At 59.1% G+C, this 57,671-nt stretch carries 42 protein-coding genes, 1 tRNA gene and 1 pseudogene (1 of these 44 running past the window's edge); 28 read left to right on the forward strand and 16 right to left on the reverse strand.

All coding sequences use genetic code 11. The features are described 5' to 3' along the window. Positions 1-79 precede the first annotated feature (79 nt). The 5 genes from IAI51_RS01545 to pvdM all read right to left on the reverse strand — a co-directional run bounded on the left by IAI51_RS01545 (position 80) and on the right by pvdM (position 8,048). Entirely contained in the window at positions 80-2,539 is a 2,460-nt protein-coding gene (locus IAI51_RS01545) for a TonB-dependent siderophore receptor (RefSeq protein WP_187676883.1), read from the reverse strand. 117 nt (positions 2,540-2,656) lie between these two features. Further along, positions 2,657-4,306: a cyclic peptide export ABC transporter gene (locus IAI51_RS01550; protein ID WP_187676884.1), complete on the reverse strand. Its 1,650-nt coding sequence runs from the start codon at positions 4,304-4,306 to the stop codon at positions 2,657-2,659. 146 nt (positions 4,307-4,452) lie between these two features. Continuing rightward, complete coding sequence (locus IAI51_RS01555; protein WP_187676885.1) at positions 4,453-5,361, reverse strand: formylglycine-generating enzyme family protein; 909 nt, start codon at positions 5,359-5,361, stop codon at positions 4,453-4,455. 39 nt (positions 5,362-5,400) lie between these two features. Next, complete coding sequence (locus IAI51_RS01560; protein WP_187676886.1) at positions 5,401-6,681, reverse strand: aminotransferase class V-fold PLP-dependent enzyme; 1,281 nt, start codon at positions 6,679-6,681, stop codon at positions 5,401-5,403. Further along, positions 6,678-8,048 (reverse strand): pyoverdine-tailoring dipeptidase-like protein PvdM, encoded by a 1,371-nt coding sequence (gene pvdM, locus IAI51_RS01565; protein WP_187676887.1) that lies wholly within the window; start codon positions 8,046-8,048, stop codon positions 6,678-6,680. Before pvdM ends, IAI51_RS01560 begins: the two co-directional genes overlap by 4 nt. 186 nt (positions 8,049-8,234) lie before the next feature. On the opposite strand from pvdM, the gene IAI51_RS01570 reads away from it, so the two are divergent. Beyond that, positions 8,235-9,845 (forward strand): PvdJ/PvdD/PvdP-like protein, encoded by a 1,611-nt coding sequence (locus IAI51_RS01570; protein ID WP_187676888.1) that lies wholly within the window; start codon positions 8,235-8,237, stop codon positions 9,843-9,845. Between the two features lie 83 nt (positions 9,846-9,928). Here IAI51_RS01570 and IAI51_RS01575 read toward each other — a convergent pair whose 3' ends face one another. From IAI51_RS01575 to IAI51_RS01585, 3 genes are read right to left on the reverse strand one after another with little or no spacing between them, the layout of a single operon-like run. Continuing rightward, positions 9,929-11,320: an efflux transporter outer membrane subunit gene (locus tag IAI51_RS01575; protein ID WP_187676889.1), complete on the reverse strand. Its 1,392-nt coding sequence runs from the start codon at positions 11,318-11,320 to the stop codon at positions 9,929-9,931. Positions 11,321-11,327: 7 nt separating this feature from the next. Further along, entirely contained in the window at positions 11,328-13,301 is a 1,974-nt protein-coding gene (locus IAI51_RS01580; RefSeq protein ID WP_187676890.1) for a MacB family efflux pump subunit, read from the reverse strand. Continuing rightward, positions 13,302-14,474 (reverse strand): efflux RND transporter periplasmic adaptor subunit, encoded by a 1,173-nt coding sequence (locus IAI51_RS01585; RefSeq protein WP_187676891.1) that lies wholly within the window; start codon positions 14,472-14,474, stop codon positions 13,302-13,304. It lies immediately after the preceding gene. Positions 14,475-14,798: 324 nt separating this feature from the next. Between IAI51_RS01585 and IAI51_RS01590 the strand changes: the two genes are divergently transcribed. The 19 genes from IAI51_RS01590 to IAI51_RS01680 all read left to right on the forward strand — a co-directional run bounded on the left by IAI51_RS01590 (position 14,799) and on the right by IAI51_RS01680 (position 42,041). Next, positions 14,799-15,281, forward strand: coding sequence for a sigma-70 family RNA polymerase sigma factor (locus IAI51_RS01590; RefSeq protein WP_187676892.1), 483 nt, complete (start codon positions 14,799-14,801; stop codon positions 15,279-15,281). A 133-nt stretch (positions 15,282-15,414) separates the two neighbouring features. Continuing rightward, positions 15,415-16,752, forward strand: a complete 1,338-nt coding sequence (locus IAI51_RS01595; RefSeq protein ID WP_187676893.1) for a lysine N(6)-hydroxylase/L-ornithine N(5)-oxygenase family protein — start codon at positions 15,415-15,417, stop codon at positions 16,750-16,752. Positions 16,753-17,329: 577 nt separating this feature from the next. Continuing rightward, positions 17,330-20,029 (forward strand): magnesium-translocating P-type ATPase, encoded by a 2,700-nt coding sequence (gene mgtA, locus IAI51_RS01600; RefSeq protein ID WP_187676894.1) that lies wholly within the window; start codon positions 17,330-17,332, stop codon positions 20,027-20,029. Between the two features lie 128 nt (positions 20,030-20,157). Further along, positions 20,158-20,874 carry an MgtC/SapB family protein gene (locus IAI51_RS01605; protein WP_187676895.1) on the forward strand — a complete coding sequence of 239 codons (717 nt, stop codon included), beginning with the start codon at positions 20,158-20,160 and terminating at the stop codon, positions 20,872-20,874. A 301-nt stretch (positions 20,875-21,175) separates the two neighbouring features. Continuing rightward, complete coding sequence (locus tag IAI51_RS01610) at positions 21,176-21,706, forward strand: fimbrial protein (protein WP_187676896.1); 531 nt, start codon at positions 21,176-21,178, stop codon at positions 21,704-21,706. Between the two features lie 106 nt (positions 21,707-21,812). Further along, positions 21,813-24,233 carry a fimbria/pilus outer membrane usher protein gene (locus IAI51_RS01615; RefSeq protein WP_316249748.1) on the forward strand — a complete coding sequence of 807 codons (2,421 nt, stop codon included), beginning with the start codon at positions 21,813-21,815 and terminating at the stop codon, positions 24,231-24,233. Between the two features lie 46 nt (positions 24,234-24,279). Continuing rightward, positions 24,280-25,026, forward strand: a complete 747-nt coding sequence (locus IAI51_RS01620; RefSeq protein ID WP_187676897.1) for a molecular chaperone — start codon at positions 24,280-24,282, stop codon at positions 25,024-25,026. Next, on the forward strand, positions 25,023-26,039 hold the full coding sequence (locus IAI51_RS01625) for a fimbrial protein (protein ID WP_262410278.1): 1,017 nt from the start codon (positions 25,023-25,025) through the stop codon (positions 26,037-26,039). The genes IAI51_RS01620 and IAI51_RS01625 overlap by 4 nt, the downstream gene beginning before the upstream one ends. 148 nt (positions 26,040-26,187) lie before the next feature. After that, entirely contained in the window at positions 26,188-27,375 is a 1,188-nt protein-coding gene (locus tag IAI51_RS01630) for an EAL domain-containing protein (RefSeq protein WP_187676898.1), read from the forward strand. A 153-nt stretch (positions 27,376-27,528) separates the two neighbouring features. Further along, complete coding sequence (locus IAI51_RS01635) at positions 27,529-28,155, forward strand: response regulator transcription factor (protein WP_187676899.1); 627 nt, start codon at positions 27,529-27,531, stop codon at positions 28,153-28,155. Beyond that, positions 28,156-31,803 (forward strand): transporter substrate-binding domain-containing protein, encoded by a 3,648-nt coding sequence (locus IAI51_RS01640; RefSeq protein WP_187676900.1) that lies wholly within the window; start codon positions 28,156-28,158, stop codon positions 31,801-31,803. Positions 31,804-32,064: 261 nt separating this feature from the next. Then, positions 32,065-32,478: a DUF4398 domain-containing protein gene (locus tag IAI51_RS01645; protein ID WP_187676901.1), complete on the forward strand. Its 414-nt coding sequence runs from the start codon at positions 32,065-32,067 to the stop codon at positions 32,476-32,478. A gap of 10 nt (positions 32,479-32,488) precedes the next feature. Beyond that, on the forward strand, positions 32,489-33,262 hold the full coding sequence (locus IAI51_RS01650) for an OmpA family protein (RefSeq protein ID WP_187676902.1): 774 nt from the start codon (positions 32,489-32,491) through the stop codon (positions 33,260-33,262). 268 nt (positions 33,263-33,530) lie between these two features. After that, positions 33,531-35,684: an autotransporter outer membrane beta-barrel domain-containing protein gene (locus IAI51_RS01655; RefSeq protein ID WP_187676903.1), complete on the forward strand. Its 2,154-nt coding sequence runs from the start codon at positions 33,531-33,533 to the stop codon at positions 35,682-35,684. A 163-nt stretch (positions 35,685-35,847) separates the two neighbouring features. After that, positions 35,848-36,237, forward strand: a complete 390-nt coding sequence (locus IAI51_RS01660; RefSeq protein ID WP_187676904.1) for a hypothetical protein — start codon at positions 35,848-35,850, stop codon at positions 36,235-36,237. 93 nt (positions 36,238-36,330) lie between these two features. Next, complete coding sequence (locus IAI51_RS01665) at positions 36,331-37,539, forward strand: EAL domain-containing protein (protein WP_187676905.1); 1,209 nt, start codon at positions 36,331-36,333, stop codon at positions 37,537-37,539. 90 nt (positions 37,540-37,629) lie between these two features. Further along, on the forward strand, positions 37,630-38,052 hold the full coding sequence (locus IAI51_RS01670; RefSeq protein WP_187676906.1) for a chemotaxis protein CheY: 423 nt from the start codon (positions 37,630-37,632) through the stop codon (positions 38,050-38,052). Positions 38,053-38,185: 133 nt separating this feature from the next. Continuing rightward, positions 38,186-38,812, forward strand: a complete 627-nt coding sequence (locus IAI51_RS01675; protein WP_187676907.1) for a response regulator transcription factor — start codon at positions 38,186-38,188, stop codon at positions 38,810-38,812. Between the two features lie 10 nt (positions 38,813-38,822). Beyond that, the gene (locus IAI51_RS01680) at positions 38,823-42,041 is read left to right on the forward strand and encodes a transporter substrate-binding domain-containing protein (protein ID WP_187676908.1); all 3,219 of its coding nucleotides are present in this window, start codon (positions 38,823-38,825) and stop codon (positions 42,039-42,041) included. Between the two features lie 4 nt (positions 42,042-42,045). Here IAI51_RS01680 and dkgB read toward each other — a convergent pair whose 3' ends face one another. Further along, a complete protein-coding gene (gene dkgB / locus IAI51_RS01685; RefSeq protein ID WP_187676909.1) occupies positions 42,046-42,849 on the reverse strand; it encodes a 2,5-didehydrogluconate reductase DkgB in 804 nt (267 codons plus the stop codon). 371 nt (positions 42,850-43,220) lie between these two features. Here dkgB and IAI51_RS01690 point away from each other — a divergent pair, with 371 nt between their 5' ends. Beyond that, the gene (locus IAI51_RS01690; RefSeq protein WP_187676910.1) at positions 43,221-44,087 is read left to right on the forward strand and encodes a pirin family protein; all 867 of its coding nucleotides are present in this window, start codon (positions 43,221-43,223) and stop codon (positions 44,085-44,087) included. 220 nt (positions 44,088-44,307) lie between these two features. Then, entirely contained in the window at positions 44,308-45,750 is a 1,443-nt protein-coding gene (locus IAI51_RS01695) for a mechanosensitive ion channel family protein (RefSeq protein WP_187676911.1), read from the forward strand. An 11-nt stretch (positions 45,751-45,761) separates the two neighbouring features. Here IAI51_RS01695 and IAI51_RS01700 read toward each other — a convergent pair whose 3' ends face one another. Beyond that, positions 45,762-46,343, reverse strand: a complete 582-nt coding sequence (locus IAI51_RS01700) for a GNAT family N-acetyltransferase (RefSeq protein ID WP_187676912.1) — start codon at positions 46,341-46,343, stop codon at positions 45,762-45,764. 127 nt (positions 46,344-46,470) lie between these two features. On the opposite strand from IAI51_RS01700, the gene xth reads away from it, so the two are divergent. Together xth and IAI51_RS01710 are read left to right on the forward strand one after the other, a co-directional pair. Beyond that, positions 46,471-47,265 carry an exodeoxyribonuclease III gene (gene xth, locus IAI51_RS01705; protein WP_187676913.1) on the forward strand — a complete coding sequence of 265 codons (795 nt, stop codon included), beginning with the start codon at positions 46,471-46,473 and terminating at the stop codon, positions 47,263-47,265. 100 nt (positions 47,266-47,365) lie between these two features. Further along, positions 47,366-48,208, forward strand: coding sequence for an arylamine N-acetyltransferase family protein (locus IAI51_RS01710; protein ID WP_187676914.1), 843 nt, complete (start codon positions 47,366-47,368; stop codon positions 48,206-48,208). Here the strand turns inward: IAI51_RS01710 and IAI51_RS01715 are convergent. The 3 genes and pseudogenes from IAI51_RS01715 to IAI51_RS01725 form a co-directional block, all read right to left on the reverse strand. Next, the gene (locus tag IAI51_RS01715; protein WP_187676915.1) at positions 48,190-48,615 is read right to left on the reverse strand and encodes a DUF4952 domain-containing protein; all 426 of its coding nucleotides are present in this window, start codon (positions 48,613-48,615) and stop codon (positions 48,190-48,192) included. The genes IAI51_RS01710 and IAI51_RS01715 overlap by 19 nt on opposite strands. After that, a complete protein-coding gene (locus tag IAI51_RS01720) occupies positions 48,616-49,365 on the reverse strand; it encodes a hypothetical protein (RefSeq protein ID WP_187676916.1) in 750 nt (249 codons plus the stop codon). It abuts the gene before it with no gap. Positions 49,366-49,411: 46 nt separating this feature from the next. Then, positions 49,412-49,905: pseudogene (locus tag IAI51_RS01725) on the reverse strand (PAAR domain-containing protein). A gap of 217 nt (positions 49,906-50,122) precedes the next feature. Here IAI51_RS01725 and IAI51_RS01730 point away from each other — a divergent pair. Next, positions 50,123-51,649: a nucleobase:cation symporter-2 family protein gene (locus IAI51_RS01730; RefSeq protein WP_187676917.1), complete on the forward strand. Its 1,527-nt coding sequence runs from the start codon at positions 50,123-50,125 to the stop codon at positions 51,647-51,649. 123 nt (positions 51,650-51,772) lie between these two features. On the opposite strand, the gene IAI51_RS01735 is transcribed toward IAI51_RS01730, so the two are convergent. Beyond that, a tRNA-Asn gene (locus IAI51_RS01735) sits at positions 51,773-51,848 on the reverse strand. Between the two features lie 228 nt (positions 51,849-52,076). On the opposite strand from IAI51_RS01735, the gene IAI51_RS01740 reads away from it, so the two are divergent. Beyond that, positions 52,077-52,307, forward strand: a complete 231-nt coding sequence (locus tag IAI51_RS01740) for a hypothetical protein (RefSeq protein ID WP_187676918.1) — start codon at positions 52,077-52,079, stop codon at positions 52,305-52,307. Here the strand turns inward: IAI51_RS01740 and IAI51_RS01745 are convergent. Beyond that, positions 52,304-52,504 carry a hypothetical protein gene (locus IAI51_RS01745; RefSeq protein WP_053118898.1) on the reverse strand — a complete coding sequence of 67 codons (201 nt, stop codon included), beginning with the start codon at positions 52,502-52,504 and terminating at the stop codon, positions 52,304-52,306. The two genes, IAI51_RS01740 and IAI51_RS01745, sit on opposite strands and share 4 nt — an antisense overlap. A gap of 134 nt (positions 52,505-52,638) precedes the next feature. Continuing rightward, positions 52,639-53,835: an amino acid aminotransferase gene (locus tag IAI51_RS01750; protein ID WP_187676919.1), complete on the reverse strand. Its 1,197-nt coding sequence runs from the start codon at positions 53,833-53,835 to the stop codon at positions 52,639-52,641. A 337-nt stretch (positions 53,836-54,172) separates the two neighbouring features. Between IAI51_RS01750 and uvrB the strand changes: the two genes are divergently transcribed. Next, positions 54,173-56,188 (forward strand): excinuclease ABC subunit UvrB, encoded by a 2,016-nt coding sequence (uvrB, locus tag IAI51_RS01755; RefSeq protein WP_187676920.1) that lies wholly within the window; start codon positions 54,173-54,175, stop codon positions 56,186-56,188. A gap of 151 nt (positions 56,189-56,339) precedes the next feature. Beyond that, positions 56,340-57,671, forward strand: partial view of a glutamate--tRNA ligase gene (gene gltX, locus IAI51_RS01760; protein ID WP_187676921.1) — the 5' portion only. 150 nt of this gene lie beyond the right edge of the window; 1,332 of the gene's 1,482 nt are visible here — the first part of the coding sequence; it begins with the start codon at positions 56,340-56,342; its stop codon lies off the right edge, out of view.

The following is a 57,671-nucleotide window of genomic DNA, read 5'->3' on the forward strand; positions in this document are numbered from 1 at the left end:
ATATACACCCAACCCCAACCCCAACCCCAACCAAAAAAAACGCCGGCAGATGCCGGCGTTTCAGTGAGCGCAGAGCGTATTACCAGTTGTAGGTCACGTCAGCAGTCATGGTGCGGCCTTCACCGTAGTAGCAGTCGAGGGTGCTGTTGCACGCGGCAACGTATTTCTCGTCGGTGAGGTTCTGCAGGTTGGCTTGCAGCTTCACGCCTTTGATGTGCAGCGGCGATTTTTCCAGGTCGTAGGAGACCATCGCGTCATACACGGTGTAGGACGGGATCTGGAAGGAGTCCGACTCGTAGTCCGAACCGTAGCTGCTGCGCACGTAGCGTGCACCCAGACCCATACCGAAACCGGCCAGGGCAGTGGAGACGTCGAAGTCGTAGTTGACCCAGGCGGACGCGGTCAGTGGTGGACGCATCGCCAGGGTGCGACCTTCGCGACCGTCGTTGTCTTTTTCCCACTTGGTCTGGTTACGCGACACCGAAGCCAGTACGCGCAGGTTCTGGGTGACATTGACCTTGCCTTCCAGCTCGACACCACGGGAGCGCACGGTGCCGCTCTGGGTGCTGAAACCCGGATTGTCGAGGTCGGAGGTGAGCATGTTGTCCTGATCGATCTGGTAGGCCGACAACTGGATAAAGCCATCAATGAACGTCGGCTCGTACTTGATACCGACTTCGTACTGTTTGCCGGTGGTCGGTTCGAATGCGCCGCCGCTCATGTCGGTACCGGTTTGCGGCAGGAACGATTCGGCGTAGCTCACGTAAGGCGTGATGCCATTTTCGAACTCGTAGCCAAGGCCGGCACGACCGGTGAACTTCTCGTCCTTCTGGTTGCTGTGACCGCCGGTCAGTGGTTGCTTGTTGTCGGTCTCGGCGAAGTCATAACGACCGCCGAGGGTCAGGAACCACTGGTTCCAGCGCAGTTGATCCTGAGCGTACAGGCCGGTCTGGGTAATGGTGTTATCCCACTTGTACGGCTGGCGGAAGTTGATCTGGCTGCCATACACCGGGTTGTACAGGTCGATACCCGGCGCGGTGCGGTCATAGAGACCGAGGAACTTTGAGTTGGAGTGGTAGTAGTCCACGCCCAGCAGCACCGTGTGCTCGATATCGGCAGTCTTGAACTTGGCCTGGGCAATGTTATCGATGCCGTAAACCTTGTTGTGCTGCGACCAGTCCACCGCGTAACGGCTCTGGAAACTGTTGTCGTTGAGACCGGTGACCGGGTTGGTCGGGAACGAATAACCGTGCAGCGGCGCCACGTACTGGTCGTTGACGTCGGCGTAACGAGCGTTCTGTTTCAGGGTCCAGACGTCGTTGAGTTCGTGGGCGATTTCGTAACCGACGACGAACTGTTCACGGTGGTACTTGTTCACGTCCGGTTCGCCGATGAAGCGGCTGCGGCTGATGCGCCCGTTAGAGGTGTTTTTGACCGTGCCAAAGGCTGGCAGACCTTGAGCTTCCGGTACGTCGTGATCTTTCTGGTACTGACCGAATACGGTGATGGTGGTGCGGTCGTTCGGCAGCCAGGTCAGGCTTGGCGCCAGCAACATGCGGTTCTGGTTGGCGTAGTCGATGGCCGAACTGCTGTCGTTGAACACGCCGGTCAGGCGATAGAGGAATTCGCCCTGATCGTCGATCGGGCCACCGAAGTCGAAGGCGCCGTATTTACGGTCATAGCTGCCGCCACCGATTTTCACTTCATGCAGCGGGGTAGCCGTCGGACGCTTGCTGACCATGTTGACGATGCCGCCTGGCTGGTTCTGCCCGTAAAGTACCGATGCCGGGCCCTTGAGCACTTCGACGCGCTCCAGGGTGTACGGGTCGATTTGCAGCGAACCGCCGGTGCTGCCGCCGCCGTATGGCATGTGCAGACCATCGAGGTACAGCGGAGTAGGGGAGAAACCACGGGAGGTCGGTTCGTCGAAAATCTTCACCCGGTCCGAGAAACCGCCGCCGGTCATGCCTGGTGTGTAAAGCAGGGCTTCGGTGACCGACTTCGAACCGCGCATCTTGATTTCGTCTTGTGTCACGACGTTGATGGTCTGCGGGATTTCCTTGAGCGACGAATCGGTCTTGGACCCGGAGGCGCTGCGCTTGGCGACGATTCCGTCAACCGGGCCCCAGGCCGATTCCGCGGTGGCGGAAATACTGGTCGGTGCCAGATCCAGGCTTGCACCGCTGCTGCGGCCGCGCAACGCGACGTTGTTGCCCTGAACGCTGTAGGCGATGTCGGTGCCTTTGAGCAATTGTGCGATGGCGGCAGTTGGTTCCAGGTTACCGCTGACGGCGGTGCTGCGCAGACCACTCACTTCATCCGGGCTGTAAAGCACCTGAAGGTTGGTCTGGCGACCGAATTCCTGCAAGGCGCTCCCCAGCGACTGTGCAGGAATATTGATCGCCACGGCGGCGGCCTGAGCCTGACCTGCGATTGGCAAGGTCAGGGCCATGGCGCAAAGCGCTGGCAACGTGGAACGCAAGGAGCGGCGGATCAGCAGAGCCTTGGCGAGCGGGTGGAGTCCGTGCGGTGCGGGCATTGTTCTTCTACTCTTCAAAGTGTTGACTGAGAACTATTTCTATTAACTGTAAGTAAGACGTTGAGCCTTCCGAAAACCGGAAAGGCTCAACGCATTTTTTTTACAAATTTTTCACAATCAGGCGGGTTGAAGCTCAGTGACCACTTTGCCGGCGTTCATGCGCACCAGTTGGTCGGCGACATCGAAGTAACGATCGTCGTGGGAAATGACGATGATGGTCTTGCCCAGACGCTTGAGGTCAGGCAGCAGCTCGGTATAGAAAATGCGGCGGAAGGTCGGGTCCTGGTCGGCGGCCCACTCGTCGAACACAAGCACCGGCCGTTCTTCCAGCCAGGCATTGATCAGCGCCAGGCGTTTGCGTTGGCCGGTCGAAAGGTCGGTGGTGGTGAATGAGCCGTCGCGCACGCTGACCTTGTGGGCGATCTCCAGACGCTGCAGATATTGGTTGGCATCTTCCGGAATATGCGTGTCGCCCTGAACCACGTCGTCGAACAGGTAGTAGTCGGCGAAGATCGTGGTGAACAACTGGCGATAGTCGTCGCGGGTCAGGGCGGTGACCACTTGATCGTTGAGGCGGATTTCACCTTGCTGCGGCGCGTACAGGCCCAGCAGCAATTTGATCAGGGTGGTCTTGCCACAACCGTTTTCGCCGACGATGAAGACGATGTCGCCTTGTTCGATTTTCAGGTTCACCGGCCCGAGACGGAACGGCGTCGCGCCTTGTACGGTCGGGAAACTGTACGAGACGTCGGTCAGTTCCAGGCTGTGCACCGGTGTCTTTTCATTGCCTTGGTCGTTGAGCAGCAGGTGCGGTTCGGGCGAGGAAAACTGCTCGGACAACTCGGCGATACGACGGAACGCGATCTGCGCGCGACTGACAATCGGCAGCGCGGCAATGATGTGTTCCAGCGGACCTTTCATATACAGCAGCACCAGCACAAAACCGCTCATCACCGCTTTATCGGCGTTCGGCCACAGCGATTGCAGGCCCAGCGCCAGGCCGATCACGACGAAGAACAGCATCGAACCGAGCGTCTTGGCGATCACGAAAATATTCACCGAGCGCACCTGGGTATCGCAGATCTTGTCCGCCGTGCCTTCAATGCCCGAGACAAACATTCGGTGCCGGCGCGGCCGATGGATGCGCAGCTCCTTGGCGCCCTCAGCGACGGCGTGGTAGCTCTTTTGCAGTTCGTCTTCGTAGTCGCGAGCCTTCATGAAGCCCTGCATGCCACGCCCGCGAGCAATGTATTGAACGACCGTACCGATCAGGATAGCGATGACTGTCAGCAGAAACATCGGCCATGACAACATCGCCAGATAGCCCATGCAGCCGAGGGCAACGGTCATCGAAATCGCTAGCGGGGCGAAGGCGAACGCAAAGTCGCTGATGGTATCGACGTCGTGGGTCAGCACCGGAATCAGACGATGACTGCGATAGCGTTCGATCTGTTCGATGGGTGCCGAGAGGACTTTCTCGCCCAGCTCTTTACGCAGTTTGGCAATGATGTGTTGGCCGACATAATTGGTGCCAATGTCGGAAAAAATCGAAGTGGTCAGGGCCAGCAGGCACAGGCCGGCGAAGATCGCGACCATGGTGCCGGTCAGATCGCCTTCGCTGTGCAGCACACTGTTGATGGTCGCCAGCAATGCGGTGACGCTCAGACCACCGACCATGCCGAGCAGGACGGAGACGGTGACGATCAGCCGAAAGGGTTTGAGCAGGGCGAACAATTCATTGATCACCCCGCGTGTTGGTTTGCTCATGGAGGTTCCCTGCTTGAAAGAGCGGCGAAGGCCGGCATCGGCTGCGGACTTCGCCTGGGTGACGTAGAAGGCGGTGGCGCGCCTTGACGGTTCGCGCCCACCTGTAAAACGACTGGCAGGACGGCTAATTTAGCCGGGCGAGGGGCTTACAGATCGCGGGCTACGCGAAACCCGATCCAGTCGCCGCGGGTATCGGTGAACGTCGCGTTACGATTGCCCGAGCGAGAGAACACCGGTGCTTCACCCCAGTCGTTGCCACGGATGCGGCGAACTTCGCATTTGCCGCTCGACCAGGCACTGCCATCACTCGGTGCGCCGACGTAGTTTTCGTTGTAGCAGTCGGCCGTCCACTCATAGATGTTGCCGTGCATGTCGTAGACGCCAAAGGCGTTGGCCGGGAAGCTGCCGGCCGGTGCGGTGAAGTTGTAGCCGTCGCCGGCACCGTAGGTGTTGGCGTGTTTGGCGATGCTGTATTCCTTGCCTTCGTCGAACGGGAAGGGGAACGGGCCGGTGCTGCCACCACGGGCGGCGTATTCACGCAGGGATTCGCTGACCAGCCGATATTGCTGGCCGGTTTTTTTCGACAGCCACGCCACGTAGGCCTCGACTTCGGGAAAGTCCATGCACACCGCTGGATGTTTGTCGGTGTACTGCTTGTGCGGGTCACTGCCCTGATAATCAGGGATGCCCGCCTTGCAGGCGCGGCCGGGGCGAGTGTCGCCGTCGGGCATCTTGTAGCCGGTGTCCTTGAGGTACGCATCCCACTCGCCACGCAGCACCTGAAAGCGGCTGATCGCCAACGGTTTGGCAAACGTCACCGGGTGCATCGGGCCTTCGTCAGGCTCGCGGCCGACTTCGTCATCCGGGGTGCCCATGGTGAAAGTGCCGGTGGGCAGTACGACCATTTCCGGGCAGTCCTTGCAATCTTTGAACACCTTGCCCGGCGCAGGCGGGGTGGCGGCGAAGGCGGCGCCTGGCAGCAGGCCTGAGGCTAGCGCCGTCAGCACCAACGCTGGCAGGGCCTTCATGGAAAATCGACGCAGTTCACGGTTCATTGCGAGTCTCACTAAAAAGGAAAAAGGGATCGCGCGGGCTCAAAGGGCTGGGTCGAGCACGGCCAGCAATCGATCGATCTGTTCTTCGTCGTTAAGCAACCCCGGTGCGGTGCGGATGACCGGACCCACGTCGCGGTTGACCGCATCGGCCACCACGCGGTTGGCCATCAGGTACGCAGCGATCTTGTCGCTGTCCTTGCCCTTGACCCGGAAGAAGGTAAATCCGGCGGACAGTTCAGGGCTCAGTGGCGTGACGAGTTCGATCTGTGGGCGCTGTTGCAGGTGTGTTTTCAGGTAGCTGTTGAGGGCGTGAATGCGCGCTTCAACTTCGGCCTTGCCCAGTTGCAGGTGCAATTTGAAGGCTTCGTCGAGCGCCCAACGGTGCTCGAACGAGTGGTAGCCGCCGGGCGTCATGGTGGTGGAAAACGCCGTTGCTTCAGAGAACGTCGGAATGATCGGGGTGACGTATCTGACCTCTTCGAAGCGACTGCAAACGATGCCGGTGCCGCGCGGGCCGAACATCCATTTATGGGTACCGGCGATGAAGAAGTCGCAGTTCATCTGCGCAAAACTGAGGTCGTCGACGCCGAAACCGTGCACGCCATCGACGACGTAGATGATTCGGTCGGCATCGCTGCGGCCACGGTTGTGCTTGTCGACGATGGCGCCGATTTCGCCGATGGGCAATTTCAGGCCGCTGCCCGAATGCACCCAGCACATCCCCAGCACACGGGTTTCGGGGCGAATGGCGCTGTCGATGGCGGCCAGGATTTCAGCTTTGCTGGCGCTGTACACATTCTTGAACAAAGGGATTTTGCGCACCCGCGTGCCGTCGCGTTCGGTGCGCAAGGCGAGGATGGTGTGGGTGGCGTAATGCTCGTGGACGGTGGTGAGGATTTCCTGATCGGCGCGCACATGCACACCGCCATAAATCGTCGCCAGCCCCTCAGTGGTGCTGCCGGTCAGGGCGATCTGCTTGGCATTGGCCTGCAAGTAGCGACCGGCCCAGACCCGCACGTTTTCTTCGCGCTGTTCGATCACGCCCAGATCCCAGTCCATCGCCAGGCCGGGGTTCTTGTCGAGGGCGGCGCGGTGTATTTCGATGGCGTCGCGCACGGGTTTGGGGTGCGAGGTGACCAAAAAATTGGAGAAGTGCAGGTAGTCCGGATCCTGATCGAACAGTTGCTGCAACTGTGCCCACTTGTTGCGCGGCTGCGGCGCTACGGCTGAGGCGCTGGCGAGATTCGGCAGACCCGCACCCAGCGGCAGCGCCGCCGCCAGAAGCCCGGCCTGCTTCAAGAAGTCACGACGATTGCTCATGGCTTGGCGGTTCCCTGCGCAGCGGCCAGCGAAGGTTTCGCCGCTTTCTCGACCTGATCCCAAACGCGCAGGAAGTTGCCGCCCCACAGCTTGGCAATGTCGGCTTCGGAATAGCCGCGCGAGATCAATTCGGCGGTGACGTTGCGGATTTCGCCGACGTTCTCGAAGCCTTTGACGCCGCCGCCTTCGTTGAAGTCGGAACTGATGCCGACATGGTCGATGCCGATCTTGCGCACCGCGTAATCGATGGCGTCGCCCAAATCCTTGAGGCTGGCTTTCGGCTCTTCTTCGAGGATGCCGTAGAGACGGCCGGCGTACTGGCCGAACTTCTGTTCGGACCAGGCGGCAATGATCGGGTCGCCGGGCATCAGTGCCATGGCCAGGTTCGGCAGTGGCGGCAGGTCGAACTCCTTGCGCATTTCGTTGAGCTTGTTCTGGGTTTCCTGGGTCAGCGGACGCAGGTACTGCGAGAACGCGACGATCTGTACGACGCCGCCGCTGTTCTTGATCAGCTGCATTTCCTTGTCGCTGAGGTTGCGCGGGATGTCGACCATCGCGCGCGGCGCCGAATGCGAAGCCACCAGCGGGGTGCGGCTCAGTTGCGCGACCTGCTCGAGGGCCTTGGTCGACATTTGCGACACGTCGATGATCACGCCCAGATCGTTCAGACGCTTGACCGCTTGCTTGCCCAGATCCGAGAGACCGTCGAGGGCATCCGGCGAATCATTGAGGAACGGCAGCGGACGCGACGAGTCCGCCCAGTCGTTGTTGCCGATGTAGCTGAAGCCGAACATGCGCATGCCACGCGCCGTCCACATGTCCAGCAGGTTCAGGTCGTGACCCAGTGGATAGGCGTTGAGCATGCTGATGAAAATCGCGAATTTGCCTTCGCCGTGCAGGCGTCGGAAGTCGTCCGCGGTATAGGCGATGGCGACCTGATTGGGATAGTCGCGGACCATGCCGGAGATGATCTTGAAGCGGATTTCCTGCTGGTTGCGCGCCTCGTCGACGAAACCGGGCGTCGGTTTGTGCGGGGCGTTCGGGCCGTTCCACATTTCCGGCCAGCCGAAGATGGTCAGTGCGGCGCCCGATAGGCGTCCACGGCTGGCCTTGGCCAGATCGAACTGGCCGTCGCCGTCCTTGTCGGCTTCGTGGCCGTCGGTGCCGAAGTTTTGCGTCATGCTGACATGGCTGTCGAAGGAGAGCATGCGTTCGTGCAGTTCATCGGCCTGTTTCATGACTTTGACCGGGTAGCCGAGGTCGTCCTTGAACCAGTGTTGCCAAGCGGCAAAGCCTGCGCCGGCACTGATTGCCAGGGCCAGTGGCAGGCCGATGAATAGAGCCTTTTTCGAACGTGGTTTTGTCATTGCCATCTCTGTCAGGTTCGCCATCGAGGTGCAGGCGCGGGGGCCTTTGCTATCTGGGAAGAACGATTAGTCGGCAGGGAAATTTAGGCGGGCGCGCCTCAAGCAAAAGCGGCGGCTTAAATTTGCCGGCGCAACAAACGTTCTAGCTTGGATAAAGCCTGCTTCATGGCTGACACAGGTAGGGCAATGAAGATTTCTCGACGATGGTTCATGGCGGGCCTGGCGCTGACGGGCGCTGCCGTGCCTGCGGCTTATTTTGGGCATCGTGAATGGACGAAGCCGGACCCGACGATCACGCCGGGTGAAGCGTCATTCGACGTCGCCGACAGGGCCGGGCAACGCCTGGCGAATGCATTGCGCGGGGTTTGGGATATCCGTTTCGAAGGCCCAGATGCCGGCCTCGAAGGTCTACCGCTTGAGGGCCTGCAAGTGTTTCTCGACATCGGCCAGAAGGGTCGTGGTGTCTGCGGTTTTCTCGACACGCCAGAACGTCTGCGCTCTGGCGAGACACCTCGTTACCGAATTATTGGCGATCTCGCCGGGGCCGATGCGGCGAAACTCAGCTGGCGGCTGATCGGCGCTGATGGCCAGATTGGCTATGAACTGGAAATGATCCTCGATGAGGTCTGGGCCGATTTCGGTAATGCCGGCAGCGGCACCCTCAGCGGCAAAGCGCTGCGACTTGACCGGCCGTTGAGCCTGCCGGCGCAGGACAACCGCTTCGTGGCCGTCAAACGCCTGTTTCCCGAAGCGCGCGAGCGCACACCGTTGAACGCGACTCTGCTGGCATGGCTGATCTCTCCCGAGCATCGCCTGTTCCACCAGTTGTGGCATGCGACCCGGGACAAGTGGCACAAGCTTCCCGAGGACAAGCGCGAGGCGCTGCGCGGCATTGGCTGGCAGCCCGGCCCGCGCGACAAGGAGCGTGATGCCCGTGGCCCGCGCAAGGATCGCAACGGTTCGGGCGTGGACTTTTTCTTCATGCACCGACACATGCTCGGGACGGCGCGATCGATGCAGGATCTACCGTCCTGGGAATACTTCCCGCTGCCGCAACCGGAGTTGATCCGCGACCGCATCGGTTTCGCCCGGTATTTCGATAATCACGACGGCACGGCCTTGCCGCCGACGTGGACGGCCGCAGGTGACGACGAGTTCAGTCAGTGGGTCAGCGACATCAAGACCGCCGAGACTTACGAAAGCAACTTCCAGGTCTGGGAGTCGCAGTACCGTGATCCGGCGTATCTGGCCAAACTCACGCTGGGTCAGTTTGGCTCGGAAGTCGAGTTGGGCTTGCATGACTGGTTGCACATGCGCTGGGCGTCAGTACCGCGCGATCCATCCAATGGCCAACCGGTGCCGTTTGCTCGCGATCCGGCGGACTTCGCTGCACGCTGGTACAACGCCGAAAACGACTTCCTCGGCGATCCGTTCTCATCCCACGTCAATCCGGCGTTCTGGCACTTCCATGGCTGGATCGATGACCGGATCGAAGACTGGTTTCGCGCCCACGAGCGTTTCCATCCGGGTGAAGTCACGCGCCTGCAGGTCAATGGCGTGCACTGGTTCGCACCGGGGCGGTGGGTCGAGGTCGATGATCCGTGGCTGGGGCCGAGCACCCATGGTTGCAGCACCACGCCGGGATTACAGATGGGAAAAACCGTGGAAATGGACCCGGAAACCATGAAGCTGGCGCTGCGCATCACCTTCATCACCGACGAGGACAAACTCGCCGGTCTGTTCCGCCGCGTTCCGCAACGGCCGTGGTATGCGCGCAATCTGAAAGCCAAGGCATAAAAGCCAAAGATCGCAGCCTTCGGCAGCTTCTACAGAGGATTCATTTCATGTAGGAACTGCCGAAGGCTGCGATCTTTTGATCTTCAAAGACTCTGCCATCCACCCCCAAGCGCCTTGTACAGCGCGATGCTCGCCTGTACCCGCGACAGTCGCAATTGCGCATTCTGATCTTGCGCCGCATACAACGTGCGCTGGGTTTCCAGCACCGTCAGCAAGTCTTCGGCGCCGGCCTGATAGCGGCTCTGGGCGATGTTGAACGCGGTCTGCGCCTGGCTCAATTCCTCGTTCTGCCACAACCGCTGCTCATCAAGGCGCCGAATGCTGTTGAGGGCTTTTTCCACATCGGCGAAGCCGTTGATGATCGCGCCACGATAGTTCTCCAGCAGTTCTTGCTGGCGCGCCGTGGCCTTGTCGCGTTCAGCGCCGAGGCGCCCGTTATTGAAGATCGGCGCGACCAATCCGGCGGTGAGGTTGTAGAAAGGGCTGCGGATCAAATCGTCGAACTGGTTGGCGCCGGAGCCGAGCTGGGCTGTCAGGTTCAGCGCCGGCAGCATGGCCGCACGGGCGACTTTGACGTCGGCCTCGGCGGCGGACAGTTGTGCTTCGGCACGAGCGATGTCTGGGCGGTGGCTGAGCAACTCGCTGGGTACACCGGCAGCGATATCTGGCCATTGCAGGTGATCGAAGGGCTCTTTTGGCGACAGTTGTTGCACCGGTTGGCCGAGCAGCGCAGCCAGGCTGATCAGCGCGTCTTGCGCTTGCTGCTGCACACGCGGCAATTGCCATTGCTGAGCGGCCACCAGACTTTTTTGCTGGGCCAGTTCCAATGCCGTCGCCGAGCCTGACTCATAACGCGTCTGCACCAGCTTCAGCACGCTTTGGGCGTTGGCCAGATTCAGTTCGGCAATCCGGCTTTGCTCGCGCAGCGACAGGGTTTGCGCATAGGTATTGGCAACGCCGCTGAGCAGTGTCAGTTCCACGGTGGCACGATCGAACTCACTGGCTTGCAGGGTGAATTGCGCACTGTCGCGGGAAGCGCGTTTGCCGCCCCAGAAGTCGATTTCGTAAGTGGCACTCAGATTGGTATCGAAGTAGTCCACAGCCTTGTTGCTGCTGTTGGCGTCCAGTTGGCTGTAGCCGGTGCCGCGCAGCAGTTTTTGCCGGTTGGCATTGAATCCGGCTTTGACCTCCGGCAGCAATGAACCGCCGGCGATCACCGTGCCGGCCTGCGCCTGACGCACCCGGGCAACAGCGGCCGCGAGGTCGAAACTGCCGGCTCGCGCCTGTTCGATCAGGCTGTCGAGTTCCGGGCTGCCGAACTGCGTCCACCACTGTGCATTGTTGCGGGCGGCGCTGGCAGCTTGTGGCGATTGCCACGTCGTCGGTGGCAGCAGGCCGCTGTCCGGACGCTGGACGGGATTGGCGCAGGCACTGAGCAACAGGCAGACGGTCAACAGGCTAAGGCACGGTTTCATAGATCGATCATTCACTGGTAAGGGCCGTGACCGGGTCGAGCCGGGCAGCTTTGCGGGCCGGCATGAAGCCGAAGACAACACCGGTGACCAGTGCGCAGCCGAAGGCGCCGAGCACGGCCATCAGGGAAAACGCCACGGCGACTTCACTGAGCACCAGCACGCCGCCGACGATCAGCGCCAACGCGATCCCGGCAATGCCGCCGACCACCGAGAGCATCACGGCCTCGGTGAGGAACTGGCGCAGGATGTCCCGTTGTCGCGCACCTGTGGCCATGCGGATACCGATCTCACGGGTGCGTTCGCGCACGGTCATGAGCATGATATTCATCACGCCGATACCGCCCACCAGCAGCGAGATCGCGGCAATCGAACCGAGCATCAGCGACAGGGTGTTTTGCGTGCGCGCCTCGGCCTGGATCATCGCGGCGTTGTTGGTCAGTTCGAAATCCTTTTTGCCGTTGTGCAGGCGCAGCATCAGTTGTTCGATGGCCTGTTCGGCTTCCTTGACCTTGCGTGCGTCGGCGGCGGCAATGGCCACGTATTCCGGATCGCGGGTGCCGAACAGCCGCACGCTGGCTGCCGAGTAGGGCACGGCGATACGGTCATCGCTGTCGGAGTCGCCGGAGCTGGCGCCTTTTTCCGCCAGTACGCCGACCACCTGAAATGGCACGTTCTCGATCAGGATGTAATGGCCGATCGGGTTGATCACATCCTTAAGCAATTTGCTGCGGACCTTGTGGCCGATCACCGCAACGGCTGCGGCATTCTGCTCATCGGCGTCGGTGAAATAACTGCCTTGCACCACCGGCCAGTTGAAGATCGCCGGGAAGTTTGTGTCGTTACCGCCGACATAACTCATGTGGTCGATATTGCCGTAACGCACCCCGGCCTCGGCGCCGTTGACCGGCATGATCCGCTGCACTTGCGGCAGGCTCGCCAGGGCACGGACATCGTCCAGAGTGATGATGCCCGGCGGCGTGCGCGGGTTGGGCGCCGAACCGCTGAGGTAAATGATGTTCGAGCCGAACGCGCCCATCTGCGCCATGACCTGGCGCTTGCTGCCTTCGCCGACAGCGAGCATCACCACCACCGACGCCACGCCGATGATGATCCCGAGCAGGGTCAGGGCAGTGCGGAAGCGGTTGATCCACATCACCCGCCACGCCGCGTGCAAGGCGTCCACCAGTTCGCCTTTCCAGGCGCCAGTGGCCTCGGCGCCCTCGGCCAGACGCTTGCGCAGATCCACCGCTTGCAAGGCACCGGGGTTGGCCGTGGTTTGCGCCTCGGGATTGTCCTTGGCGCTGTCGCTGATGATCAGGCCGTCGCGTATTTCGATGATGCGCTTGGCCCGCGCCGCCACTTCGCGGTCGTGGGTAATGAGAATTACCACATGGCCCTGGCTCGCCAGCTCATCGAGCAGCGCCATGACCTCTTTGCCGCTGTGGCTGTCGAGGGCACCGGTAGGTTCGTCGGCCAGAATGATGTGGCCGCCGTTCATCAAGGCGCGGGCAATCGACACCCGCTGTTGCTGGCCGCCGGAGAGCTGGTGCGGACGGTTGCCGGTGCGCGAGGCGAGGCCTAGACGGTCGAGCAGGGCGGCGGCGCGGGCATGACGTTCGGCTGCCGGCGTGCCGGCGTAGATCGCCGGCATCTCGACGTTTTCCTGCGCCGAGCCGGACGGGATCAGGTGATAACCCTGGAACACAAAACCGAACGCTTCGCGGCGCAGCCAGGCCAGTTCGTCGCTGTTCAGGCCGGCGACGTTTTCCCCGGCGAAGCGGTATTCGCCGGACGTTGGCCGGTCGAGGCAGCCGAGAATATTCATCAGCGTCGACTTGCCAGAGCCGGAAGCGCCGACGATCGCGACGAACTCGCCGGCATGGATCGACAGGTCGATACCACGCAAGACGTGAACTTCAGGGGCGTCGCCACCGCCGTAGGATTTGCGGATGTCCTGCAGGTCGATCAGGGGCGTCTGCATTCAACCACCACTGCCATCGGCCGGACCGATCAGCAAGTGATCGCCTTCCTTCAGACCATCGAGAATCTGCACCTTGAGGCGGTCACTGATGCCAGTGTGCACCTCTCGCGATTCGATGTTGCCGTTGGCGGCGACCACTCGAGCCGTTTGCCGATCGGCCTTGTTGCTGCCATTCAGGGCTGCCACCGGTGCGGTCAGGATGTCTTTGGCCTGGTTGGCGACGAAAAACACTTGGGTGGTCATTTCGGCCATCAAGGCGTTGTCGGCGTTATCAACGTCGAGCAGCACGGTGTAAAGCACGACGCGGGCGCTGCCGCTTTTACTGCTGCTGGCCGGGCTGCCGCCGCCCTGGCTGGTTTGATCCAGCGGTTTGGGCGGCACCGGCAGGATCTGCCGCACGGTGCTGCTCCAGCGCCGGTTACCGCCGCTGAGGGTGGTGAAGTAAGCGGTCATGCCCGGTTTGACGTGGCCGATGTCGGCTTCCGACACCTCGGCCCACACCGTCATCGGTGAGAGTTTGGCGATGCGCAGGATCAGCGGTGTCTGTTGCTGGGCGTTGAGGGTCTGGCCTTCGCGGGCATCGAGGGCGACCACGGTGCCGGCCATCGGCGCATAGATCCGGGTGTAGCCGAGTTCGGCCTGATCGCTGCGCAGGCTGGCTTCGGCCTGACGAATCTGCGCCTGGAACATGTCGACGCGGGCCTGCGTGGCTTTCAGTTCGGCGCGGGCGGTTTGCACGTCTTCTTCACGGGTCGCACCGCCGGCGGCGAGATTCTGTTGGCGCTGGTACTTCTGTTGTGCCAGTTCGTGCTGGGCTCGTTGTTCCTGCAATTGCGCCTTTAGATTCTCGACGGAGAAGCGCCCGGCATCGAGCTTGGCCCGCTGCGTCGACGGGTCGATCTCCACCAGCAACTGGCCTTCCTTGACCACGTCGCCGACTTCCACGTGGATCTTCTGAATCTGTCCTGAAGCCTGTGCGCCCACGTCCACATAACGGCGCGGTTGCAGGGTGCCGAGCGCGGTGACGCTGCTTTCGATATCGCCGCGTGTGACTTGCACGGTGGCAAATTTATCCCGGCCCGGCGGCATGATCTGCCACGCGGCGTAAGCGACAACGGGGATCAGACAAAGGACTGCGAGCAGGGCGCGTCGGGCGGGGCGGGGACGTTTCATGCAGGGTTCCGGCCAGTGGAAATCGGCCCGTCGTTCGGCTGGCACACAGATTCGGGCAGCGCTGAACGCTGTCGCAGGGCACGACAGACACGGGAAGCTGTCCTGTAAACGAGGAAAGTGCAGGGGAATTTAAGCGCTGACACACGATGTAACAGCAATAGCGCAGGACTATTTATCGGGCAAAGACAAACGCTACTTTAAATCTATATGAGAATTACTATAAATTACGCACCTCACGTTGCCACTATCTTGCTACCGCTCATCGCGTGTTCATCGATCAGTGTGCTCAAGGACAGAAACCGCACCTTTTTGCGGCCGGGAGTCATGTTGGAAAACTACTATCGCGAGCTGGTGTGTTTCCTGAACGCCAAGCTGGGCAACCGTCAGGTTGCCGAGGATGTGGTGCATGACGCCTATCTGCGGGTGCTGGAACGTTCCAGCGACACGCCGATCGAGCAACCCCGGGCGTTTCTTTATCGCACGGCGTTGAATCTGGTCATCGACGATCATCGGCGCAATGCCCTGCGCCAGGTCGAGCCGTTGGAAGTGCTCGACAATGAAGAGCGCTATTTCACGCCGTCCCCCCACGGCACCCTCGATCACGGCCAGCGCCTGGAGATGATCCAGCGTGCCCTGGCCGAACTGTCATCCGCCTGCCGTGAAAGTTTTCTGCTGCGCAAGATCGACGGCCTGTCGCATCCGGAAATTGCTGAACAGCTCGGCATTTCCAAGGCTCTGGTGGAAAAGCATATCGTCAATGCCATGAAACATTGCCGCCTGCGGATCAAGCAATGGGATGCCCATTGAGCCATCGCCGGTAAATTTTATTTCACTGTCCTCGTTCCTACTCAACAGACGACCTGCTGTCCTGCTCAAGGCCGGTCAGGTCACTTAGGCTCTCCTTCCCCTTGTTGAGGGGTTCATCCAGAGGACACTGGAAATGACACAGGCAATTGCATCGCCCATCGTTCACGACCTGATCGGCGTCGGTTTCGGCCCTTCGAACCTGGCACTGGCCATCGCTCTGCAAGAGCGCGGCCCGACGCACGGCGAACTGGATGTACTGTTCCTCGACAAGCAGGCCGACTACAGCTGGCACGGAAATACCCTGTCGACCCAGAGCGAATTGCAGATTTCCTTCCTGAAGGATCTGGTGACCCTGCGCAATCCGACCAGCCCTTACTCGTTCGTCAATTACCTCAAGTACCACGGCCGTCTGGTCGACTTCATCAACCTCGGCACCTTCTACCCGTGCCGCATGGAGTACAACGACTACCTGCGCTGGGTCGCCGGGCAGTTCACCGAGCAGAGCCGTTACGGCGAAGAAGTGCTGACCATCGAGCCGGTGCTGCACAACCATCAGGTTGAAGCGCTACGAGTGATTTCCCGCGACAGCCAGGGGCTGCAACATGTGCGCACAACCCGTTCGGTGGTGGTGAGTGCCGGTGGCACGCCACGAATTCCCGAGGCGTTCAAGGCGTTGAAAGGCAACTCACGCGTGTTCCACCACTCGCAATACCTGTCGCAGATGGCCAAGCAGCCTTGCGTGAACAATCAGCCGATGAGCATCGCGATCATCGGCGGCGGGCAGAGCGCGGCGGAGGCCTTTATCGATCTGAACGATTCGTTCCCGTCGGTGCAAGTCGACATGATTTTGCGTGGCTCGGCCCTCAAGCCTGCGGACGACAGCCCGTTCGTCAACGAAGTGTTCTCGCCTGAGTTCACCGATCTGGTGTTCCAGCAGAACAGCGCCGAGCGTGAACGTCTGGTCAACGAGTACCACAACACCAACTATTCAGTGGTGGACATCGACCTGATCGAACGCATCTACGGCATCTTCTACCGCCAGAAAGTCTCCGGGATTGCCCGTCATGCGTTCCGCACTTTGACCACCGTCGAGAGCGCCACCGCTACTGAAAACGGTATCGAACTGGCCGTGCGCAACAACGCCACTGGCGAAGTCACCGTGCGCCTTTACGACGCCGTGGTGCTGGCCACCGGCTACGAGCGGCAGATGCACCGCAAACTGCTCGCGCCGCTGGAAGAATACCTGGGCGACTTCGAGGTTGATCGCAACTACAAGGTGCTCACCGACGAACGCTGCAAGGCCGGCATCTACATGCAGGGCTTCTGTCAGGCCAGTCATGGTTTGAGCGACACGTTGTTGTCGGTGTTGCCAATCCGTGCCGATGAAATTGCCGGCTCGCTGTATGAGCATGGCAAGAATCGTGGGCACAGCCGTTCGATGGCGGATCTGTTGTTGGCGACTGCGAGCTAAATCTGCTGCGTCTGAACCAGATCGTTCCCACGCTCTGCGTGGGAATGCCTCAACGGACGCTCCGCGTTCGGCTTCTGGAAGGGACGCGGAGCGTCCCAGGCTGCATTCCCACGCAGAGCGTGGGAACGATCATCCTGAACCCTTCCTGAACGCCCCCCACATTCCCCGACACACCTCCTTTCACGGGTTTACTCTCCAGACATCGAGGCGTAAGCTTCGCGCGTTTTCATCAATAGCGGAGACCCACAGTGGGTACTTGTTCGAGTGACAGTTGTCGGCCGGTCTCGGTAACCGGCAGATTCTCGGCAAGATAACGCGCCTCCTTTGTGCCGTTGTCTCGCCGTAACAGCGAGCAGCGGCATCCCGTACATGGCCAGTCCTTGGTCGTGCCTCGACGTCCTTCTCATCGACACTGAAAGAGCGTGATTCCGACTTTTTAAAGTCGCCATCGCAGCCCTATCGACACGCCTGTCTTTTCTGACCGGCGCGCCAAACCTTGCCGTGCCGGTTTACCCGGCGGACGAGGCGCGGCCGTACCTGCTTGACGGTTTCCCGGCTGACCACAGGGGCAACAGCCATGAAACTTACGCTCAAGGAATTTTTCGCAGGCTTTCTGCGGACCCGCCACTTCGCCCGGCACTTCCGTCGCCTGGCGTTGCTGGAAACCATCAACGACACCACGGTCAGCCGTGAAGTCCCGCCCACTCTGGCCAACACGCTGGTCGATGCTGCGCATGGCGACAGCGCTGTGTTGCTGTCTTCAATGGGGACCCACGCCGAAGGCCTGACTGATTTTGAAGTCGATGCCCTGCGTGCGCAGTACGGCCTCAATGAAGTCGAGCACGAGCAGCCGCTGCCGTGGTGGACACACCTGTGGCACTGCTACAAAAACCCGTTCAACCTGCTGCTGACCTTGCTGGCGGTCATCTCGTGGCTGACCGAAGACCTCAAAGCCGCCGTGGTGATTTTCTCCATGGTGGTGCTGTCGACGCTGCTGCGCTTTTGGCAGGAAAGCAAATCCAACCAGGCCGCCGACGCACTCAAGGCCATGGTCAGCAACACCGCCACGGTGATGCGCCGTGACGCACCGCGCGCCGAGTTGCCGATCAAGCAATTGGTGCCGGGCGATCTGATCGTGCTGTCGGCTGGCGACATGATTCCCGCCGATTGCCGGGTGCTCAGCGCCAAAGACCTGTTCGTCAGTCAGGCGGCAATGACTGGCGAATCGATGCCGGTGGAGAAGTTCCCGCGTCAGGCTGATCGCGACACACGCAATCCGCTGGAGCTGGAAAATATCCTGTTCATGGGCACCAACGTGGTGTCCGGCACGGCGGTGGCAGTGGTTCTCACCACCGGCAACAGCACCTATTTCGGTGCCCTGGCGCAACGTGTCGGTGCGACTGATCGTGCGGTCACGTCGTTCCAGCTGGGCGTCAACAAAGTCAGCTGGCTGTTGATCCGTTTCATGTTCGTCATGGCGCCGCTGGTGCTGTTTATCAACGGTTTCACCAAGGGTGACTGGACCGAAGCGCTGCTGTTCGCGCTGTCGATTGCGGTCGGGCTGACCCCGGAAATGCTGCCAATGATCGTCACCTCGACGTTGGCCAAAGGCGCGGTGTTTCTGTCGCGCAAGAAAGTCATCGTCAAACGCCTCGATGCCATTCAGAACTTCGGCGCCATGGACGTGCTGTGCACCGACAAGACCGGCACCCTGACCCAGGACAAGATTTTCCTCGCGCGCAATGTCGACGTCTGGGGCGAAGACTCCGACGATGTGCTGGAAATGGCCTACCTCAACAGTTACTACCAGACCGGCCTGAAAAACCTGCTCGACGTGGCCGTACTGGAACACGTGGAAGTTCACCGTGAACTGAAAGTCGGCACCGCGTTTCGCAAGGTCGATGAGATCCCGTTCGACTTCAACCGTCGCCGTATGTCGGTGGTTGTCGAGGGGCGCGGTCAGCCGCATCAACTGATCTGCAAAGGCGCGGTGGAAGAAGTGCTGGCAGTGTGCAGCCGCGTGCGTCACGGCGGCGTCGATGAAGCCTTGAGCGATGAATTGCTGACCCGGATTCGTCAGGTCACCGCAGCATTCAACGCTGAAGGCTTGCGCGTAGTGGCGGTGGCGGCCCGCTCGATGCCTGAAGGTCGCGACGTCTATAGCCTGGCCGATGAACAGGATCTGACGCTGATTGGTTACGTGGCATTCCTTGATCCACCGAAAGAAAGCACCGCGCCGGCGCTCAAGGCTTTGGCCGAGCATGGCGTAGCCGTGAAGGTGCTGACCGGTGACAACGAATTGGTGACCGCGAAAATCTGCCGCGAAGTCGGCCTCGCGCAACAGGGCTTGTTATTGGGCAACGATATCGAGCGCATGAGCGATGCCGAGCTGGCCGAGGCGGTAGAGAAAACCAACGTCTTCGCCAAACTGACGCCGTCGCACAAGGAACGCATCGTGCGCATCCTCAAGGGCAACGGTCATGTGGTCGGTTTCATGGGCGACGGCATCAACGATGCGCCGGCGCTGCGCACGGCCGACATCGGTATCTCGGTGGATAGCGCGGTGGACATCGCCAAAGAGGCCGCGGACATCATCCTTCTGGAAAAAAGCCTGATGGTGCTGGAGGAGGGCGTGCTCGAAGGGCGGCGCACCTTCGCCAACATGCTCAAGTACATCAAAATGACCGCCAGTTCCAACTTCGGCAACGTGTTCTCGGTGCTGGTTGCCAGTGCATTCATTCCGTTCCTGCCGATGCTGCCCATGCATCTGTTGGTGCAGAACCTGCTCTACGACATTTCGCAGATCGCCATCCCGTTCGACAACGTCGATGAAGAGATGCTGAAAAAGCCGCAGCGCTGGCAGCCGGGCGACGTTGGGCGCTTCATGCTGTTCTTCGGCCCGATCAGTTCGATCTTCGACATCACCACGTTCGCTTTGATGTGGTACGTGTTTGATGCCAACACCCCGGATCACCAGACGCTGTTCCAGTCGGGCTGGTTCGTGGTGGGGTTGCTGACCCAGACGCTGATCGTGCACATGATCCGCACGCCGAAGATTCCGTTCCTGCAAAGCCGCGCAGCTCTGCCGCTGCTGGTAATGACCGGGATCATCATGGCGGTCGGCATCTTCCTGCCGATGGGGCCGCTGGCGCACTACTTCAAATTGCAGGCGCTGCCATCGCTGTACTTCGTGTTCTTGCCGGTGATTCTGCTGGCGTACATGGCGTTGACCCAAGCGGTTAAAGGTTTCTACATCCGCCGGTTCGGCTGGCAGTAATGCTGCACCTGTAGGAGTGAGCCTGCTCGCGATAGCAATCTGTCTGTCAAGATTTCCAGCGACTGACACACCGCTATCGCGAGCAGGCTCACTCCTACAGAGATCGCGTGTTTTTCAAGGATTTCATCATGCAAGCCATCAACAACCTCAACCTCACTTCGCTGCTCGACACCCTGATCAGCCTCAGCGCCGCGTTCATCCTCGGCGGCTTGATCGGCTTCGAACGCCAGTATCGGCAACGCACTGCCGGCCTGCGCACCAATGTGCTGGTGGCGGTCGGCGCAGCGATTTTCGTCGACATGGCCAACCGTCTCGCGGGCGCTGAAGGCGCGGTGCGGGTGGTTGCCTATGTGGTCTCCGGCATCGGTTTTCTCGGTGCCGGGGTGATCATGCGCGAAGAAGGCAACGTGCGTGGCCTCAACACTGCCGCAACCCTGTGGACCTCGGCAGCAGTCGGCGCCTGCGCGGGTGCCGACCTGCTCGCCGAAGCAGTGCTCGGCACACTGTTTATCCTCGCCGCCAACACCTTGCTGCGGCCTATCGTCAACAACATCAACCGTCAGCCACTGGACGTGGTCTCGGCCGAAGTCACCAACATCGTCTACGTCATCGCCCGGCGCTCGCAGCAGAAAGCCGTGTTCGCCTTGCTCGAAGCGGAACTGGAACGCAGTAATTACCCGGCCAGCGATGTCGACGTGCATGCCTTCGGTGCCGATGAAATTGAAATCGAGGCGACGCTGGCGACCACCTCGGTCGATGGGGATGAACTGGATGCTCTGGTAGCGCGGATCTCGACTTCATCGCTGGTGGTGCAGGCGTTCTGGAGTCCGAGTACCACCGATTAGCGCTGAGAAATGTCCTACATGTCGGAGAGAAAGAACTTACATTTTCACTAGGGGGCATCACTCATTATTTTCCTCGGAGCAGAGATGCCCGGCGTCCTGAATAATCAGTGAGGCATCACTTTTTTCACAACTGTTGGGCCAGGAAAATACCGGCGGCGATGGCCAAAAGTATGGGGGGCTTCAGTTGTCGGAATAAGCCATGGTTTATTTGTTACAGCGATAAACCAGGTTGCCGCTCGTGAGTTGTTTGGGAAGCCAGGCCGCTGGGCCTGATAAATAACTATCCCTAGAGATGCCTACGATGAATAAGTTTTTCGCTGTGACTACCGCTGCTGTTGCCATGAGCCTTGCTTCTTTCGCCAATGCTGCGCCAGCAACCGGCAACCCAGGCACCGTGCGCTTTATCGGTGAAATCGTTTCCGGCGCGTGCGGTATCGACGCCAACTCCCTTGATCAAACTGTTTCGCTGGGTCAGGTGCCGTCGAACCGTTTCAAGGCTACGGGTGATCGCTCCGACCCGGTCAAGTTCGACATCGTCCTGACCGACTGCGACACCACCACCCAGAAGAACGCCCGCTTCACCTTCAGCGGCGTGCAGGATCCATCGGTTCCGGCACTGTTCGCTACTACTGGCCTGGCCCAGAACGTCGGCATCCGCCTGCAGGCCAGCGCTGGTGAAATGCTCGATAACGGCAAGGAGCAGGTCGCGCCGGTCGTTCTGCAAGACGGCAACAACACCGTGACCTTCGCGGCGATGTACGAAGCCACCGCTGCTTCCGTTACTACCGGTGAAGCGGACAGCGTTGCCAACTTCACCGTTGCCTACAACTGATACGCCCGTATCGATTGTTTTAAGAAAAAGGGGCGATAGCCCCTTTTTTCTTATCCGTCAGAGCACTGTTTAAAGGGTATTGCCCGTGTACTGCCGCACACTTTTTGTGTCTTGCGTATTGATCACCTCTGCGCGTTATTCCAATGCTGTGGAGTTCAATTCGGAGTTTCTGAATATTGATCGTAAAGACAATATCAGCCTCGGACAGTTTACCCATGCCCAATACACCGTGCCCGGCAGTTACTTACTGGATATCACGGTCAATCAGCGTTACTTCGGTAACCGTTCCATTGAATTCAAAAGTGCTGACGATCCGCAGGAAAGTTACGCCTGCCTGCCGGAAGAACTGGTGGCGATGTTCGGTTTGAAACCGGACGTCTTGAAGGGCCTGCCAAGATTAGCTGGCGGCCAGTGCGTTGATTTGCGCGGGATCGACAACGCCAGCATCAAGTACATCAAAAGTCTGGGCCGACTCTCGATCAGTCTGCCGCAGGCGACGTTTCAATATGACGATCCCAATTACATTCCCCCGGCTGCCTGGAGCGAGGGGCTGGACGGCGCATTGCTTGATTACCGAGTGATCGCCAACAGCCGCCAGTCCACGGCGTCCGGAGACTCCCGTTCGTTGCAAAGTTACGGCACCGCCGGGTTGAACATTGACGCCTGGCGGATTCGTGCCGATTACCAGGCCCGGCAAGAGTCCGGTAACCAGAGCGGCGACATCAACAGCAAAGCGTTCCAGTTGAACCGTCTCTATGCCTATCGCGCCTTGCCGGCCATTCGCTCGAAACTATCGGTGGGCGAAGATTATTTGAACTCCGATGTGTTCGATACGTTTGCGCTGCGTGGTGCGACGCTGAGCAGTGACGACCGCATGCTGCCGCCCAGTTTGCGCGGTTATGCGCCGTTGATCAGTGGTTTGGCGCGGACCAACGCGACCGTGACCGTGTCGCAGCAGGGGCGGGTGTTGTACTCGACCACGGTGACTCCCGGCGCATTCAGTATTCAGGATTTGAACAGCAGCGCCCAAGGCACGCTGGACGTCACCGTGCGCGAAGAGGACGGCACCGAGCAGACCTTCACGGTCACCACTGCGGCGGTACCGTTTTTGTCCCGCGAGGGCGAGTTGCGCTACAAGGTCTCGGCCGGGCAGCCGCGACTCAACGGCGCCGGCGGCACCGAGCCGGGGTTTATTGCTTCAGAGATCGCCTACGGTTTGCCTCGGGACTGGACGGTATATGGCGGCGTGCTTGCCGCTTCGGATTACCTGTCGGATGCCATCGGCGTCGGTAAGGATCTCGGGGTGTTCGGCGCCTTATCGGCAGACGTCACCACGTCGCGGGCCAAGCTGCGCTGGAGTGGCGAAACGGTGGTGGGTAATTCGTACCGGATCAACTATTCCAAGCGTTTCGATGACATTGGCACAGACCTGCGGTTTCTCGGCTACCGCTTTTCTGACAAGACGTTTACCAACTTCTCGCAGTTTGTCGGCGACCCTGATTCCTATTCACTGAACTCGGGCAAGCAGCGTTATTCGGTGACGCTGGCCAAGCATTTTTCCTGGCTGTCGACGAGTGTCTCCTACGACCATTCCACCTATTGGGATGCGGCGCCTTCCGAGCGTTTCGGTTTGTCGCTGGCACGCAGTTTTTCCATCGGCAACGTCAAGAACATCAACGCCAACCTGTCGGCCTATCAAACCCGCAATACGCGGCAGAACGATTCGCAGATCTATCTTGGGGTTTCCATTCCGCTGGGCGGTAACTCGATGCTGTCGAGCAATATGCAGCGCTCGGGCGCCGGAGCGTCGTCGGGCAACGTCGGTTATAGCCATGACGACGGCGATGGCCTGAATTATCAGGTGTATGGCGGGATCGGTGACAACCGCTACGTCAACGCTTATGTCGGCAAGCGTGCTTCTACCTATCGGGCCAACGCTTCTGCTACCACCGATGGCAGCACCTACCGTTCGCTGACCGGCGAGTTCGACAGTTCGCTGGTCGCCACCCGTTATGGCGTGTCGGCCCATGGCAACGGTTCGAATGGCGATACCCGGTTGCTGGTGTCGACCGAGGGTGTGCCGGACGTGGCGTTCAGTGGTCAGACCCGCTCCAACCAGGCCGGGTACGCGGTGATGGACGGTTTGCCATCGTTCCAGGCCTATGAGGCGCGGATCAACATGGAAAAGTTGCCGCTCAACACCGAAGTTTCCAACCCGGTGCAGCGTCTGGCACTGACCGAGGGTGCTATCGGCTATGTCAATTTTTCCACTGCCCGTGGGCATAACGCCTACGTGACGTTAACCCGAGCGGATGGCAAACCGGTGCCGTTCGGTGCGTCGGTGCAGGACAAACACACAAACAAGGAAGTAGGCATCGTCGGTGAAGCCGGGGTGACTTATCTGCTGGGCGTCAAAACGCAGGCTGAGTTGGTCGCGGTGTGGGACGACGTCAATCGTTGTGCCCTGGCCGCACTGCCTGAGGAAGACGTCGTGACCAACATCGCCAAACCCGTGCGCTGCCTTTAATCCGGGCCCGAAGTTGACTCGGCCCTTATCCTTGTGGAGAAACCTCATGCAATCTCTTTCATTGTTCACAACCCGTGGCCTGTTCAATCGATTGGGCCTCATTGCAGGCCTGTGTGTGCCGTTGTTGGCGAACGCGGCCGTGGTGCCGGATCGAACGCGAATCGTGTTCGAGGAGAGCGCGCCGTCGGTAAGCGTCACGCTCAGCAACAAGAACGCGCAGTTGCCTTTTGTCGTGCAGTCGTGGATCGAAAACGAAGCTGGCCAAAAGGTCACGACGCCGTTCATGGTGCTGCCGCCATTGCAGCGCATTGAACCCAGTGAAAGCAGCGTGCTGCGCATCGTGAAACTGCCTGAGCTGGCCTTGCCCAAAGATCGCGAGTCGGTGTTTTACCTTAACGTGCGCGAGATTCCACCCAAGACCCAGGCCGTCAATTCGATGCAGATCGCCTTGCAGTCGAAAATCAAGCTGTTCTATCGCCCGGCCTCGGTCAAACGCGAACGTGGCGACGATCTGGCATTGGGCCTGAAGCTGAAAATCGATCCGGGCAGCAAACAGCTTTTGGTGGACAACCCGACGCCGTTCCACATCACCGTTGTCGGGTTGCTGGCCGGTGAGCAAAAGACTCGGATGCCGATCGACACCATCATGATCGCGCCCTACGCCAACGCACGCTTTCCATTGACCAGCACCGCGCTTACCTCGCTGCGGGTATCGAACATGAACGACTTCGGTGGGCAGACCGATACGCTGTTCAATTGCGTGGCAAACGTCTGCACGGGCGTCAAACCATGAAGCGCACGCAGCTCAGGCTTTGTCTGGCAATGCTGTTGCTGATGTTTTCTCAGGCGTCCTGGGCGATGTTGTGTAAATCGTTGAATGACGGTTCCTACCTGAGCGAATACATCGGCCCGGTGTCGGTGCCCGATACAGTGCCGGACGGCACGATCATCTGGCGCTCGAAAACGCATGTGGTGCCCGCCAAGTGCTTTAAGGTTCACGACATCCATTTTGCCGAAGACGACCCGATTTATTTCTACGGCAACCCGGCCGGACTGAACGCGACGCCCTGGGGTATCGAATTTGGTCTGGTGTACAAGGGGGTGACAGCCTGGGACGGTGACTGGAGCGCCAATCCCACCCAAGGGGTGAATACCGGTTTTGTTTCACGGGGCTGCCCCGCTGCCTCCAATGATGCAGAGATGCTGCCGTGTTCGTTGGTCAGTCCGAGCATTGCTTTTCAGGTGGTGATCCGCAAACGCGGGCTGTTACCGCTGCAGCGCCCCTCACAAGATACGTACGACGTATTCCAGTTCGACGGGTTGTATGGACTCAATGGCGGGCCGGGCAACCCATTCGGCAATTTCCGTTTTCAACTCAGCGGCCTGCAAAATATTGTCGGGACGGCTTGCAGTGTTGATGTAACGGTAACTCCGGAGCCTGGAATCGTCGATTTCGGGATCATCCAGAAAACCGCCACCGGCCTCTCTCCGCCCAATCCGACTCGGCCGTTCAGCCTGGCGCTGGAGAAAAGATGCAGCACGGCGATCAACCTGGGCGCCACATTGGTCACGACTCAGCAGCAGGGTGACTACACGATTGTGCCGGCCAGTGATAGCCAGTTCGGCATTCAGGTGCGGGACTCACGCAATCAATTGGTGCCGATCAACGAACCTTTTCCGCTGGTCAATTTTCCGCCGGACGTGACTCATATCGACTTGCCGTTCAGTGCTTCAGTCGTATCGTTGGGCGATCCGAAGGTCGGGCCTTTCGAAGCGATCATGGTGGTGCAGATCATCTATTACTGAGGCAGGCGGCCGGCGCCAACGCCGCCATTTTTTTGCAGGCGCTATCTCTGGGAAATTTCCTACATGACTGTCGGATAAGTCCTTCGCAACCTGCTCTCGGCTGTCGCCAATATGCCTGCTCTCAGGTCGATTAAGCGATGAATTGACGATGGCCTCCCCACGTATTCTGGTGTTGGAAAATCAAGGTTTTGCGCGCAGCGTGCTGGTGAAGATGTTGCAGCGTCTTGGCGTACGCGACGTGGTACAAGCCACGGATGGCGAACATGCGATGGTGCAGATGCACCTGTATGGCGGCGTCGACATCGTGCTATGCGACCTGACCGATCGCGGGCTCGATTGCCTTGAGTTTCTGAGGCGCGCCAGTCAAAGCGGCATGGTACGCGCGGTGGTGCTATGCAGCGAATTGCAACCGGAGTTGCATCGTGCGCTGGGGCAAATGCATTCGCTGGCCGGGCTGCAACTGCTCGGGATACTCCGTCGGCCGATTCAACTGCGCTCGCTCCATCGTCTCTTGCACCGCTTCAGTCTCGCTCGTGCAATGCCAGTGCCGAACGTGCTACGCAAAGAACTGCCCACTGAAGAAGAGGTGCGTCGCGGGCTTGCGTTGGGGGAGTTTCGTGCCTGGTTTCAGCCGCAGATAAAACTCCAGACCGGCACCGCCGTCGGGTTCGAGGCGCTTGCTCGATGGCAACATCCGTCGCGGGGTGTGTTGCTGCCCAGTGAGTTCCTGGCGGCAGTGCTGGCGTATGACTTGATTGATCAGATGTTCAAAAGTCTGCTGGAGCAGGGCTTGAGCCTGATGGGGATCTTGCGTCGCCAAGGCGTCAACCTGACGCTGGCGTTCAACCTGCATGCCTCGCAACTGGCAAGCGGTGAACTGATCGAGCACATCAAACGGGCACTCGAGCGACATGCCTTCAAGGGTTCGACGCTGATGTTCGAACTGGCGGAAAACGGCTTGCTCGACAGCGCCCCCGGCATCCATGAAAACCTGCTGCGATTGAGACTGTTGGGCTGCGGTTTGTCGGTCGATGACTTCGGCGTGGGCTTCTCTTCGCTCAAGCTGCTTTGCCGGCTACCCTTCAATCAGATCAAGCTCGATGGACGCTTTGTTCAGCGCCTGGATCGTCAACGCAATCGCGCCATGGTGACCTGCACACAGGGGCTGGCGCAGTCGCTGGACATGAGGCTGGTGATTGAGGGCGTCAGCAGTTCGCGGATTCGTGAGGGCCTGCTTGAACTGGGTTGTGACACTGGTCAGGGCTTTCACTTGGCCCGGCCCATGACTGGGCACGATCTGCTGCAATGGCTGGAAGCAATGGAGAATGCACGGTGAATACTTCAGGGTTTACTCCGATGTATTTGCAGAAATTTCCTACACTTCATTCGCGCTCGTGTATTTTTGCTGCACGCACCGAATGGCTTGCTGTAACACTCACACTCATGGCCTTGACGATGTCGGTTGCCGGCGTGCTTTCCAGAGGTTTTTATGCTTAAAGCGATAGTTGTGGACGATCATCCGTTCATTCGCTCTTCGGTCAAGATGCTGCTCAAGCAGGAACAGTTCGAGGTCGTGGCCGAGGCAGACAACGGCGCCGATGCTGTGCAACTGGCCCGTGAATACGCCCCGGATCTGATTGTTCTGGATATCGCCATGCCCAAGCTCGATGGGCTGGAAGTGATTTCGCGCATCAGTGCACTGGGGCTGTCGAGCAAGATTCTGGTACTGACCTCGCAGTCGGCGCTGTTCTATTCCATGCGCTGCATGAAGGCCGGCGCCGCTGGCTATATCTCCAAGACCAACGACCTCGATGAGCTGATCAAAGCCATCAAGGCCGTGATGGACGGCTATACCTTCTTTCCCAATCTGGCCACCAGTTCGGTGCGGCGCAGCGATGTCGATACCTCTGATCTGGAACTGATCCAGAGCTTGTCCGATCGTGAGTTGGCGATCCTGCAACAGTTGTCCAACGGCCTGAGCAACAAAGAAATCGGTGAAGCGATGCTGCTGAGCAACAAAACCGTCAGCACTTACAAGACCCGGCTGATCGAGAAGCTCAAGGTCAAATCGGTGGTGTACCTCGCCGATTTCGCCAAGCGCAATAACCTTGTCTAGATGAATATTTCTTTCAAAAAGTACCTGGCGGGCCTGCTGCTGTCTGGCTTGCTGGTAGCTGGCAGTGCCTTTGCAGCTGCGCCTGAAACAATGCAGTTGCTTGGGCGTTCGACGGTCGATGAATACTCGGTTTCACTCGACGAGGCGGACTGGAGCTGGTTGCGGCACCGCAAAACTCTGTTGCTGGGTGCTTCGGCTCCCGATTACTCACCGTTTGGCATTACCACCAATGACAATGACTACGAAGGTCTGACGGCCGACTATGCGCAATTGATCGCTCAGTTGCTGCATATCAAGGTCGAGGTGCGTCGTTTTGAATCGCGTACCGAGGTGCTGGCTGCGCTCAAAAGCGGTGAGATTGATTTGCTTGGCACCGCTAATGGCTACGAGGCGGTGGATCCCGACCTGGCGATTTCCCATTCGTACGCCGACGATCAGCCGACGTTGCTGACCCGTATCGGCGACAACCAGAACCTGCCGGTGGATCTGGCTGGCAAGCGCGTGGCGATGCTCTATCACTATTTGCCGCCAGAAGTGGTGAAGGCGTTCTATCCCAAGGCCATCATCCAGTTGTACCCCTCGACCTTGAGCGCTATCGGTGCGGTGGCGTTCAGCCAGGCGGACGTGTACTTGGGTGACTCGATCAGCTCCAATTACCTGATCAGCAAGAATTACCTCAATAACGTACAGCTCAGTGATTTCTCGCGGATGGAAGTGCAGCCATTCGGCTTTGCCGTGAGTCGTGGGAATGACCGACTGTTGCGTATCCTCAATACGGCGCTGGACACGATTCCGACCAGTGAGCGCATGAGCATTTTGCGCCGTTGGAGTTCGGGGGGCGCGACCATGCCCGGGCGACAGACCCTGCACTTCAGCGTCAGCGAGCAACGCTGGCTGGAGCGTCATCCCAGGATAAAAGTGGCGATCAACGAGAATTTTCTACCGCTGACGTTCTTCGACAGTGAAGGTAATTTTCGTGGCATCAGTGCCGATGTCCTGGCCAAGGTCAGCCTGCGCACCGGCCTGAAATTCGACGTGCAACGGGCCGAGTCGGTCAGTGACCTTGTCGATCGGGTGACCAGTGGCAAGGCTGACATGCTTGCAGCGTTTACTCCCAGTACCGAGCGTGAAGGCGATTTACGTTTTACCCGGCCTTACCTGACCAACCCGTTCGTATTGGTCACTGCCAGCGGCGACGCCACTCCCCAGACCCTGGATCAAATGGCCGGGAAGCGCTTGGCATTGATTCGCGGCAACGTACTGCGCGAATACCTGGTGGAGCAGTTCCCTCAGGTGCACCTGGTGACGGCGCAGAATGCTGCCGACGCGATGAACATGGTTGCGCAGGGCGAAGTCGACGGTGCGATCAATTCCCTGCTCAATGCCCGCTACTTGATCTCCCGCCAGTATCGCGGCCGGTTGCAAGTCACCAGCACCGTAGGGACTCAACAGGCGCGCATAGCGCTGGCCACCGATCGTGGTGCACTGGAGTTGTACTCGATTCTCGACAAGGCGCTGTTGAGCATTTCCCCTGAAGAAATGGATGAACTGACCAACCGCTGGCGTACTGACGTCGTGGTCGACGACAGCTATTGGTTACGCCACCGCAGTACGATCATTCAAGGGTTCGTCATTGCCGGTGTCTTGCTGCTGGTGGCGTTCGGCTGGATTGCTTACCTGCGCATGCTGATGCGCAAGCGGCGCCAGGCTGAAATCGCCCTCAACGACCAGATGGAGTTCATGCGCGTGTTGATCGACGGCACGCCGCACCCGATCTATGTGCGCGACCGCGACGGACGGCTGGTGACCTGTAACAGCGGTTACCTGCAAGTGTTTGGCGTTGAACGCGAGGCGGTGATCGGCAAAACCGTGACCGACGGTGTGCTGAGTGACCCTGTCGAAGCGCAGGGCTTTGCAAGCGATTACCGGCAAGTCATGGATGAAGGCGTGCCGCGGATTGAGGATCGAAAACTCAGTCTGGGAGACGGTCGTGTCCTGACTATTTATCACTGGATGCTGCCTTACCGTGGCAGTGATGGCGAAGTCAGCGGTATGATTTCCGGCTGGATCGACGTCAGCGAACGCCAGCAACTGTTGCACGAACTGCGCATCGCCAAAGACGGCGCCGACGATGCCAACCGCGCCAAGACGACGTTCCTGGCGACCATGAGTCATGAGATCCGCACACCGATGAATGCCATGATCGGGATGCTGGAACTGGCCATGAAAAAAGCCGATCAGGGCGTCATGGATCGTTTCGCCATCGAGGTGGCCTCGGGCGCGGCGCGGGGTTTGCTCGATCTTATCGGCGACATTCTCGACATTGCACGGATCGAATCCGGCCGTTTGTCGCTGGCGCCGGAGCGGGCCAACCTGCGTGAGCTGATTGAGTCAGTGGTGCGGATATTCGAAGGGTTGGCGCGACAGAAACAACTACGCCTGCAATTGGATCTGGATGCGTTGGCCAACGTAGACGTATTGATCGATCCGCTGCGCTTCAAGCAAGTGCTGTCGAACCTGTTGAGCAATGCGATCAAGTTCACCGAGGTGGGCCACGTCGTTCTGCGCATGCGGGTAGAACGTGCTGCTGACCAGGATCGATTGGCACTATGCCTGCGGGTCGAAGACAGCGGCCGCGGGATATCCGTCGAAGATCAGCAACGGCTGTTCACGCCGTTCACGCAGGCCGGCAACCATGGCCAGTCTGCGCAGGGCGGTTCCGGGCTGGGTCTGGTGATCAGCCGCACCTTGTGCGAAATGATGGGGGGCACGCTGACGATGGACAGCGTGCTGGGGCAGGGCACGCAGATTGAGGTGCGCCTCAGTTTACCTACCCTCCAGCCACAGGCACGCGTGGTGGCGGCCGAGATTGAACCGGTAACGGTCAGTCGGGCGCTGAATATCCTGGTGATCGACGATTATCCGGCCAACCGTTTGTTGTTGTCTCAACAGCTGACTTATCTGGGGCACCGGGTCACGGACGCTGAAGACGGCGCCCATGGTTTGCGGGCCTGGCGCAACGAGACTTTCGATGTAGTCATCACCGATTGCAACATGCCGATCATGAACGGCTACGAGTTGGCGCGGGCGATACGCGACGAAGAGGGTGCACGAGCGTTACCGCGCAGCCTGGTACTGGGTTTCACCGCCAATGCACTGGCTGAAGAAAAGGTGCGTTGCGCGGAAGCGGGCATGGACGATTGCCTGTTCAAGCCCATCAGCCTCAAGGATCTGAATGCGCGTCTGGCCTCTGTCACGCCTCACGCCCGGCCTGCAACCGAAGGTGAGGATAGCGGCGTGGCGGACGGCGGCGCTGATTTTGACCTGAGCAGTCTTGAGCAACTGACCCGCGGTGACCGGGCGTCAATCAAGAGCCTGCTGACGGATCTGGCCACCAGTAATAACGACGACATGGCCAAACTCATGCGTCTGTTTACGCAGCATGATTTGCCAGGATTGGCGGATCTTGCACACCGGGTCAAAGGTGGCGCACGGATTATCAAGGTGCAGTCACTGATCGAGGCCTGTGAGGCCTTGGAAGCCGCCAGTGAAGGTCTGGATTCGGCGGTGTTGATCGAGGCGGTGGACGCCCTGCAGCAGGCCATGGAACACCTTGCCGCGCAATTGGAAACCTACTTGGCGAACTGATCGCGGTTCGCTGGATTTTTTACGATTTGAACGTCGATATTTGCGAATTTTCCTACATTCGCCAATGACCCTCACTCGCTAACGTGCCGTGGTGTCAGCCGAAGGCTGATTCAGACAACGGGCGATCGATATGGACTGTCAGCGCAACGCTGACGGCCCCTATCGAAGCGCCGCACGCAACGAGCAGGGTCACTGATTCTCGGCAACGCCGACCCCCTTCACGCTGCGTGTCATCCCACTTTTTATTGTTTGGAGCAGTTGATGAACTTTCAACATCTGTCTTCCCGTGCGCGACTTTCGGTCAGCGTGCTGGTTGTCGCGGCAGCTTTGAGTGCCTGTGCCAGTGCACCGATTCCGGAGCAACAGATTTCGCTGTCCAAAGATGCGGTCAATCGTGCCGTTTCGGCAGATGCGACCCAATATGCCCCGCTGGAAATGAAGGCAGCGCAGGACAAGATGTTCCCGATGGAGCGCGCCTTGGGCGAAAAAAATTACCCACAAGCCAAAGTGCTGGCTGAGCAGATCGAAGCTGACGCCAACCTGGCCGAACGCAAGTCGCGGGCTGTGAAGTGGCAGAAGCAATTGTCAGACGCCCGCAGCGGCATCCAGGTGCTCAAGCAGGAAATGCTGCAAGACCCGGTCACCGGTTTCAATCCGCCTGCCAGTGCTCAATAAGGAAAACCCCATGCAGACTTTCAAATTACTGCCAGCCGTTTCCCTGTTTGCCCTGATGCTCGGCGGTTGCGCCACACCGCCGGAAAACCCGCAATTGCTGCAAGCCCGTGCGCAATTTGTCGCGCTGCAACAAAAAGCCGAGTCAAACACCCTCGCGGCGATCGAAACCAAGGACGCGTTCACTGCGCTGAACAAGGCCGATCAGGCTTCCCTCAAGGATCGTCAGGCGCCGGACGTTGATCAGTTGGCCTATCTGGCCAGCCAGAAAATTGCTCTGGCCGAGCAGACCATTGTCGGTCGCCAGGCAGAAGCCGACCTGAAGAAAATCGACGCCGAACGCACTCAGGTGCAGCTTGATGTCCGTACCCAGCAGCTCAAGGCCCTGCAAGCACTGAAAGCCAAAAAGACTGATCGGGGTGAGGTAGTGACCTTCGGTGACGTGCTGTTCGATACCGGCAAGGCTGATTTGAAATACGGCAGTCAGCGTCAGTTTCAGCAACTGGCCGATTTTCTGGCCAGCAACCCGGAGCGCAAGGTGCGGGTGGAAGGCTTCACCGACAACGTCGGTAACGAAGCCGCCAATCAGGTGTTGTCCGAGCGCCGCGCGGACTCTGTCGCCAGTGCGCTGTCGCAATTGGGAGTGGATCGTCGGCGTATCGTGACCCAGGGATTCGGCGAGGAATTCTCGGTGGCCGATAACGGTAGCGCGGCAGGCCGCCAGCAAAATCGGCGGGTCGAAGTGATCCTGTCGAATGGGGCCGAGGAGGTGGGCGAGCGTCACTGATCGCGCCAATGAAGCCTGTTACCCGCTCTCCTTTGAGGAGCGCGGGTTTGCTGCAAACGGTGCATTTTCGCTAGACGAATGCTTTTAATACCGCTCATGCGCTTCGGAAATTTCCTACAAACGTAGGGAAATTTCCTACTCAGAAAGTTCTCTTCGATCTCTAAATTACAGACCTCAACTGAGCCGCCGGCCTTCCGTCAGTCGTTGCTCAGCCCCATGCCATTGGCATTTCCACTGCCGACTCGGCAGTACGAATGAGGTACTGAACATGAAGACGATCAACTCCAAACAGAATCCCGCACTGACGCTTTCGCCCCTTGCCCTGGCCATCTTCCTGTTGCTGCCGGCACACGCGAATGCGTTCACTTCATCCGTTAACAGTGGTGCTGTAGTCGATGGTGAAACCGTGGTCGGTGGCACGCAGAATATCGGCACCAACGGTACGGCAAACAATACGTTGATCGAAGTCACCGGGACGCAGACGGTTTTTCAGAACGGTGTGTCGAATGACGCTACTGTCAACGGAGTCCAGGATGTTCAGAGTGGCATCGCCAACCGCAGCATCGTCAATGCCGGCGGCTCACAGATGGTGGGCATCGCCAGTGTGGCCAACGACACAATTCTGAACGGTGGCGCGCAGACGGTGCAAAACCCGACAGGGCGGGCCAACCGTACAGTGATCAATCAGAATGGCGTGCAGACCGTCACGCTCATGGGCACTGCTGCTGACACGGTCATCAACAACGGCGGCCTGCAGGTAGTGACCAATAAGGGTGTTGCGAACGACACCCAGGTCAACAGCGGCGCAGAGCAGAGCCTGCAAAGGGGCATGCTCGGCGGCGTGGTGGCAACCAATACACGCATCGACGGTGGCTTACAGAGTGTCTATGACACCGCCACGGCCAACAACAGCACCGTGAGCAATGGCGGGCGGATCAACCTGTACCAGGGCGCACAGGCCAATGGGTTGGTAGCGGAGGCAGGGGGCACCGTCAATATCATGGAGGACGGTGTAAAAACCGTTGATTCCCTGACCCTCAATGGCGGCAGCCTGGCCTTCGTACCGAGCGCTGATGGCAGCTTCAAGACGTTCACGGTCAACGCTTTGTCCGGCAGCGGCAGCATCTTGATGAACACCGATATTGCCAGTCAGCATGACGACTTGCTGGTGGTGCAGGGCGCGGGAATGGCCAGTGGCGATCACACGCTGATCGTAGGGGACTCGGGCCGCGAACCGACATCTATGGATGGACGTCTGGTGTTAGTGGACACCAATGGCGGCAGTGCGAAGTTTGGACTCCATGGTGGTCATGTCGATGCCGGCGCGTTCCGCTACACCTTGCAGCAACAGGGTGATGACTGGGTGCTGGCCAGTGGCGGCAGCCTTCCTGTGGATCCTGTAACGCCTGTCGATCCCGAAAAGCCTGTGGATCCGGTGACGCCTGTCGATCCAGCAAACCCGCTGGATCCGGTGACGCCACCGACTCCGGTCAACCCACGACCCGAAAATCTCTCCAAGGGCACTAACGCCGCCATCGCCGCGCACACGGCAGGCGCCAGTCTGTGGAGTGCGCAAATGAATGCGCTGGTCAAACGTCTGGGCGAATTGCGCATGGGGCAAGACGATGGTGGTCTCTGGACGCGTGCTATCGGTAAGCGCTTCGATGTCAGCGAACACTCCAGTCGTGCTTACACTCAGGACGTCAGTGGTCTGGAAATCGGTGCCGACAAAGCGTTTGCTGTCGAGAGTGGCAAAGTCTATGTCGGTGCAATGGTCGGCACGGCTCGTTCGGATCTGGACTTCGGCGAAGGCGCCTCGGGTGAAATCGACAGCCGCATGTTCGGCATCTATGCCACCTACCTGAACGATAACGGCGTCTATGTCGACAGCGTTTTGAAGTACAGCCGCTTCGATAACGACATCAAAACCCCGAGCAATCTGGGCGAGTCGGTAAAAGGTTCCTACAGCACCAACGGTGTCGGTGCAAACATCGAGATCGGTAAACGCATCGCGCTCAAAGATGGCTGGTTCGTTGAGCCGCAGGTCGAACTCACGGCCACCCAGACCCAGGGGGCGAGCTATACCGCCAGCAACGGTCTGCGGGTCAAGACCGATAATCTGGACTCGTTGCAAAGTCGCGTCGGTTCGCTCTTTGGTCGCAGTCTGGAACTGAGTAACGGTATGAAAGCTCAGCCATACGTCAAAGCGTCCTACATTACCGAGCACGCGGGCAGCGGCAAGGTCACCGTCAACGGCAATAAATTTGATGCCGAATTGCCAGGTAGCCGTGTGGAAGTCGGATTCGGTGGCGTGTTGCAAGTCACGGAGAAAAGCAAGATTTCCCTGGATGCCGAGTACGCCAAGGGCAATGGTATCGAGCAGCCATTCGGTGTGAGCCTGGGTTATCGCTATCTTTGGTAAGAAAAAAGGCCGCGTCGGGTAGTCCCGGCGCGGCTTTGTTGTGGGATTCAGGATGTATTCGGATCGCTTTTCAGAAACTTCTTACATAGATCGTCGAGCCTTTTGGTTAGCGTGACCTGACCCGAGCCTCATGCTCTGATCTTCACGCCATTGTTGAAATCTCATGCCTTACAAATGCTGGCGAATCCTGATCGCCGAAGACCAGCCTTATCTGCGTGTCAGAATCGAGAAGTCTCTCAAGGAACTGGGTTGCCGCAGGCTCACAACCGCGCAGTCCTTTCGGGAGCTGCTTGGCCTGACTCATTACTCGCACGATCCTTTCGAAGGCTTTGAACTGATGATCATCAACGGCGAACTGTTGGCGGCTACGGGGATTGATCCGGTGCGATTTTTCCTCAGCAATCCGCAGATCCGCCACGGTTTGATCCATGACGCACGTCGAGGGCAGCCGAAGGCGGAGACGATTTATGCCAGCCAGCAACGTCAATTGAACCTGATTCGCACGCCCGACCGGCAGTCCCTGGACGCCGTGCTGGTGTCTCTTAATGCTTAGGAAAACTCCTACACATTTTTGGATCTTTCCTAGAGTGTTTAGTCCTCTGATTTTTGAAAATTGTCTTGCCCCTCAAGAGATGAGTCGATCGCCATGCCTACTTTGCCGCTCCGTGTCCTGGTTCTAGAAGATCATACTTTCCAGCGTTCCGTCGCGGTGAGCATGCTCCAGGCGTTGGGCTGCCAAGAGGTGTTCGAGGCCAGTGACGGCGCCCAGGCACTGGCGGTGCTGGAAGCAGTCGGGCAGGTGGATATTGCCCTGTGCGACTTGCAAATGGAGGGCATGGACGGTCTCGAGTTTTTGCAGCGGGTGGGCGCGTCGGGGCAGGTCAAGTCGGTCATCATCAGCAGCTCGTTGTCGGCGGATCTGTGTCGGGCGGTGCATCAAATGGTGACGCTGCTCGGACTGGAGTTGTTGGGCGATGTGGGTAAACCGCTGGATGCGCAGGTGTTGCATGATTTGTTGAAAAAGGCCCTTGCCAAACCGGTCAGCCAGCAGCCACCGATCAGCGCAAGCCCACTGGCCAGCGAAGACGCGGTGCGTGAGGCACTGGCGCAGCGGCAGTTAAAGGCCTGGTATCAACCCAAATTCAATCTGCAGACCGGCGAGGTCTGTGGTGTCGAAGTCCTGTGCCGCTGGCAGCACCCGACGAGGGGGATCATTCCGCCTGCGGTGTTCATGCCTGTGCTGGAGCGATGCGGCTTGCTCGACGAGTTGCTGTTTTGCCAAATAGATGAAGCGTTGACTTTGCAGACCAGTGCCAGGGCGCAAGGCTTTGTGTTGAACATCGCGTTCAATTTGCAGGCTTCTCAACTCGCCAACAGTGATCTGACGGCTGCCATCAGGCACATTCTGGTCAGTCATGCGGCACCCGGTTCAAGTCTGACCTTCGAACTGACTGAAAGCGGCCTGCTGGAAGCGCCGGCTACCAGCCTGGAAAGTCTGGTGCGCTTGCGCATGATGGGCTGCCGCTTGTCCATTGATGATTTCGGTGCCGGGTTTTCCTCGTTGCAACGCTTGTGTCAACTGCCGTTCAACGAAATCAAACTCGATGCCGATTTCGTGCGCAACCTTGAGCACGAACCGCGCTGCCGTGCGGCAATCAGCAGCACCCTGGCGCTCGGCGAAACTCTCGGCATGGCCGTGGTGATCGAAGGAATTGAAACCGATGCACAGCGCCTTCAATTGCTGGGGTTGGGCTGTACGCAGGGGCAGGGGTACTGGTACGCGCGACCGATGGCCGGGGACGATTTTCTCGCCTGGCTGCATCGGCGCAATGATCGCGAGGTCTCGGATCAATGAGCTTTTTTTTAGGAATAGTCCTACAGAGTCCGTTACGAAGCTTGCGTAGTCTTGCCGCTTCTCGAAATCGTAACCACCAGGAGATCGAGCATGATCAATAAAGCCCTGCGTATCCTGATCGCCGACCCACAGCATTTCCACCGGCTGAAAATCGAGCGTCTGCTAAACGGCCTCGACTACTTTCGCGTGGCGCCGGTGCAGAGCCTCGCCGAGCTGCTGACGCTGGTGGACTATGGGTGTGAACCGTTCGATGTCGTGATCATCAACGCCGAACTGGCAGCAGGCACGCTGGATTTGTTGGGTTTTCTTCTCGATAACCCACAGGTGCGTCATGCGTTGATCTACAACGAACCCTCGGCGCCGCTGCAAGTGGTTTCAGGCTTCGCGCAGGAAAACGTTCAGATCAATCATGCGGAGTTGCCCAGTGCGCAGGCGATCTGGCACTTGATGTCGATCGTCGACGTTCCCCAGTTGCAGCAGCAACAGCCCGTGCAGCGCCGGGCTTACGCATAGAAAAACGTTTATCGCAACTGTCAGACCTGACAGGTGCTTCATTTGCCGTTCCGTGTAACAGTCTCTGCGCAGCCACTGAGTCTGGATCAACCCATACCAGCGGTCATCGTTAACTGTTGCACCGGGAGTGCTCATGAAGTCAGCGCTGATCGTCGACGATCATCCAGTGGTGCGCGCCGCCATCCGCATCGTGCTGCAAGCCGAAGGGTTCAAGGAAATCTACGAAGCCGCCAATGGTAATGAGGTGCTGGCGTTGATCCGCGAGCACAAACCCCGTCTGGTGATACTCGACCTGCATTTGCCGGCACCTGATGGGCTGGATGTGCTGATGCGGGTAAGGGCCAACGACCTTGACTGCCGAGTCCTGGTGTTCAGTTCCCATGACCCCTTGTTTTACCAGGAGCGCTGTTTGCGCGCCGGGGCAATGGGCTACGTGACCAAAACCAATCAGTTGCAACAACTGCATAAGGCCATTCAAGCGGTGATGTCGGGTTACACCTATTTTTGCGCGCTGCCGGATAATGTCAGCGTGTTGAACGCAGTGCAGTCCACGGAAAAACAGATGATCGATCAACTCTCTGATCGCGAGCTGAGCATTTTCGTACAACTGGGGCAGGGCAAGGCCAACAAGGCGATTGCCGAGGACATGCACCTTAGCCACAAGACCATCAGTACCTACAAAACCCGGTTGATGAAGAAGCTTGGGGTCTGTTCAGCGGTGCACTTGCGCGATTTCGCCAAGCGCAATCATTTGATCTGAGCGAGCAAACATGAGCCTCGCAGGGCGGGTGTGCTGGGTGTGGCTGAGCCTTGTGGCCACCTGCGGGGCAACGGATGCGTCGCAAGTGCTGCAAGTGCTGACCCGCGCCGGGCCGGAGGATATTCAGGTTCGCCTGGACGAACCGGACCGCCAATGGTTGCGTCAACACGCAGTGTTGCGCATGGGCATTTCCGGGCCGGATTACCCACCGTTCGAAATCACCCGCAATCAGCATGAGCTGGAAGGGCTCACGGCCGACTACGCTGATCTGCTCGCCCAGTTGCTCGGTCTCCGTATCGAAGTCCGGCGCTTTGCCGACCGTGATGCAGTCATGGCTGCGCTGAAACGCGGCGAGGTAGATTTGCTGGGCACGTCCAACAGTTTTGAGGCGGCCGACCCGGCATTCATTCTGTCCCGTGCCTATGCCGAGGATCAGCCGATGCTGGTGAGCCGCCTCGACGAAGCCTTGCCGTTGGACCTGGCAGGCAAGCGCGTCGCCATGGTCGAGGACTATCTGCCGCTGGCGAGTGTGCAGGCGTTCTACCCCGAGGCGAGCGTGCAACTTTACTCTTCGGCGATGGATGCGCTCGGCGCAGTGGCGTTCGGCACTGATGATTTTTATCTGGGCGACTTCATCAGTGCCAATTACTTGATCAACACCAATTATCGCAACGACCTGCAATTGGCCGGGCCGTCAGGGCTGGATGCCAATCCATTCGGCTTTGCGTTGTTGCGCAGCGATGTGCGCCTCAAGCGCATCATCGACAAGGCGTTGCTGGCCATTCCCATGGAGCGTCGACAACGTATCGAGCAGCGCTGGAGTGCCGGTGTTGCCGATATGGCCGAACAGTCCCGGGTGCAACTCAGTGCCGCCGAGTTGCAATGGCTGGATCAACATCCTGTGGTGCGGGTCGGCGGCATTGGAGATTTCGCGCCACTGACTTTTTTTGATGCCGACGGCCGCTTCAGCGGACTTTCGGCGCAACTGCTGACCTTGATCAGCCAACGCAGCGGGCTGAATTTCGAGATCGTGCGCGGGGATTCGCTGGATCGTCAGATCGAGCAACTGAAGGCGGGTGAACTGGACGTGCTGCCGGTGGTGACGCCCAGCAGCGAACGTGAAACCGAACTGCAATTCACCCGGGCTTACCTGAACAATCCGTTTGTGCTGGTCAGTGCGTTAACGTCGCAGAGTCCGCGCAATCTGGATGATTTGGAGGGTAGACGCCTGGCGATTTATCGCGGCCATCCGTTGCGTGGTTATCTGCAGGAGCGCGTACCTCGATTGCGCTTCATCGAAGTCAAGAGCCCCGCCGAAGGTATGGAGTTGGTCGCCATGGGGCAGGCTGATGCCGCTGTGAGTTCGTTGGTGGTGGCCCGTTACCTGCTTGCCCGGCATTACCGCGAGCGTCTGCGCATCGCCAGCACCGTCGGCGATCAACCGGCCCGTATCGCGCTGGCCACAGCGCCGCAGGCGCTCATGCTGCATTCGATCCTGAACAAGGCACTGCTGAGCATTGCCCCGCAACAGATGGACGAACTGGTTGAGCGCTGGAGTCATGATGTGGTGGTGGAGGACAGCTACTGGCTGCGTCATCGTCGCGAGATTTTCTTTGGCTTCGCCGGTGCGGCGGGCTTGCTGGTGCTGGCGCTGGGGTGGATCGGTTTTCAGCGTCGGCAGATCCGCCAGCGGCAGCAATGGTTGCAGCAATTGCAGCAGGCCAAAGAGGCTGCGGACGACGCCAATCGCGCCAAGACCACGTTTCTGGCAACCATGAGCCATGAAATCCGCACACCGATGAACGCGCTGATCGGCATGCTCGAACTGGCCCTGAAACGAGCAGAAGAGGGGGTGACTGATCGCCTGGCGATTCAGGTCGCGTCCAACGCCGGGCAACAACTGCTCGCCCTGATCGGCGACATTCTCGACATCGCGCGTATTGAAACCGGGCATTTGTCCCTCGCCCCGGAACGGGCGAACCTGCGTGAACTGGTGGTATCGGTCTGCCGGGTGTTCGAGGGGCTGGCGCGGCAGAAACGCTTGCTGTGGCACATCGAACTCGATGCGTACAGCGACGTCGATGTGTTGATTGACCCGACGCGCTTCAAGCAGGTGCTGTCGAATCTGCTGAGCAACGCGATCAAGTTCACCGAAAACGGCGAAGTGAGTCTGCGCCTTGGTGTGACGCCATTGTCGGCCGAGCGACTGGCCGTGAAAGTGGTTATCGAAGACAGCGGAATCGGCATCAGTGCGCAGGATCGGCAACGGCTGTTCAGTCCGTTCGTGCAGGCGAGCAATCACGCGCAATCGGTGCGCAGCGGTTCCGGACTGGGCCTGGTGATCAGTCGCAGTCTGTGCGAAATGATGGGCGGCGCGGTGCGCCTCGACAGTGAGCCTGGCCGCGGGACGCAAGTTACAGTCAGTCTTGAGTTGCCTCTGCTGGACGCACTCGCACAAAAGCCTCCCACCGCTGAAACGTCGGGTGCGACTGCGTGCTCACTGAGCGTTCTGGTGGTGGACGATCATCCGGTCAACCGTTTGTTGCTGTGCTGGCAGTTGAGTGAACTCGGGCATCGTACGGTCGACACCGAGGACGGCCATTCAGGGCTGGAGCATTGGCGTGCGCAGCTGTTCGATGTGGTGATCACCGACTGCAACATGCCGCGACGCAATGGATATGAACTGGCACGGACCATCCGTGACGAAGAGGTCGCGAGCGGCCGGCCACCCTGCCTGATCCTCGGGTTTACCGCCAATGCGCAGATCGAGGAGAAACGTCGCTGCCTCGACGCCGGCATGGATGAATGTCTGTTCAAACCGATTCGCCTGCATGATCTGCAGCAGGCATTGAATGGCGTGAGCCACTGCGAGAGTGATGTCGACTCGAATGAACAAATTGCTCTGACAGAAATCGACCTGGGTACGCTAGAGCAGATGGCCGGCAATGATCAATCGATGATCGAGCGCTTGCGCGGAGAAGTGCTGAACAGCCTGCATCTCGATCTGCAACGACTGGACAATCTGGGGCATGAGCATGACCGTGGAGGGCTGCGCGAGCTGGCTCATCACATCAAGGGTGGTGCGCAGATGGTCGGTGCCGCGCGCGTGGTTTCGGCATGCGCAGACCTTGAACAGGCTTGCCGCGAGGCCGAAGCCGTCGCGGTGATCATGGCACTCAATCAATTGCGCGAGGCCATGCAAAGCCTCGCGCAACGTCTTCGAGCCTGAGCCTTCAATCCCAGACGGGCGCAATGCCTTTCGGGCTGGTCAGACGATGGCCGCGATCCAGCGTGGCGATTTGCGCCATGTCGGCTTCGCTCAGCGTCAGTGCCGTGGCACCGAGGTTGCTTTGCAGGTTGGCGCGTTTGGTCGACGACGGGATCACCGCGTAACCCGATTGCACGGCCCAGGCGAGGGTGACTTGCGCCGGGGTGGCGTGCAGGCGTTGGGCGATCTGCTGGATCAGCGGATCCTTCAGCACTTCGCCGTAAGCCAGGGTCATGTACGAAGTGATCTGGATGCCCTGACTCTGGGCGAACTCGACCACTTTGCGATTTTGCAGGTACGGATGCAGCTCGATCTGGTTGGTCGCGATGTTGTCGGCGCCGACCGCAGCAATCGCTTGTTTCATCAGGTCGATGGTGAAATTGGAAACACCGATCTGTCGGGTCAGGCCCAGGCGTTTGGCTTCCAGCAGCGCGCCCATGAATATTTCGACCGGCACTTGGTCTTCCGGCGATGGCCAGTGGATGAGCGTCAGGTCGAGGTAGTCGGTCTGCAGTTTTTCCAGGCTTTCCCGGAGGCTGGCGATCAGGCGATCTTTGGCGAAGTTGGCGACCCAGATCTTGCTGGTGATGAACAGTTCTTCGCGAGGAATACCGCTGGCGGCGATGGCCGCGCCGACATCGGCTTCGTTTTCGTAAATCTGTGCGGTGTCGATGACCCGGTAGCCGAGCTCAAGGGCGGTGCTTACCGAATCGATGACCACCTGGCCTTGCAAGCGAAACGTACCAAGACCGAAAGCGGGGACAGACATTGAGGACTCCAGGGTTGCAGTGGGAATGGGCAGGAGTATCCGCGTCTGCATCCGTGAGAAAAACCGTTGGTGTGGCAAAGCACTTTTGATCACAAGTCATGAATCTTTTGCGGGAATTGTGTTGTCTGGCCTGGCCTCTTCGCGGGCAAACCCGCTCCCACAGGTTTCTCTGGTGTTCGCAAAATCTGAGTTCACTGGAGACCCCTGTGGGAGCCGGGCTTGCCCGCGATGGCGGCGCCTCGGTTTTGACTCTGTCCGCGGGCTCACTGTTCTTCAGATAGAACAATGAGGCCGGTTTTTGCCGTCTAGTGCATTAATCGTCATGGATTTAAGCTCAATCCATTGCGTGACTTACCCAATTGGAGCCAACCATGAAAAACATCATCGGTATCTACACCAGCCCGCGCGGCCATTGGGTCGGCGATGGTTTCCCGGTGCGGACGCTGTTTTCCTACGACAACCTGGGCAAACACATCAGCCCGTTCCTGCTGCTCGATCACGCAGGGCCTGCCGAATTCACCCCGACCACCGAGCGACGTGGCGTTGGTCAGCATCCACACCGTGGTTTCGAAACCGTGACGATTGTTTACGACGGTGAAGTGCAGCATCGCGACTCCACCGGCAGTGGCGGCACTATCGGCCCGGGCGATGTGCAATGGATGACGGCGGCTTCCGGGATCCTGCATGAGGAGTTCCACTCGGAAAACTTCGCCAAAACCGGCGGCAAACTGGAAATGGTTCAGCTGTGGGTCAACCTGCCGGCCAAGGACAAGATGGCCGAGCCGGGCTACCAGACCATTCTGGACAGCGACATCCCGAGCATCGCGCTCAAGAACGACGCCGGCAGCTTGCGTCTGATCGCCGGTGAGTTCGACGGTCACACGGGGCCGTCGCGCACCTTCACGCCAATCGATGTGTGGGATCTGCGCCTGAACGCTGGCAAGTTGCTGACGCTGGATCTGCACGATGGCCGCAATACGGCGCTGGTAGTGCTTAAAGGCTCGGTGCAGATCAATGGACAGGAATCAGCGGAGCAAGGGCAACTGGTGTTGTTCGAACGCGATGGCCAGCAACTCACCCTCGAAGCTAGCCAGGATTCGGTGGTGTTGCTGCTCAGCGGCGAGCCGATCGACGAGCCAATCGTCGGTCACGGCCCGTTCGTGATGAACACCGAGCAGGAAATCCATCAGGCCTTCGCCGACTTCCAGTCCGGGCGCTTTGGCCGGATGCACGGCTGACACTCACCCTGTAGGAGCTGCCGCAGGCTCGGGCCGCGATCGGACGATCCTTTGATCTTGACCTTTAAAAATCAACGTCAAAAGATCGCAGCCTGCGGCAGCTCCTACATTGGATATTGCGGTGTTTTTTGGCGGGTGTTCGTTCTCTGAAATCAATTACTCCTACACTGTCCCCAATCTGTGCGATCTTCTCGCGATTGGCCCCCGTCGGAGTTGTTTGATGCTGTCTCTGCTGAGCGAACACCCGTTGTTTTGCGCGTTGATCCTGATCCTGCTCGATCTCGGTCTGTGGCGTCTGATCAGTTCCCATGGCAGCGAGTGGAAACTGCTGGTGCGAGTACTGATATTCACGTTGTTCAGCGTTCTGCTGTTCAACGAAGGCCTCAACCCGATGGAGCCCGCGCCATGGGTCGATAACGTGCCGCTGCATCTGGCGGCGACCGGTTTGCAGATTGGTTGGTGGCTGTTCGGCGCACGCACGCTGACGGTGTTGATCGGCGCAGTGATGATGCAGCGTGTCGGGCACACCGGGCGGTTGCTGCAGGATTTGCTGGGTGCGGTGATTTTCCTGATCGCAATCATTGCGGCGCTGGCCTACGTGCTGGATCTGCCGGTCAAAGGCGTGCTGGCGACGTCCGGCGCTTTGGCGATCATCGTCGGTCTGGCCTTGCAGAGCACATTGAGTGACGTGTTTTCCGGGATCGTGCTCAATACCACCAAGCCTTATCAACTGGATGACTGGATCTCCATCGACGGCACCGAAGGGCGGGTCACTGACATCGATTGGCGCGCCACGCGTCTGCAAACCAGCCAGGGCAGCATGGCGGTCATTCCCAACTCGCTGGCGGCCAAGGCCAAGATCATCAACTTCAGTCGGCCGAGCAACATGTTCGGCGTCTCGGTCAGCGTGCAAGTCAGCCCGCATGCGCGACCCAGTTCGGTGATCGATGCGCTGGAGCGGGCGATGCAAGGCTGCCGTCAATTACTGGAAACACCGGCGCCGAGTGTGGCGTTGAAAAGTTCTGGCAGCAGCGGTTCGGAGTACGAGATCAGTGGTTTCGTCGCGTCGATGGGCGAAAAGCGTGTGGTGCGCAATCAGTTGTTCGATCTGGCGTATCGGCACTTGCAGGCATCCGGGGTCAATCTGCTGTCGAGCGTCGAACCTGTCGTGGCGGGCAATCTCTCGCGGCCACGGGCATTGCTCGACAGCTCGCCGATTTTCTCGACCCTGCGTCAGGAAGAGAAAGACACCTTCAGCCAGAACATGACCCTGCAAACCTTCCGCGCCGGCGAGCAGATTCTGGGGGCAGGGGAGGTCAGCGACCACCTGTTCATCATTGAGTCCGGCGTGGTTACGGTGGCACTGATGCGCCATGGCGCACCGTTCGAGTCCGGACGCATGGGGCCGGGCGAAGTGATCGGCGAGGCAGGCATTCTTTCCGATTCGTCGGTGCCCGCCACGTTTACCGCAAAGACCTTCTGCGCTTTGTACCGCATCGAAAAAACCTATCTGAAACCGTGCCTGGATGCCCGTCACGATATCAGCGATGCCATGAAAACCTTGCTTGATTACCGGCTGCACAAAGCCCAGGCCCTGACTCAGGACGAGCCGGTGGTCGTGCCGAAGAAAGGCTTTTTGCAGTGGCTGCGCAATCGCGCCTGAGTGATCCTGCGTTACTTGTAGCTGGCGAGTTTCTGCTCCAGGTGCAGGCGCACTTGCGGCCACTCGTCGTCGATGATGCTGAAACGCACCGAGTTGCGCTTGCGCCCGTCCGGCATGATCCGTTCGTGGCGGACGATGCCTTCCTGCTGCGCACCGAGGCGCAGGATCGCATGGCGTGATTTCTGGTTGTTCTCGTCGGTGGTGAACTGCACGCGCACGCAGTTCAGCACTTCGAAGGCGTGACGCAACAGCAGGTATTTGGCTTCGGTGTTGACGAAGGATTTCTGCCAGCTCGCCGAGATCCAGCTGCTGCCGATTTCCAGTTTGCGGTTGAGCGCGTCGATCTTCCAGAAACGGGTAGAACCGATCACCTCGCCGCTGTCCTTCAGCACGATGACAAACGGCATCACCGTCCCGGCCTCGCGGCCATCAAGGGCTTTTTTCAGGTAGCTATCGACGGTGGTCGCCGAGGGCACGACGGTGACGGTGAGGTTCCACAACTCGCCGTCGGCGGCGGCTTGGAGCAGGTCGGCGGCGTCGCTGTACTGAAGCGGGCGCAGAAGGATGCGCTGGCCTTCAAGCTTGGTTTGCATGGAATTCTGGTCTCGGCAGTGCGGGCGAATGACGAACGCCTATTACGCCGCAGCGAGACGATCCGATGCAACCAGTGCGGTGGCCGCAGGGTCACTATTTCTATCCCTACCGGCAGGAGCCCGGACGATGAAAAACCTGCGGATCGCCACGTTCAACGTCAACGGCCTGCGCGCACGGTTGCCCAACCTGCTTGATTGGCTCAAGCGCGAGCAACCGGACATCGTTTGCCTGCAAGAGCTGAAATCGCTCGATAGCGCGTTTCCCGCCGGCGAGCTGGAAGCGGCCGGTTATGGCGCAATCTGGCAGGGACAGGCCGCTTGGAACGGTGTGGCGATTCTCGCCCGTGATGCGCAACCGCTGGAAAGTCGCCGAGGCTTGCCGGGCGATCCCGAAGACAAGCACAGCCGTTATCTGGAAGCCGCCGTACATGGCGTGCTGGTCGGTTGTCTGTATCTGCCCAACGGCAACCCGCAACCGGGGCCGAAGTTCGATTACAAACTGGCCTGGTTCGAGCGGCTGATCAGTTACGCGAAGGATCTTCAAGGCAGCGATCACCCCGTGGTGCTGGCCGGCGACTACAACGTCGTGCCCACGGACATGGACATCTACAACACCCGCTCATGGCTCAAGGATGCGTTGCTGCAACCCGAGAGTCGCGAGTGTTATCAGCGCTTGCTTGACCAGGGCTGGACCGATTCGCTGCGACATCTCTACCCGGACGATCGCCTCTACACCTTCTGGGATTATTTTCGTAACCACTGGCAAACCAACTCGGGTTTGCGCATCGACCATCTGCTGCTCAACCCGGCGCTGAGTCCTTATCTGCACGAGGCCGGTGTAGACGCCTGGGTGCGCAACGAACCGCATGCCAGTGACCATGCGCCGACGTGGATTCGTATTGGTTCACGCAAGAAACGCTAGAGGCGATTGGTGAAATCAATTGTCGAAATCAGTGCCCGATCCCGTATACATGGCGACCATCAACGCAGTGACCTGCGGCCCCATGCAAAAGGACTGAGCAATGAGTGAGCCACGCCTGACGAGTTTGACGCTTTATCTGCAACGCCTGGGTTTCGATGCACCGCCGGCGCCGACGCTGGAAACCTTGCGTCAGCTGCAGTTGCGTCACACCGGCGTCTTCCCCTTCGAAAACCTCGCGACGATTACCGGTGCATCGGTAATGATCGATCTTGCGTCAATTGAACAGAAAGTCCTGCACGATGGCCGAGGCGGTTACTGCTACGAGCTCAATCACCTGTTTTTTGCGCTGTTGTCTGAATTGGGCTTCGACGTTCGGGCGATCAGTGGGCGAGTAGTGATGAATCAGCCCGAGGGCACCTGGACCGCGCGCACGCACCGCTTGAGTCTGGTGACACTCGACGGCGTGCGTTACATCACTGATGTCGGTTTCGGTGGCATGGTGCCGACTGCACCGCTGATCCTCGACACCGAGGCTGAGCAAGCCACTCCACACGAACCGTATCGCATCGAAAAACAGAACGATGGTTACATGCTGCGCGCCAACGTCGCGGGAGAATGGCGGTCGATGTACCTGTTCGATCTACAGCGCCAGGAGGACATCGATTTCACCATCGGCAACTGGTACGTCTCGACCCATCCGGAATCACCGTTCGCCAATCGGCTGATGGTCGCGCGCACGGGTAATGGCTGGCGCAAGACGTTGAACAACGGCAGTTTCGCGATCCATCGCATCGGCGGCGAGAGCGAGCGGCGTGATGTCGCGGATGTAGAGGATCTACTCGATCTGCTTGAGGTTGAGTTCGGGATAAGGGTCGCGAGCCCACAGTTGTTGAGGCCGGTGCTCAGACGCCTTATCGAGCCTGGTCAGGGATCTTCAGCGTAGGCATCGACCTGGATCGTGAAGAGATTGATCTTGGCCCATGACTCTCGTTGCCTGACCTCTGTTTCCTCTGAGCCAATGCTGATCAGGTAGTTGATGCCTGTTGCTGGATCTCTGAAACCATTTTGGGTCGAGTCCCAGACACAACAGGCGCGCGTGATCGGCGATATCCCGAAGTGCTGCTCAAGGTACTGTTCGGCTTTAGAAGCATTGGCCCCGGATACTTCATAGCTGGCTGAAAATGGCTGGCCCATGCGGTCAAGCGCCTGCTTGCAGCCTTTGAATTCAACAAACGATGGCTTGTCTGCGAGCTTCGACAGAAAGTCATCACAGCCAAAGTCGGCACTGGCGCTGTTGGCAATTACCAGCAACAGCGCGGGTATCAATCGGATAAGTAGCAGCCGTTTCAATTATTTCTCCACCAGCAGTTCGCCGACATATTTTCCGCCTTCACCTTTGACTCGCCGGCAGATCAGGTAGTCGTAGATATCATTCCATTTGGCCAGCTCATAGAAGGTTACGCAGCCCTCGGAAATGTGGCCAACGTGTATGTAACGGCTGCTGTTGCCCTTCTTGCCCTGCAGTTCGATTGGAAACCAGACGTCTGTGCAATGCAGATTGGCTTTTACCTTGTAGCCGCCCGTGGAAACGTTGGCATGGGAGCGGTCGGGGGCCATGATCCGATGGCGGCCAGGAGGTATCGGCGTGTAGTTCTCATCCCAGATCGTGTTGAGTGTCACCTTGGCCGTCTGGCCGTTGAAGCTGACTTGCGCCCATTGTTGCAGGCGCCGGCCTTTGAACTCTGACACGGCATATGCCGGAGCACCCACATATTTGACTTTCACGGTTGCTTGGCCGGAGGTCGGAGCGTCCGTCAAAAATTGCATCGCGTTTTCGCTTTTCAGGCTGGCAGTCTCTCCGGCGAACTCCGAATTGCCATCGGCAATCCGGAAATACGTCCGACCTCCGGACTCTTTGATGAGGGTGACTTTGGTGAACTCGCACAAGGCTACCAGCAAGCCGGTCGAATCCAGTTTTACCGCCAGCCAACCGTCGTCGTTCGCGCGCTTGGTGTACTTGGTGATGACGGCTGCAGTGTGAGTGCTGCCGGACTGGGCGTTCGAGGTTGCCCGGTTATTGTTCAAGATTGCCTGCGCCATGCGAGTTACAGCTCCTTTGTGTTTTCAGCTGATCGACGTTGAATACTCAAGCCAGGTCGTCAGGTTCAAGATGAAGTTGCTCGCTGGCGCGGGTGGATACCCGCTTGGTCAGTCCGAGTTCATTTGTCACTCCGCGAAATACGACGCCCGATGCTGTCGTGATTTTGTAAGCGAAGTCCGGAACCGGTTCGCCGTCGGCGTCCAGCAAAGTGAACTGTTCGTCGAAGCCCAAATTGATCGGCGCAACGGGAGTGATCGGTGCGCCACCGCCGCTATGGCCAATGATGACGGTTCCGGAACCACCGACGATAACGTCACCGTGGGAACCCAAGCTGCCTTGAATGGCTGCATTTTTCCATTGATAAATACAGTGGCGGAAGTATTGCTTTTGATGGCGCTGCCGCAGGAGGCGGGGTCACCCAATCGGGCGGCTGGCAAGCCGTCGAAGAATACGTCCGGGGAACCGGCGGTGATTTTCTGTCCGGCGTGTGCCGGGCAAGAGGTGGCGTCGGTTACGCGTGCGGCTGGTTTTCCACTCATGCTGAAGTCCTTTTTCAGGCCCTTGGGGGCGGGATCTGCCGTTAGTCCATACGGCGTCTCGGCTGGATCCTGCCACGCGCGGGGCGTGGACTCAACCCTGTTCGTAGGTTGCGGATTAGATGACGCACGGTTGGAAAGTTGTATACAAAGATATAGACACTTGTCGCGAGTTTTGAATACAGTGTGCGCATAACAAAAACCAGGGAACCCCCCAACCATGAAAACGCCCCATGTTTCACACCAACGGCCCGAGGACGAAAATCTCGGGGTCGGCGCGAATATGGCTTACGGCCTGCAACATGTTCTGACCATGTATGGCGGTATCGTCGCGGTACCACTGATCATCGGTCAGGCGGCCGGGCTGTCGCCGGCGGACATTGGTTTGTTGATTGCTGCTTCATTGTTTGCGGGGGGGCTGGCGACGTTGCTGCAAACCCTGGGTCTGCCGTTTTTTGGCTGTCAGTTGCCGCTGGTGCAGGGCGTGTCGTTCTCCGGCGTTGCGACCATGGTGGCGATCGTCAGCAGTGGCGGGGAGGGCGGCTTCCAGTCGGTGCTTGGCGCGGTGATAGCGGCCTCGCTGATCGGGCTGTTGATTACCCCGGTGTTTTCGCGAATTACCAAGTTCTTCCCACCGTTGGTGACCGGCATCGTCATCACGACCATCGGTTTGACGCTGATGCCGGTGGCCGCGCGTTGGGCCATGGGCGGTAACAGCCATGCGCCGGACTTCGGCAGCATGCAGAACATCGGTCTGGCGGCAGTTACGCTGGTACTGGTGTTGCTGCTGAGCAAGGTCGGCAGCTCGACCATCTCACGTCTGTCGATCCTGTTAGCCATGGTGATCGGTACCGTGCTGGCGGTGTTCCTCGGCATGGCGGATTTTTCCAGCGTCACCACCGGCCCGATGTTCGGCTTCCCGACGCCGTTTCACTTCGGCATGCCGACGTTCCACTTCGCCGCGATCCTGTCGATGTGCATCGTGGTCATGGTGACGCTGGTGGAAACCTCGGCGGACATTTTGGCCGTCGGCGAAATCATCGGCACCAAGGTTGACTCAAAACGGCTGGGCAATGGTCTGCGTGCGGACATGCTGTCGAGTATGTTTGCGCCGATCTTTGGCTCGTTCACCCAAAGCGCCTTCGCCCAGAACGTCGGGCTGGTAGCGGTAACCGGGATCAAGAGCCGTTTTGTGGTGGCCACTGGCGGTCTGTTTCTGGTGATTCTCGGCCTGCTGCCGTTCATGGGCCGGGTGATCGCGGCGGTGCCGACTTCGGTACTCGGCGGCGCCGGTATCGTGCTGTTCGGCACGGTGGCAGCGAGCGGTATTCGTACCCTGTCGAAGGTTGATTACCGCAACAACGTCAACCTGATCATCGTCGCCACTTCGATCGGTTTCGGCATGATCCCGATTGCTGCGCCGAACTTCTACGATCACTTCCCGAGCTGGTTCGCGACCATTTTCCATTCGGGCATCAGTTCGTCGGCGATCATGGCGATCCTGCTCAACCTGGCGTTCAACCACTTCACCACCGGTAACTCGCACCAGCAATCGGTGTTTGCGGCAGCGGAAGAGCGAACTCTGCGTTTTCGCGATCTGGCGGCGCTGCGTGAAGGCGATTACTTCAGCGACGGCAAACTGCATGACTGCGATGGCAAAGAAGTGCCGGTGATTGAACCTGATGCGGAGCATGATCATGGGCACGGTGCGCCGAAGGTGCAGACTAAAAGCAGCGAGCATGTCTGACCGCTGTGTCTGAATAGAAAAGGGCCGATCAGTCGCGAGACTGATCGGCCCTCTTTATTGCGCCGGTTTTTCGACCGTCCACAAAAAAGCCCCTGAATCTTTCGATTCAGGGGCTTTGCTATTTGGCTCCACAACCTGGACTCGAACCAGGGACCCAATGATTAACAGTCATTTGCTCTACCAACTGAGCTATTGCGGAATTGGTGCGTATGTTACTGATTCAAAAAGAGAAGTCAAGCATCGGTTGTGAAAATAGGCGATTCGACGAGACGGACGGTGGTTTGTCAGCGATTGACGGTTACCAGAACCGCGCCGGAGGTCTACCATGGCCGCCCGGAAGTGGTAACACGCGCTGCCGGTCATTCGCCGAAAAGGTACGCGCCATGAATCGCCCAGCTATCAAATCTCGCAACAGCGGGGTGCTCGCATGAGCATCGCTCAGATCAGCCTGCCCAAAGGGGTTGGCCCGCACGCCGAAAAGCTCTTCGATGCAATCACTCAAGCCAGCACCGCTGAAGAGTTGAACCGCGCCGGCGGCAAAGCCGAAGGTTTTGTCCTGGGCCTGGAAAGCACCAAGGCGATCAAAAGCCAGATCGCCGAATCGCTCTACGTCGCCTATGACGATGCCGCCAGCCAGCGCGCGACTGAACTGGTTTAACTGCCGAAGGTAATGGTGCCGAGCATCAGTTTGGCGTAAGCCGCGGTGGCTGCAAGTTGCACCAGCCACAGCACCAGACCGCCAAGGAAGACCCCGGCCGCGACTTGCAGTACCAGGCTTTTTTCGCGTTTGGCCGAGGCGCGGGGGATGAAGTCATCCAGGTCGTCACGGTCGGCACGCAGGTTGTCGTTTTTCATTTGGGTTCTCTTCAAAAATCTCGGGTGTACACAAATCTGTAGGAGTGTGTGCAGTCTAGAGGGTGTGGACACGTTTCCGGGACAAATAAAAAACGGGAAGCCCAAGGCTTCCCGTTTTTCATCACGCTGCGAAATCAGATGACTTGAACAATCGCATCCGTCACAGCCTTGATGTTGCTCTGGTTCAGCGCCGCCACGCAGATGCGGCCGGTGTCCAGGGCGTAGATGCCAAACTCGTTGCGCAGGCGGTGAACCTGTTCCGTGGTCAGGCCGGAGTAGGAGAACATGCCGCGCTGACGGCCGACGAAGCTGAAGTCACGCTGTGGCGCTTTCTCTGCCAGCATCGTCACCATTTGCTCGCGCATGCCGCGAATGCGCAGACGCATTTCCGCCAGCTCCGCTTCCCACTGAGCGCGCAGTTCCGGGCTGTTCAGCACGGCAGCGACGATGCTTGCACCGTGGGTCGGCGGGTTGGAGTAGTTGGTGCGGATCACGCGTTTGACTTGCGACAGCACGCGCGCGCTTTCTTCTTTCGATTCGCTGATGATCGACAGAGCACCGACGCGCTCGCCGTACAGCGAGAACGACTTGGAGAACGAACTCGACACGAAGAAAGTCAGGCCGGACTCAGCGAACAGGCGCACAGCAGCGGCGTCTTCGTCGATGCCGTCACCGAAACCCTGGTAAGCCATGTCGAGGAACGGCACGTGCCCTTTGGTCTTGACCACTTGCAGCACGTTGTTCCAGTCCGCCGGGCTCAGGTCGACACCAGTCGGATTGTGGCAGCACGCGTGCAGGACAACGATCGAGCCGTTCGGCAGGGCGTTGAGGTCTTCGAGCAGGCCGGCACGGTTCACATCGTGGGTGGCGGCGTCGTAGTAACGGTAGTTCTGCACCGCAAAGCCGGCGGTTTCGAACAGCGCGCGGTGGTTTTCCCAGCTCGGGTCGCTGATCGCCACGACAGCGTTCGGCAGCAGTTGCTTGAGGAAATCGGCACCGATTTTCAGTGCGCCAGTCCCGCCGACGGCCTGAGTGGTGATGACGCGACCGGCGCTGATCAGCGGCGAGTCGTTGCCGAACAACAGCTTTTGCACGGCCTGGTCGTAGGCAGCGATGCCATCGATCGGCAGGTAACCGCGCGAAGCGTGTTGAGCAGCGCGAACGGTTTCGGCTTCGATCACGGCGCGCAGAAGTGGAATTCGCCCCTCTTCGTTGCAGTAAACACCTACACCCAGGTTGACCTTGGTGGTCCGGGTATCGGCGTTGAATGCTTCGTTGAGGCCCAGGATTGGATCGCGGGGTGCCATTTCGACAGCGGAGAACAGGCTCATTATTACGGCGGCTCTGAATGGAGTGTGGAGGGACGTGTCGCGCTCCAGCCGGATGCACTAGAGCGGTGCACAAACGGGGAGCTAGTATAGAGGCCATCACTGAGCAATGGCGACAGGCGAATCGGCTTTTAGGGCAAGTTTTTCCGATTATTTCTCGACCGTTAGTCGATTGGTCGTGTCAGAGTCTTTCCCGGATGTAGGACGTTTACCTTGAAAGCTGAGGCAATCGACACCACATTGAGCACAATCCAGGTTTTTTCTTGCGCGACATCGGTCGTTTGCGGTGTTTCTCGTGGTGATCCGCTTTGCTTGGATCTCCGCGACCCCAGAGGTGTTTATGTCCGAATTCCAGCTAGTCACCCGCTTCGAGCCCGCCGGCGATCAGCCGGAAGCCATTCGCCAATTGGTGGAGGGCATCGAAGCCGGGCTGGCGCACCAGACGCTGCTCGGTGTGACCGGCTCGGGCAAGACCTTCAGCATCGCCAATGTCATCGCGCAAATTCAGCGCCCGACTCTGGTGCTGGCGCCGAACAAGACTCTGGCCGCGCAGCTGTACGGCGAGTTCAAGGCGTTTTTCCCGAACAACTCGGTCGAGTATTTTGTTTCCTACTACGACTACTACCAGCCCGAAGCGTATGTGCCATCGTCCGACACCTTCATCGAGAAGGATGCGTCGATCAACGATCACATTGAACAGATGCGCCTTTCCGCGACCAAAGCGCTGCTGGAGCGCAAGGACGCGATCATCGTTACCACGGTGTCGTGCATCTACGGTCTCGGTAGCCCGGAAACCTATTTGAAGATGGTGCTGCACGTCGATCGCGGCGACAAACTCGATCAGCGTGCGCTGCTGCGGCGTCTGGCCGATCTGCAATACACCCGCAATGATATGGATTTTTCCCGCGCGACCTTTCGCGTACGCGGCGATGTGATCGACATCTACCCGGCGGAATCGGATCTGGAAGCCATCCGCATCGAGCTGTTCGATGACGAGGTCGAGAGTATTTCCGCGTTCGATCCGCTGACCGGCGAAGTCATCCGCAAGATGCCGCGCTTCACTTTTTACCCGAAAAGCCACTACGTCACGCCGCGCGAAACCCTGCTGGGCGCCATCGAGGGGATCAAGGTCGAGTTGCAGGAGCGTCTCGAATACTTGCGCAGCAACAACAAACTGGTGGAAGCCCAGCGCCTGGAACAGCGCACCCGTTTCGATCTGGAGATGATTCTCGAACTGGGCTACTGCAACGGCATCGAAAACTACTCGCGTTACCTCTCGGGTCGCGACTCCGGTCAGGCGCCGCCGACCTTGTTCGACTATCTTCCGGCCGATGCCTTGCTGGTGATCGACGAATCCCACGTTAGCGTGCCGCAGGTCGGTGCGATGTATAAAGGTGACCGCTCGCGTAAAGAAACCTTGGTGGAATACGGTTTTCGTCTGCCATCGGCGCTGGACAACCGGCCTATGCGTTTCGACGAATTTGAAGGCATCAGCCCGCAAACGATTTTTGTCTCTGCCACGCCGGGCAATTACGAGGCGGAACACGCCGGTCGCGTTGTCGAGCAACTGGTGCGTCCGACCGGTCTGGTGGACCCGCAAATCGAAATCCGTCCGGCGTTGACTCAGGTGGATGATCTGCTCTCGGAAATCACCAAGCGTGTGGCGCTGGAAGAACGCGTATTGGTCACCACGCTGACCAAGCGCATGTCGGAGGATTTGACCGATTACCTCGCCGATCACGGCGTGCGTGTGCGTTATCTGCACTCGGATATCGACACCGTCGAGCGGGTTGAAATCATCCGTGACCTGCGCCTCGGCACCTTCGATGTGCTGGTCGGGATCAACTTGCTGCGCGAAGGTCTGGACATGCCTGAAGTGTCGTTGGTGGCGATTCTCGATGCCGACAAGGAAGGCTTCCTGCGCTCCGAGCGCTCGCTGATCCAGACCATCGGCCGTGCCGCGCGTAACCTCAATGGCCGGGCGATTCTGTACGCCGATCGCATCACCGGTTCAATGGAACGGGCGATTGGCGAAACCGAGCGCCGCCGTGACAAGCAGATCGCCTTCAACCTCGAAAACGGCATCACCCCGAAAGGTGTGTTCAAGGACGTCGCCGACATCATGGAAGGCGCCACCGTGCCCGGCTCGCGCAGCAAGAAGCGCAAGGGCATGGCCAAGGCTGCCGAGGAAAACGCCAAGTACGAAGCCGAATTGCGCTCGCCGAGCGAGATCACCAAGCGTATTCGGGCATTGGAAGAGAAGATGTATCAGTTGGCGCGGGATCTGGAGTTTGAAGCCGCGGCGCAGATGCGCGACGAGATTGCCAAGTTGCGCGAGCGGCTTTTGGCTGTGTGATTGTGCGGTGAATTGTCCGGCCTCATCGCGGCCAGCGGAACTGACAGACACAAACCTGGCTTAAATGCCCTGCCTGCTGGAGCGGGGCGGGTATCGCCTGTTACCATTCGCCGCTTGATTGTTTTGCTTTTCATTCTTTTCGAGACATGCCATGACCACCGTCCGCACTCGCATCGCGCCATCGCCTACCGGGGACCCCCACGTAGGTACCGCTTACATCGCATTGTTCAACTACTGCTTTGCCAAGCAGCATGGCGGTGAGTTCATCCTGCGTATCGAAGACACCGACCAGTTGCGTTCGACCCGCGAGTCCGAACAGCAGATATTCGACGCCCTGCGCTGGCTGGGTATCGACTGGAGCGAAGGCCCGGATGTCGGCGGCCCGCACGGTCCATACCGTCAGAGCGAGCGCGGCGAGATCTATCAGAAGTATTGCCAGCAACTGGTCGACATGGGCCATGCTTTCCCGTGCTTCTGCACCGCTGAAGAGCTGGATCAGATGCGCGCCGAGCAAATGGCTCGCGGCGAAACCCCACGCTACGACGGCCGCGCGCTGCTGCTGTCCAAGGAAGAAGTGGCAGCACGCCTGGCCGCCGGCGAACCTCATGTGATCCGCATGAAAGTGCCGAGCGAAGGCGTCTGCGTCGTGCCGGACATGCTGCGTGGCGACGTCGAGATCCCGTGGGATCGCATGGACATGCAAGTGCTGATGAAGACCGACGGCCTGCCGACGTACTTCCTCGCCAACGTTGTCGACGATCACCTGATGGGCATCACTCACGTACTGCGCGGCGAAGAATGGCTGCCGTCGGCGCCGAAACTGATCCTGCTCTACGAATACTTCGGCTGGGAACAACCGGAGCTGTGCTACATGCCGCTGCTGCGTAACCCGGACAAGAGCAAGCTGTCCAAGCGCAAGAACCCGACATCGGTAACGTTCTACGAGCGCATGGGCTTTATGCCGGAAGCGATGCTCAACTACCTGGGGCGCATGGGCTGGTCGATGCCGGACGAGCGCGAGAAGTTCTCGCTGCAGGAAATGGTCGACAACTTCGACCTCAAGCGTGTGTCCCTCGGCGGACCGATCTTCGACATCGAGAAGCTGTCGTGGCTCAACGGCCAGTGGTTGCGCGATCTGCCGGTGGAAGAGTTCGCCGCCCGCGTGCAGAAGTGGGCATTCAACTCCGAATACATGATGAAGATCGCGCCGCACGTTCAGGGCCGCGTCGAAACCTTCAGCCAGGTTGCACCGCTGGGCGGGTTCTTCTTTGCTGGCGGCGTCAACCCGGATGCCAAGTTGTTCGAATCGAAAAAGCTCTCGGGTGACCAGGTTCGCCAGTTGATGCAACTGATCCTTTGGAAGCTCGAAAGCCTGCGTCAGTGGGAAAAGGACAACATTACCGCGACGATTCAAGCGGTGGTCGAATCCCTGGAGCTGAAACTGCGTGATGCGATGCCGCTGATGTTTGCGGCGATCACCGGG

Origin of the sequence: Pseudomonas sp. N40(2020) (genome assembly GCF_014472415.1) — a bacterium.
Taxonomy (GTDB): domain Bacteria; phylum Pseudomonadota; class Gammaproteobacteria; order Pseudomonadales; family Pseudomonadaceae; genus Aquipseudomonas.

What these genes read in the sequence shown, in the direction of transcription:
- IAI51_RS01545 (WP_187676883.1), bottom strand. Translation starts at nt 2,539, where the DNA reads ATGCCCGCACCGCACGGACTCCACCCGCTCGCCAAGGCTCTGCTGATC.
- IAI51_RS01550 (WP_187676884.1), bottom strand. Translation starts at nt 4,306, where the DNA reads ATGAGCAAACCAACACGCGGGGTGATCAATGAATTGTTCGCCCTGCTC.
- IAI51_RS01555 (WP_187676885.1), bottom strand. Translation starts at nt 5,361, where the DNA reads ATGAACCGTGAACTGCGTCGATTTTCCATGAAGGCCCTGCCAGCGTTG.
- IAI51_RS01560 (WP_187676886.1), bottom strand. Translation starts at nt 6,681, where the DNA reads ATGAGCAATCGTCGTGACTTCTTGAAGCAGGCCGGGCTTCTGGCGGCG.
- pvdM (WP_187676887.1), bottom strand. Translation starts at nt 8,048, where the DNA reads ATGACAAAACCACGTTCGAAAAAGGCTCTATTCATCGGCCTGCCACTG.
- IAI51_RS01570 (WP_187676888.1), top strand. Translation starts at nt 8,235, where the DNA reads ATGAAGATTTCTCGACGATGGTTCATGGCGGGCCTGGCGCTGACGGGC.
- IAI51_RS01575 (WP_187676889.1), bottom strand. Translation starts at nt 11,320, where the DNA reads ATGAAACCGTGCCTTAGCCTGTTGACCGTCTGCCTGTTGCTCAGTGCC.
- IAI51_RS01580 (WP_187676890.1), bottom strand. Translation starts at nt 13,301, where the DNA reads ATGCAGACGCCCCTGATCGACCTGCAGGACATCCGCAAATCCTACGGC.
- IAI51_RS01585 (WP_187676891.1), bottom strand. Translation starts at nt 14,474, where the DNA reads ATGAAACGTCCCCGCCCCGCCCGACGCGCCCTGCTCGCAGTCCTTTGT.
- IAI51_RS01590 (WP_187676892.1), top strand. Translation starts at nt 14,799, where the DNA reads ATGTTGGAAAACTACTATCGCGAGCTGGTGTGTTTCCTGAACGCCAAG.
- IAI51_RS01595 (WP_187676893.1), top strand. Translation starts at nt 15,415, where the DNA reads ATGACACAGGCAATTGCATCGCCCATCGTTCACGACCTGATCGGCGTC.
- mgtA (WP_187676894.1), top strand. Translation starts at nt 17,330, where the DNA reads ATGAAACTTACGCTCAAGGAATTTTTCGCAGGCTTTCTGCGGACCCGC.
- IAI51_RS01605 (WP_187676895.1), top strand. Translation starts at nt 20,158, where the DNA reads ATGCAAGCCATCAACAACCTCAACCTCACTTCGCTGCTCGACACCCTG.
- IAI51_RS01610 (WP_187676896.1), top strand. Translation starts at nt 21,176, where the DNA reads ATGAATAAGTTTTTCGCTGTGACTACCGCTGCTGTTGCCATGAGCCTT.
- IAI51_RS01620 (WP_187676897.1), top strand. Translation starts at nt 24,280, where the DNA reads ATGCAATCTCTTTCATTGTTCACAACCCGTGGCCTGTTCAATCGATTG.
- IAI51_RS01625 (WP_262410278.1), top strand. Translation starts at nt 25,023, where the DNA reads ATGAAGCGCACGCAGCTCAGGCTTTGTCTGGCAATGCTGTTGCTGATG.
- IAI51_RS01630 (WP_187676898.1), top strand. Translation starts at nt 26,188, where the DNA reads ATGGCCTCCCCACGTATTCTGGTGTTGGAAAATCAAGGTTTTGCGCGC.
- IAI51_RS01635 (WP_187676899.1), top strand. Translation starts at nt 27,529, where the DNA reads ATGCTTAAAGCGATAGTTGTGGACGATCATCCGTTCATTCGCTCTTCG.
- IAI51_RS01640 (WP_187676900.1), top strand. Translation starts at nt 28,156, where the DNA reads ATGAATATTTCTTTCAAAAAGTACCTGGCGGGCCTGCTGCTGTCTGGC.
- IAI51_RS01645 (WP_187676901.1), top strand. Translation starts at nt 32,065, where the DNA reads ATGAACTTTCAACATCTGTCTTCCCGTGCGCGACTTTCGGTCAGCGTG.
- IAI51_RS01650 (WP_187676902.1), top strand. Translation starts at nt 32,489, where the DNA reads ATGCAGACTTTCAAATTACTGCCAGCCGTTTCCCTGTTTGCCCTGATG.
- IAI51_RS01655 (WP_187676903.1), top strand. Translation starts at nt 33,531, where the DNA reads ATGAAGACGATCAACTCCAAACAGAATCCCGCACTGACGCTTTCGCCC.
- IAI51_RS01660 (WP_187676904.1), top strand. Translation starts at nt 35,848, where the DNA reads ATGCCTTACAAATGCTGGCGAATCCTGATCGCCGAAGACCAGCCTTAT.
- IAI51_RS01665 (WP_187676905.1), top strand. Translation starts at nt 36,331, where the DNA reads ATGCCTACTTTGCCGCTCCGTGTCCTGGTTCTAGAAGATCATACTTTC.
- IAI51_RS01670 (WP_187676906.1), top strand. Translation starts at nt 37,630, where the DNA reads ATGATCAATAAAGCCCTGCGTATCCTGATCGCCGACCCACAGCATTTC.
- IAI51_RS01675 (WP_187676907.1), top strand. Translation starts at nt 38,186, where the DNA reads ATGAAGTCAGCGCTGATCGTCGACGATCATCCAGTGGTGCGCGCCGCC.
- IAI51_RS01680 (WP_187676908.1), top strand. Translation starts at nt 38,823, where the DNA reads ATGAGCCTCGCAGGGCGGGTGTGCTGGGTGTGGCTGAGCCTTGTGGCC.
- dkgB (WP_187676909.1), bottom strand. Translation starts at nt 42,849, where the DNA reads ATGTCTGTCCCCGCTTTCGGTCTTGGTACGTTTCGCTTGCAAGGCCAG.
- IAI51_RS01690 (WP_187676910.1), top strand. Translation starts at nt 43,221, where the DNA reads ATGAAAAACATCATCGGTATCTACACCAGCCCGCGCGGCCATTGGGTC.
- IAI51_RS01695 (WP_187676911.1), top strand. Translation starts at nt 44,308, where the DNA reads ATGCTGTCTCTGCTGAGCGAACACCCGTTGTTTTGCGCGTTGATCCTG.
- IAI51_RS01700 (WP_187676912.1), bottom strand. Translation starts at nt 46,343, where the DNA reads ATGCAAACCAAGCTTGAAGGCCAGCGCATCCTTCTGCGCCCGCTTCAG.
- xth (WP_187676913.1), top strand. Translation starts at nt 46,471, where the DNA reads ATGAAAAACCTGCGGATCGCCACGTTCAACGTCAACGGCCTGCGCGCA.
- IAI51_RS01710 (WP_187676914.1), top strand. Translation starts at nt 47,366, where the DNA reads ATGAGTGAGCCACGCCTGACGAGTTTGACGCTTTATCTGCAACGCCTG.
- IAI51_RS01720 (WP_187676916.1), bottom strand. Translation starts at nt 49,365, where the DNA reads ATGGCGCAGGCAATCTTGAACAATAACCGGGCAACCTCGAACGCCCAG.
- IAI51_RS01730 (WP_187676917.1), top strand. Translation starts at nt 50,123, where the DNA reads ATGAAAACGCCCCATGTTTCACACCAACGGCCCGAGGACGAAAATCTC.
- IAI51_RS01740 (WP_187676918.1), top strand. Translation starts at nt 52,077, where the DNA reads ATGAGCATCGCTCAGATCAGCCTGCCCAAAGGGGTTGGCCCGCACGCC.
- IAI51_RS01745 (WP_053118898.1), bottom strand. Translation starts at nt 52,504, where the DNA reads ATGAAAAACGACAACCTGCGTGCCGACCGTGACGACCTGGATGACTTC.
- IAI51_RS01750 (WP_187676919.1), bottom strand. Translation starts at nt 53,835, where the DNA reads ATGAGCCTGTTCTCCGCTGTCGAAATGGCACCCCGCGATCCAATCCTG.
- uvrB (WP_187676920.1), top strand. Translation starts at nt 54,173, where the DNA reads ATGTCCGAATTCCAGCTAGTCACCCGCTTCGAGCCCGCCGGCGATCAG.